At 71.0% G+C, this 57156-nt stretch carries 53 protein-coding genes, 1 tRNA gene and 4 pseudogenes (2 of these 58 only partly in view); 46 read left to right on the top strand and 12 right to left on the bottom strand.

What is annotated here, in order from left to right:
* The 20 genes and pseudogenes from ACNKF0_RS13990 to ACNKF0_RS13895 form a co-directional block, all read left to right on the top strand.
* Positions 1 to 87 carry the end of a UDP-N-acetylmuramoyl-L-alanyl-D-glutamate--2,6-diaminopimelate ligase gene (locus tag ACNKF0_RS13990; protein ID WP_416958529.1) on the top strand. Its footprint begins 1377 nt before the window's first position, so the window shows 87 of its 1464 coding nt (coding positions 1378-1464); the start codon falls outside the window, past its left edge; it ends in the stop codon at positions 85 to 87.
* Positions 84 to 1484: a UDP-N-acetylmuramoyl-tripeptide--D-alanyl-D-alanine ligase gene (locus ACNKF0_RS13985; protein ID WP_416953024.1), complete on the top strand. Its 1401-nt coding sequence runs from the start codon at positions 84 to 86 to the stop codon at positions 1482 to 1484. The genes ACNKF0_RS13990 and ACNKF0_RS13985 overlap by 4 nt, the downstream gene beginning before the upstream one ends.
* Positions 1481 to 2593, top strand: a complete 1113-nt coding sequence (gene mraY, locus ACNKF0_RS13980; RefSeq protein ID WP_416953022.1) for a phospho-N-acetylmuramoyl-pentapeptide-transferase — start codon at positions 1481 to 1483, stop codon at positions 2591 to 2593. Before ACNKF0_RS13985 ends, mraY begins: the two co-directional genes overlap by 4 nt.
* Complete coding sequence (murD, locus tag ACNKF0_RS13975) at positions 2586 to 4130, top strand: UDP-N-acetylmuramoyl-L-alanine--D-glutamate ligase (RefSeq protein ID WP_416953020.1); 1545 nt, start codon at positions 2586 to 2588, stop codon at positions 4128 to 4130. Before mraY ends, murD begins: the two co-directional genes overlap by 8 nt.
* A 29-nt stretch (positions 4131 to 4159) precedes the next feature.
* Positions 4160 to 5482, top strand: a complete 1323-nt coding sequence (gene ftsW / locus ACNKF0_RS13970) for a putative lipid II flippase FtsW (RefSeq protein ID WP_416953018.1) — start codon at positions 4160 to 4162, stop codon at positions 5480 to 5482.
* Positions 5483 to 5493: 11 nt separating this feature from the next.
* Positions 5494 to 6573 (top strand): undecaprenyldiphospho-muramoylpentapeptide beta-N-acetylglucosaminyltransferase, encoded by a 1080-nt coding sequence (gene murG / locus ACNKF0_RS13965; RefSeq protein ID WP_416953016.1) that lies wholly within the window; start codon positions 5494 to 5496, stop codon positions 6571 to 6573.
* On the top strand, positions 6570 to 7982 hold the full coding sequence (gene murC, locus ACNKF0_RS13960) for a UDP-N-acetylmuramate--L-alanine ligase (protein ID WP_416953014.1): 1413 nt from the start codon (positions 6570 to 6572) through the stop codon (positions 7980 to 7982). Before murG ends, murC begins: the two co-directional genes overlap by 4 nt.
* On the top strand, positions 7983 to 8852 hold the full coding sequence (locus tag ACNKF0_RS13955) for a cell division protein FtsQ/DivIB (RefSeq protein ID WP_416953012.1): 870 nt from the start codon (positions 7983 to 7985) through the stop codon (positions 8850 to 8852).
* A 312-nt stretch (positions 8853 to 9164) separates the two neighbouring features.
* Positions 9165 to 10280: pseudogene (locus ACNKF0_RS13950) on the top strand (ISL3 family transposase); the annotation flags it as partial.
* 233 nt (positions 10281 to 10513) lie between these two features.
* Positions 10514 to 11788: pseudogene (gene ftsZ / locus ACNKF0_RS13945) on the top strand (cell division protein FtsZ).
* Positions 11785 to 12477, top strand: a complete 693-nt coding sequence (locus tag ACNKF0_RS13940) for a laccase domain-containing protein (protein ID WP_416953010.1) — start codon at positions 11785 to 11787, stop codon at positions 12475 to 12477. The pseudogene ftsZ and the gene ACNKF0_RS13940 overlap by 4 nt, the downstream one beginning before the upstream one ends.
* Complete coding sequence (locus ACNKF0_RS13935; RefSeq protein WP_416953008.1) at positions 12474 to 13082, top strand: alanine racemase; 609 nt, start codon at positions 12474 to 12476, stop codon at positions 13080 to 13082. The genes ACNKF0_RS13940 and ACNKF0_RS13935 overlap by 4 nt, the downstream gene beginning before the upstream one ends.
* 151 nt (positions 13083 to 13233) lie before the next feature.
* Positions 13234 to 13716, top strand: a pseudogene (locus ACNKF0_RS13930) (cell division protein SepF); the annotation flags it as partial.
* Between the two features lie 18 nt (positions 13717 to 13734).
* Complete coding sequence (locus ACNKF0_RS13925; RefSeq protein ID WP_416958527.1) at positions 13735 to 14085, top strand: YggT family protein; 351 nt, start codon at positions 13735 to 13737, stop codon at positions 14083 to 14085.
* 45 nt (positions 14086 to 14130) lie between these two features.
* A pseudogene (locus ACNKF0_RS13920) lies at positions 14131 to 14223 on the top strand (DivIVA domain-containing protein); the annotation flags it as partial.
* A gap of 214 nt (positions 14224 to 14437) precedes the next feature.
* Positions 14438 to 14884, top strand: coding sequence for a hypothetical protein (locus ACNKF0_RS13915; protein ID WP_416953006.1), 447 nt, complete (start codon positions 14438 to 14440; stop codon positions 14882 to 14884).
* 635 nt (positions 14885 to 15519) lie between these two features.
* On the top strand, positions 15520 to 15981 hold the full coding sequence (locus ACNKF0_RS13910; RefSeq protein ID WP_416958525.1) for a TraR/DksA family transcriptional regulator: 462 nt from the start codon (positions 15520 to 15522) through the stop codon (positions 15979 to 15981).
* The gene (gene lspA, locus ACNKF0_RS13905; protein ID WP_416953004.1) at positions 15954 to 16514 is read left to right on the top strand and encodes a signal peptidase II; all 561 of its coding nucleotides are present in this window, start codon (positions 15954 to 15956) and stop codon (positions 16512 to 16514) included. The genes ACNKF0_RS13910 and lspA overlap by 28 nt, the downstream gene beginning before the upstream one ends.
* 68 nt (positions 16515 to 16582) lie before the next feature.
* Positions 16583 to 17449: an RluA family pseudouridine synthase gene (locus ACNKF0_RS13900; RefSeq protein WP_416958522.1), complete on the top strand. Its 867-nt coding sequence runs from the start codon at positions 16583 to 16585 to the stop codon at positions 17447 to 17449.
* Positions 17439 to 18137 (top strand): GNAT family N-acetyltransferase, encoded by a 699-nt coding sequence (locus ACNKF0_RS13895; RefSeq protein WP_416953002.1) that lies wholly within the window; start codon positions 17439 to 17441, stop codon positions 18135 to 18137. Before ACNKF0_RS13900 ends, ACNKF0_RS13895 begins: the two co-directional genes overlap by 11 nt.
* Positions 18138 to 18228: 91 nt before the next feature.
* On the opposite strand, the gene ACNKF0_RS13890 is transcribed toward ACNKF0_RS13895, so the two are convergent.
* Positions 18229 to 19365: a ThuA domain-containing protein gene (locus tag ACNKF0_RS13890; RefSeq protein WP_416953000.1), complete on the bottom strand. Its 1137-nt coding sequence runs from the start codon at positions 19363 to 19365 to the stop codon at positions 18229 to 18231.
* Between the two features lie 175 nt (positions 19366 to 19540).
* Between ACNKF0_RS13890 and ACNKF0_RS13885 the strand changes: the two genes are divergently transcribed.
* From ACNKF0_RS13885 to ACNKF0_RS13870, 4 genes are all read left to right on the top strand, one after another.
* Positions 19541 to 20503: a DUF2332 domain-containing protein gene (locus ACNKF0_RS13885; RefSeq protein WP_416952998.1), complete on the top strand. Its 963-nt coding sequence runs from the start codon at positions 19541 to 19543 to the stop codon at positions 20501 to 20503.
* Positions 20504 to 20673: 170 nt separating this feature from the next.
* Positions 20674 to 24237, top strand: a complete 3564-nt coding sequence (gene dnaE, locus ACNKF0_RS13880; protein WP_416952996.1) for a DNA polymerase III subunit alpha — start codon at positions 20674 to 20676, stop codon at positions 24235 to 24237.
* Positions 24234 to 24821: a hypothetical protein gene (locus ACNKF0_RS13875; protein WP_416952994.1), complete on the top strand. Its 588-nt coding sequence runs from the start codon at positions 24234 to 24236 to the stop codon at positions 24819 to 24821. Before dnaE ends, ACNKF0_RS13875 begins: the two co-directional genes overlap by 4 nt.
* Positions 24822 to 24889: 68 nt before the next feature.
* On the top strand, positions 24890 to 26632 hold the full coding sequence (locus tag ACNKF0_RS13870) for a DUF3352 domain-containing protein (protein ID WP_416952992.1): 1743 nt from the start codon (positions 24890 to 24892) through the stop codon (positions 26630 to 26632).
* 17 nt (positions 26633 to 26649) lie between these two features.
* Here the strand turns inward: ACNKF0_RS13870 and ybaK are convergent, their stop codons facing one another.
* Together ybaK and ACNKF0_RS13860 are read right to left on the bottom strand one after the other, a co-directional pair.
* Positions 26650 to 27141, bottom strand: coding sequence for a Cys-tRNA(Pro) deacylase (gene ybaK, locus ACNKF0_RS13865; RefSeq protein ID WP_416952990.1), 492 nt, complete (start codon positions 27139 to 27141; stop codon positions 26650 to 26652).
* Positions 27142 to 27157: 16 nt separating this feature from the next.
* Positions 27158 to 27823, bottom strand: a complete 666-nt coding sequence (locus ACNKF0_RS13860; protein WP_299923700.1) for an LON peptidase substrate-binding domain-containing protein — start codon at positions 27821 to 27823, stop codon at positions 27158 to 27160.
* A gap of 84 nt (positions 27824 to 27907) precedes the next feature.
* On the opposite strand from ACNKF0_RS13860, the gene hisD reads away from it, so the two are divergent.
* From hisD to ACNKF0_RS13830, 6 genes are all read left to right on the top strand, one after another.
* Complete coding sequence (gene hisD, locus ACNKF0_RS13855; protein ID WP_416958520.1) at positions 27908 to 29221, top strand: histidinol dehydrogenase; 1314 nt, start codon at positions 27908 to 27910, stop codon at positions 29219 to 29221.
* Positions 29222 to 29226: 5 nt separating this feature from the next.
* The gene (locus ACNKF0_RS13850; RefSeq protein WP_416958517.1) at positions 29227 to 30357 is read left to right on the top strand and encodes a histidinol-phosphate transaminase; all 1131 of its coding nucleotides are present in this window, start codon (positions 29227 to 29229) and stop codon (positions 30355 to 30357) included.
* Positions 30354 to 30962, top strand: a complete 609-nt coding sequence (hisB, locus tag ACNKF0_RS13845; RefSeq protein WP_300045284.1) for an imidazoleglycerol-phosphate dehydratase HisB — start codon at positions 30354 to 30356, stop codon at positions 30960 to 30962. The genes ACNKF0_RS13850 and hisB overlap by 4 nt, the downstream gene beginning before the upstream one ends.
* Positions 30959 to 31606 carry an imidazole glycerol phosphate synthase subunit HisH gene (gene hisH / locus ACNKF0_RS13840; RefSeq protein WP_416952987.1) on the top strand — a complete coding sequence of 216 codons (648 nt, stop codon included), beginning with the start codon at positions 30959 to 30961 and terminating at the stop codon, positions 31604 to 31606. Before hisB ends, hisH begins: the two co-directional genes overlap by 4 nt.
* Before the next feature lie 118 nt (positions 31607 to 31724).
* Positions 31725 to 32201 (top strand): hypothetical protein, encoded by a 477-nt coding sequence (locus ACNKF0_RS13835; protein WP_416952985.1) that lies wholly within the window; start codon positions 31725 to 31727, stop codon positions 32199 to 32201.
* A gap of 60 nt (positions 32202 to 32261) precedes the next feature.
* Positions 32262 to 32894 (top strand): hemerythrin domain-containing protein, encoded by a 633-nt coding sequence (locus ACNKF0_RS13830; protein WP_416952983.1) that lies wholly within the window; start codon positions 32262 to 32264, stop codon positions 32892 to 32894.
* Here ACNKF0_RS13830 and ACNKF0_RS13825 read toward each other — a convergent pair.
* Positions 32861 to 33382, bottom strand: coding sequence for a hypothetical protein (locus tag ACNKF0_RS13825; RefSeq protein ID WP_416952981.1), 522 nt, complete (start codon positions 33380 to 33382; stop codon positions 32861 to 32863). The genes ACNKF0_RS13830 and ACNKF0_RS13825 overlap by 34 nt on opposite strands.
* A gap of 154 nt (positions 33383 to 33536) precedes the next feature.
* Between ACNKF0_RS13825 and priA the strand changes: the two genes are divergently transcribed.
* The 8 genes from priA (at position 33537) to ACNKF0_RS13785 (ending at position 41815) form a co-directional block, all read left to right on the top strand.
* The gene (gene priA, locus ACNKF0_RS13820; RefSeq protein ID WP_416952979.1) at positions 33537 to 34283 is read left to right on the top strand and encodes a bifunctional 1-(5-phosphoribosyl)-5-((5-phosphoribosylamino)methylideneamino)imidazole-4-carboxamide isomerase/phosphoribosylanthranilate isomerase PriA; all 747 of its coding nucleotides are present in this window, start codon (positions 33537 to 33539) and stop codon (positions 34281 to 34283) included.
* A gap of 2 nt (positions 34284 to 34285) precedes the next feature.
* Entirely contained in the window at positions 34286 to 34747 is a 462-nt protein-coding gene (locus ACNKF0_RS13815; RefSeq protein ID WP_416952977.1) for an NUDIX hydrolase, read from the top strand.
* Entirely contained in the window at positions 34744 to 35517 is a 774-nt protein-coding gene (gene hisF / locus ACNKF0_RS13810) for an imidazole glycerol phosphate synthase subunit HisF (protein WP_416952974.1), read from the top strand. Before ACNKF0_RS13815 ends, hisF begins: the two co-directional genes overlap by 4 nt.
* Before the next feature lie 27 nt (positions 35518 to 35544).
* The gene (locus ACNKF0_RS13805; protein WP_416952972.1) at positions 35545 to 36462 is read left to right on the top strand and encodes an ABC transporter substrate-binding protein; all 918 of its coding nucleotides are present in this window, start codon (positions 35545 to 35547) and stop codon (positions 36460 to 36462) included.
* Positions 36462 to 37325, top strand: coding sequence for an amino acid ABC transporter permease (locus ACNKF0_RS13800; protein ID WP_416952970.1), 864 nt, complete (start codon positions 36462 to 36464; stop codon positions 37323 to 37325). Before ACNKF0_RS13805 ends, ACNKF0_RS13800 begins: the two co-directional genes overlap by 1 nt.
* A complete protein-coding gene (locus tag ACNKF0_RS13795; protein ID WP_416952968.1) occupies positions 37322 to 38056 on the top strand; it encodes an amino acid ABC transporter ATP-binding protein in 735 nt (244 codons plus the stop codon). The genes ACNKF0_RS13800 and ACNKF0_RS13795 overlap by 4 nt, the downstream gene beginning before the upstream one ends.
* 133 nt (positions 38057 to 38189) lie before the next feature.
* Positions 38190 to 40010, top strand: a complete 1821-nt coding sequence (locus ACNKF0_RS13790; protein WP_416952966.1) for an ABC transporter ATP-binding protein — start codon at positions 38190 to 38192, stop codon at positions 40008 to 40010.
* Entirely contained in the window at positions 40007 to 41815 is a 1809-nt protein-coding gene (locus ACNKF0_RS13785) for an ABC transporter ATP-binding protein (protein ID WP_416952964.1), read from the top strand. Before ACNKF0_RS13790 ends, ACNKF0_RS13785 begins: the two co-directional genes overlap by 4 nt.
* A gap of 13 nt (positions 41816 to 41828) precedes the next feature.
* Here ACNKF0_RS13785 and ACNKF0_RS13780 read toward each other — a convergent pair whose 3' ends face one another.
* Positions 41829 to 42263, bottom strand: coding sequence for an SsgA family sporulation/cell division regulator (locus ACNKF0_RS13780; RefSeq protein WP_299923658.1), 435 nt, complete (start codon positions 42261 to 42263; stop codon positions 41829 to 41831).
* A gap of 208 nt (positions 42264 to 42471) precedes the next feature.
* On the opposite strand from ACNKF0_RS13780, the gene ACNKF0_RS13775 reads away from it, so the two are divergent.
* The 7 genes from ACNKF0_RS13775 (at position 42472) to ACNKF0_RS13745 (ending at position 49639) form a co-directional block, all read left to right on the top strand.
* The gene (locus tag ACNKF0_RS13775) at positions 42472 to 42975 is read left to right on the top strand and encodes a PGPGW domain-containing protein (protein WP_416952962.1); all 504 of its coding nucleotides are present in this window, start codon (positions 42472 to 42474) and stop codon (positions 42973 to 42975) included.
* A 48-nt stretch (positions 42976 to 43023) separates the two neighbouring features.
* Positions 43024 to 43095: transfer RNA gene (locus ACNKF0_RS13770), tRNA-Val, on the top strand.
* Positions 43096 to 43410: 315 nt separating this feature from the next.
* On the top strand, positions 43411 to 44991 hold the full coding sequence (locus tag ACNKF0_RS13765) for an MFS transporter (protein ID WP_416952960.1): 1581 nt from the start codon (positions 43411 to 43413) through the stop codon (positions 44989 to 44991).
* A gap of 178 nt (positions 44992 to 45169) precedes the next feature.
* A complete protein-coding gene (locus ACNKF0_RS13760; protein ID WP_416952958.1) occupies positions 45170 to 47938 on the top strand; it encodes a cation-translocating P-type ATPase in 2769 nt (922 codons plus the stop codon).
* Positions 47939 to 47982: 44 nt separating this feature from the next.
* The gene (locus ACNKF0_RS13755; protein WP_416952956.1) at positions 47983 to 48498 is read left to right on the top strand and encodes a DUF1269 domain-containing protein; all 516 of its coding nucleotides are present in this window, start codon (positions 47983 to 47985) and stop codon (positions 48496 to 48498) included.
* Positions 48499 to 48664: 166 nt separating this feature from the next.
* Positions 48665 to 49156 (top strand): DUF1269 domain-containing protein, encoded by a 492-nt coding sequence (locus ACNKF0_RS13750; protein WP_416952954.1) that lies wholly within the window; start codon positions 48665 to 48667, stop codon positions 49154 to 49156.
* A gap of 66 nt (positions 49157 to 49222) precedes the next feature.
* A complete protein-coding gene (locus ACNKF0_RS13745; protein ID WP_416952952.1) occupies positions 49223 to 49639 on the top strand; it encodes an aromatic ring-opening dioxygenase LigA in 417 nt (138 codons plus the stop codon).
* 81 nt (positions 49640 to 49720) lie between these two features.
* Here the strand turns inward: ACNKF0_RS13745 and ACNKF0_RS13740 are convergent, their stop codons facing one another.
* The 4 genes from ACNKF0_RS13740 to ACNKF0_RS13725 form a co-directional block, all read right to left on the bottom strand.
* Positions 49721 to 51088 carry a dipeptidase gene (locus tag ACNKF0_RS13740; protein WP_416952950.1) on the bottom strand — a complete coding sequence of 456 codons (1368 nt, stop codon included), beginning with the start codon at positions 51086 to 51088 and terminating at the stop codon, positions 49721 to 49723.
* A 2-nt stretch (positions 51089 to 51090) separates the two neighbouring features.
* Positions 51091 to 51537 carry a hypothetical protein gene (locus ACNKF0_RS13735; RefSeq protein WP_416952948.1) on the bottom strand — a complete coding sequence of 149 codons (447 nt, stop codon included), beginning with the start codon at positions 51535 to 51537 and terminating at the stop codon, positions 51091 to 51093.
* Positions 51534 to 52982 carry an APC family permease gene (locus tag ACNKF0_RS13730; RefSeq protein ID WP_416952946.1) on the bottom strand — a complete coding sequence of 483 codons (1449 nt, stop codon included), beginning with the start codon at positions 52980 to 52982 and terminating at the stop codon, positions 51534 to 51536. The genes ACNKF0_RS13735 and ACNKF0_RS13730 overlap by 4 nt, the downstream gene beginning before the upstream one ends.
* A gap of 138 nt (positions 52983 to 53120) precedes the next feature.
* Entirely contained in the window at positions 53121 to 53621 is a 501-nt protein-coding gene (locus ACNKF0_RS13725) for an LURP-one-related/scramblase family protein (protein ID WP_416952943.1), read from the bottom strand.
* A 137-nt stretch (positions 53622 to 53758) separates the two neighbouring features.
* Between ACNKF0_RS13725 and ACNKF0_RS13720 the strand changes: the two genes are divergently transcribed.
* Positions 53759 to 53932, top strand: a complete 174-nt coding sequence (locus tag ACNKF0_RS13720; protein WP_416952941.1) for a hypothetical protein — start codon at positions 53759 to 53761, stop codon at positions 53930 to 53932.
* Here ACNKF0_RS13720 and ACNKF0_RS13715 read toward each other — a convergent pair.
* The 3 genes in view from ACNKF0_RS13715 to ACNKF0_RS13705 are tightly spaced (at most 38 nt apart) and all read right to left on the bottom strand, a layout consistent with a single transcriptional unit that may run on beyond the window.
* Complete coding sequence (locus ACNKF0_RS13715) at positions 53916 to 54992, bottom strand: AI-2E family transporter (RefSeq protein ID WP_416952939.1); 1077 nt, start codon at positions 54990 to 54992, stop codon at positions 53916 to 53918. The genes ACNKF0_RS13720 and ACNKF0_RS13715 overlap by 17 nt on opposite strands.
* On the bottom strand, positions 54989 to 57052 hold the full coding sequence (locus tag ACNKF0_RS13710) for a phage holin family protein (RefSeq protein WP_416952937.1): 2064 nt from the start codon (positions 57050 to 57052) through the stop codon (positions 54989 to 54991). Before ACNKF0_RS13710 ends, ACNKF0_RS13715 begins: the two co-directional genes overlap by 4 nt.
* A gap of 38 nt (positions 57053 to 57090) precedes the next feature.
* Positions 57091 to 57156: the end of an SHOCT domain-containing protein gene (locus ACNKF0_RS13705; RefSeq protein WP_416952935.1), read on the bottom strand. The gene runs 315 nt beyond the window's last position; the window shows 66 of its 381 coding nt (coding positions 316-381); its start codon lies beyond the right edge, outside the window — the gene reads right to left on this strand; it ends in the stop codon at positions 57091 to 57093.

The raw sequence follows: 57156 nt of genomic DNA, 5'->3' as shown, positions 1-57156 counted from the left end.
TTCGACGACCGGGTCGTCGCCGCGGAGGAGGTCGCCGCGCTGGGTGCAGGTCACGACGGCACCGACCGGACCGGGAGCGACGCATGATCGAGATGACCCTGGACGAGATCGCCGAGGTCGTCGGCGGCACCGCTCACGGCGAGGCCGTCGTCACTGGAGGCGCGTTCGTCGACACCCGTACGCCGGAGGCGCGTGGGTTGTTCGTGGCGATCGCCGGCGAGCGCGTCGACGGCCACGACCTGGTGGCCGCAGCCGGTACGGCCGGTGCGGCCGCGGCGCTGGGCAGCCGACCCACCGACCTGCCCACCGTCGTCGTCGACGACGTGACCGCGGCGCTGGGGCTGCTCGCCCGCCACGTCGTGGACCGGCTGCCCGACACCATGGTGCTTGCGATGACCGGGTCCCAGGGCAAGACCGGCACCAAGGACTACCTCGCCCACCTGCTGTCGGAGGCCGGGCCCACGATCGCCACGCGCGGCAACTTCAACAACGAGCTCGGCGTGCCGTTGACCGTGCTGCGGGCGACGCCCGACACGCGCTACCTGGTCGTCGAGATGGGTGCGCGGGGCGTCGGCCACGTCGCCGAGCTCTGCGCCATCGCCCCGCCCCGGGTCGCCGCGGTGCTCAACGTCGGCACGGCCCACATCGGCGAGTTCGGCAGCCGCGAGGCGATCGCAGCGGCGAAGGGGGAGATCGTCGAGGCGCTCCCCGCCGACGGCACCGCCGTGCTCAACGCCGACGACGACCTCGTGGCCGCCATGGCCCCGCGCACCGCGGCGCAGGTCGTCACCTTCGGGGCGGTCGCGGACGGCCGCACCCCTGACGTCGCCGTCAGCGAGGTCACCACCGACGAGCTGGGCCGCCAGTCCTTCGAGCTGGCCCACCGCGGCTCCGGCGCCACCGTCCACCTCGTCCAGGTCGGCGCCTTCCAGTGGCGCAACGCAGCCGCTGCAGCGGCCATGGCCCTCGCTGCCGGGCTCGACCTCGACACCGTGGCCGACTCGCTCGCCGACGCCGTCCCGGCCAGCCGCTGGCGCATGGAGCTGTCCGAGCGCCCCGACGGGCTCGTCGTGCTCAACGACGCCTACAACGCCAACCCCGAGTCGATGTGCGCCGCGCTGGAGACGCTCGCGGGCATCGGCGACCGCACCGGCCGGCGTACGGTCGCCGTGCTGGGGCAGATGCTGGAGCTCGGCGACGGTGCGGCCGAGGCCCACCGGGAGGTCGGGGCCTACGCCGCCCGCGCCGGGGTCGACGTGCTGCTGGCCGTGGGTGACGACGCGGCCGGGATCGCGGACGGCTTCGCCGCCGTCGGAGGTGGGGGAGTGAGCAGGACCACGGCGGGGCGTGACGAAGCCGGCGACTGGCTGCGGCACAATGTCTCGGCTGCTGATGTCGTCCTGGTGAAGGCATCGCGGGGGGCGGCGCTGGAACTGATCGCCGACGACCTCACCGGGAGCGGCAAGGAAGGAAGCACCGCATGAGAGCCATCCTGTTCGGAGGAGGCCTCTCCCTGCTGATCTCCCTGCTCGGCACGCGCTACGCCATCAGGTTCTTCACCCGGCAGGGATTCGGCCAACCGATCCGCGACGACGGACCGACCACCCACCACGTCAAGCGTGGCACGCCCACCATGGGCGGGGCGGTGATCATCCTCGCCACGGTCATCGGCTACTTCGCAGCCAAGGTGATCACCCAGACCGCACCGACCGCCTCGGCGCTGCTGCTGCTGTTCCTGCTGGTGGGCATCGGCGCGGTCGGCTTCCTCGACGACTTCCTCAAGGTCAGCCGACAGCACAACCTCGGCCTGCGCAGTCGCGCCAAGATGATCGGCCAGACCGTCGTCGGGCTGGTCTTCGGGTTCCTCGCGCTGTCCCCGGCGCTCGAGGACGACCGCGGCTGGCGACCGGCGTCCAACCACCTGTCCTTCATCCGCGACTACGAGGGCTTCGCGCTCCCGACCGGCCTGGCGATCCTGCTGATCTGGCTCATCGTCACCGGCGCCAGCAACGCGGTGAACCTCGCCGACGGGCTCGACGGACTCGCAGCCGGCGCATCGATCCTGGTCTTCGCCGCCTACACGCTGGTCAACATCTGGCAGAACAGCCAGTCGTGCGCGCTCGAGGCCGGTCCCAAGTGCTACGAGGTCCGCGACCCGCTCGACCTCGCCGTCGTCGCCGCGGCGATCACGGGCGCCTGCTTCGGCTTCCTGTGGTGGAACGCCTCGCCCGCCCAGATCATGATGGGTGACACCGGGTCACTCGCGCTGGGCGCGGCCATGGCCGGCTTCGCGATCATGACACGCACCGAGCTGCTGCTGGTGATCATCGGCGGCCTCTTCGTCGCGATCACCCTCTCGGTGATGATCCAGGTCTCCGTCTTCAAGCTCAGCCGCGCGAGCGGACTGGTGCGGTCGGTCTTCAAGATCCAGCCCGGGCACCGCGTCTTCCGGATGACGCCCCTGCACCACCACTTCGAGATGCTCGGCTGGGAGCAGGTGACGATCGTGATCCGCTTCTGGATCGTGACCGGCCTCGCCGTCGCCACGGGCCTCGGCATCTTCTACGCCGAGTGGGTCGCCGGCATTGGATAGCACCCCGCGCACCCCGCCCGACGTCGAGCAGCTCGGCCGCACCAGCGACTGGTCCGGCGTACGCGTCGTCGTCGCCGGGTTCGGCGTCTCCGGCTTCGCGGCCGCCGACAACCTGCTCTTCCTCGGCGCGCAGGTGACGGCGCTCGACGAGTCGACCAGCGAGGAGAAGGCCGAGAAGGCGCAGCTCCTCGAGACGCTGGGCGCCACCGTCCGGCTCGAGCCGGGCGCGACCGCCGTGCTGCCCGACGACGTCGACCTCGTGGTCACCTCACCCGGGTGGAAGCCCACCGCGCCGCTCCTCGCCCAGGCCGTCGAGCGCGGCATCCCCGTGTGGGGCGAGGTCGAGCTGGCGTGGCGGCTGCGCGACCCCGACGCCCCCGCGCCGTGGCTCGCCGTCACCGGCACCAACGGCAAGACCACGACGGTGCAGATGCTCCAGTCCATCCTCACCGCCGCCGGGCTCCGCGCCGTCGCGGTCGGCAACGTCGGACTGCCGATCGTCGAGGCGGTGATGGACCCCGAGCCCTACGACGTGATGGCCGTCGAGCTCTCCAGCTTCCAGCTCCACTACACGCGGTCGATGGCCGCGGAGTCGGCCGTGGTGCTCAACATCGCCGAGGACCACCTCGACTGGTACGACGACGAGCCGGGCGCAGGCGTGGACCCGGGCGCCCGGACCGGCATGGAGGTCTACGCCGCCGACAAGGCCCGCGTCTACGACGGCGTCCAGCGCGCCTGCGTCTACAACCTCGCCGACCCCGCCACCGAGGACATGGTCCGCGAGGCCGACGTCGTCGAGGGCGCGCGGGCCGTCGGCTTCACCCTCCGCACGCCGGCCCCGGGCGATCTCGGCATCGTCGAGGACCTCCTCGTGGACCGCGCGTTCATCGAGGACCGGGCGACGAGCGCCGCCGAGCTGTGCACGCTGGGCGACCTCGCGTCGCCCGCACCCCACTTCGTGGCCAACGCCTTGGCCGCGGCCGCGCTGGCCCGTGCCCACGGCGTCAGCCAGCAGGCCGTGCGTGACGGCCTGCGCGCCTTCCGTCCCGACGGCCACCGCATCGCCCACGTCGCCGAGGCCGCCGGCGTCACGTGGATCGACGACTCGAAGGCCACCAACCCCCACGCCGCCCAGTCCTCGCTGTCCGCGTACGACGACGTCGTGTGGATCGCGGGCGGTCTCGCCAAGGGCGCCCGGTTCGACGACCTCGTCGCCGCCGTGCGCGGCCGGCTGCGCGGTGTCGTGCTGCTCGGACGCGACCGGCAGGTCGTCGCCGACGCACTTTCGCGACACGCGCCCGATGTGCCGGTCATCGATGTGGGCGCCGACGAGACTGGGGATCCGATGGAGCGCGTGGTCGACGCGGCCGCCGGGCTCGCCAGGTCCGGTGACACGGTGTTGCTCGCGCCGGGGTGCGCCTCCATGGACATGTTCGCCAACTACGGCGCCCGCGGCGACGCGTTCGCGGCCGCCGTCCAGGCGCACATCGCCCGCACCGACCAGCCCCGCCAGCCAGACCAGCCCGACAGCGACTAGCAGCCACCGACCCGAGGGGAGCCGCGACGATGACCACCGCGAACCCCGGAGGAGTGGGGCTGGACGTCGGCCCGTCGCCGGCCCCGCAGCCCGACCAGCCCGACCAGCCCGACCAGGGCGGCGGGACGGCCGGGGTCCGGCGTCCACCGCTCGGGTCGGGGCTCGTCGCGGGGCTGCGCTCGGTCCGCGAGGCGCTCGACAAGCCGCTCGCGTCCTACTACCTGCTGCTCGGCTCGTCGGCCCTGCTGCTCACCATCGGCCTGATCATGGTGCTCAGCGCGTCCAGCGTGCGCTCCTACCTCACCTACGACGACTCCTACGCCGTGGTGAAGCGGCAGCTGCTGTGGGTCGCGCTCGGGCTGCCTGCGGCGTGGGTCGCGTCCCGGATCCCGGTGCGGCACGTCCGCAGGCTCGCCTACCCGGGCTTCCTGGTGGCCCTCGTGCTGCTCGGCCTGGTCGCCCAGTTCGGCGTGCTGGTCAACGGCAACAAGAACTGGCTCGCCCTCGGTCCGGTCAACATCCAGCCCGCCGAGATCGCGAAGCTCGCGATCGTGCTGTGGGCCGCCAACATCTACGCCCACAAGGAGCGGCGGCTGCGCGAGCTGCACCACCTGCTGGTGCCGGTCGTGCCCGGGCTCTTCGCCGTCATCGCCCTCGTCCTGGTCGGCCGCGACCTCGGCACCGCGATGGTGCTGGCGGCCATCCTGCTCGGCATGCTGTGGGTGGTCGGGGCGCCCCTGAGGCTCTTCGGGCTCAGCCTCTCGGTGCTCGGCGTCGCGGCCGTCGCCCTCGCCGCCACCGACCCGGAGCGGCTCGAGCGCATCACCCACTTCACCGACCCGTTCAAGGACTACACCGACGCGGGCTGGCAGCCGGCCCACGGTCTCTACGCCCTGTCGAGCGGTGGCTGGTTCGGCCAGGGCATCGGCGCCTCCACCCAGAAGTGGGGCGACCTGCCCGAGGCGCACACCGACTTCATCTTCGCGGTGCTGGGCGAGGAGCTCGGCCTCGTCGGCACGCTGCTCGTCATCGGGCTGTTCTTCACCATCGCCTACGCCGCGGTCCGCGTCGCGCTCAGCACCGAGGACCCGTTCGTCCGCTACGCCACCTTCGGCATCGTGGTCTGGCTGCTCGGCCAGATGATGATCAACGTCGGCATGGTGCTCGCCGTCCTGCCGGTCATCGGCATCCCGCTCCCGATCGTGTCCTACGGCGGGTCGGCGCTGCTGCCCTCCCTTGTGGCCCTCGGCCTGGTGATCGGCTTCGCGCGCCGCGAGCCCGAGGCAGCCGCCGCGCTGGCGGCGCGCCGACGCAACCGCTCCGCCGGTCTGTCCGCGGGTCCCGCTCGCTAGATTTGCCCCTGATGCGCGTTCTCCTCGCCGGCGGCGGCTCTGCCGGCCACACCTCGCCCCTGCTCGCCACTGCCGACGCCCTGCGCCGGCTCGACCCGACGACCGAGGTCACCTGCCTCGGCACCCGTGAGGGGCTCGAGGCCCGCCTCGTCCCCGAGGCCGGCCTCCCGCTCGAGGTGGTGCCTCGCGTCCCGCTCCCGCGCCGGCCCGGCCCCGACCTGCTGCGTACGCCGACCCGCCTGCGCGCCGCGCGCGCCGCTGCCCTGGAGGTGGTCGACCGGGTGCGTCCCGACGTCGTCGTCGGCTTCGGCGGCTACGTCTCGGTGCCCGCCTACCTCGCCGCCCGCAAGCGCGGCCTGCCCATCGTGGTGCACGAGGGCAACGCGATCCCCGGCATCGCCAACAAGCTCGGCGCCCGCATGACCAGGCACGTCGCCACCAGCTTCCCCGGCACCGACCTGCCGCGTGCCGTGTGCACCGGCCTGCCGATCCGCCGGCTCATCTCGACGATGGACCGGGGCGCGCTGCGGGCCGAGGCCCTGGCTGCCTTCGGGCTGCGCGCCGACCTCCCGACCCTCATGGTCACGGGCGGCTCGCAGGGCGCTGCGCGCATCAACGCGGCTGTCTCCGGGGCGGCGCCCGCCCTCGCCGCCGCAGGCGTGCAGGTGCTGCACGTCGTCGGACCCAAGCACGAGCTCAGCGTCGCGTGGGGGGAGGTGCCCTACGTCGTGCTCAACTACGTCGACCGGATGGACCTCGCCTACGCCGCCGCCGACGCCGTGCTCTGCCGCGCGGGCAGCAACACCGTCACCGAGGTCTCCGGCGTCGGCCTGCCGGCCGTCTACGTCCCGCTGCCGATCGGCAACGGCGAGCAGGCGCTCAACGCGCGTCCGGTCGTCGACGCCGGTGGCGGGCTGCTCGTGTCCGACGCCGCCCTGACCCCGGAGTGGGTCGCGGCCAGCATCCCCGGACTGGTCAACGACACGGCGCGCCTCACCGCCATGGGGGCCGCCGCCACCGGTGTGATCCCGCTCGACGCCGACGAGAAGCTCGCCCGCATGATCCTCGACGCCGGAGGTGCACGCGCGTGAGGATCCCGGTCCCCGACGAGGTGCTCCCCGCCAAGGAGCTCGGCCGGGTGCACTGCGTCGGCATCGGCGGTGCCGGCATCTCCGCCATCGCCCGCATCCTGGCGCAGCGCGGCATCACCGTCACCGGCAGCGACGACCACGACACCCCGTTCCTGCCCGCGCTGCGCGAGCTCGGCGTGGTGTGCCACCTCGGCTACGACGCCGCCCACGTCGGCGACGCCGACACGCTGGTCGTGACGACCGCCGCGCGCGAGGACAACCCCGAGGTGCTCGAAGCCCGACGCCGCGGCCTGCGGATCCTGCCGCGCTCGGCCGGGCTCGCCGCGGTGATGGCCGGGACGCGCGTCCTCGCCGTCGCCGGCACCCACGGCAAGACGACGACCACGGGGTTGCTCACCTCCGCGTTGCTCGCGGCCGGGGTCGATCCGTCGTACGCCGTCGGTGGCGTGCTGACCGCGACCGGTCGCAACGCCGACGCAGGGGCCGACGACCTGTTCGTCGCCGAGGCCGACGAGAGCGACGGGGCCTTCCTCCACTACCGGCCCCACGCCGCGATCGTCACCAACGTCGAGGCCGACCACCTCGACAACTGGGGCACCGAGGAGGCCTACCACCGCGCCTTCGAGGACTTCGCCGACACCCTCGACCGCGACGGCTTCCTCGTCTGCGTGGTCGACGACCCGGGTGCCGCGCGGCTCGCCGGGCTGGCCCGCGAGCGCGGCCTCGACGTCGTCACGGTGGGGGAGTCGCCCGAGGCCGACCTGCGCGTCCGGGACCTCACGCTCGACGGCTCCACCTCCTCGTGCCGGGTCACCCGCGGCGGCGACGTCCTCGGCGAGCTGCGCCTGCGCATCCCGGGTCGCCACTACGTCCTCGACGCCGTGGCCGCGCTGGCCATGGGCCTGCGCCTCGACCTGCCGTTCGACGCCCTGGCCGAGGGCCTGGGCGACTTCACCGGCACGGGTCGCCGGATGGAGCTCAAGGGCGAGGTGGGCGGCGTGCGCGTCTACGACTCCTACGCCCACCACCCCGTCGAGATCCGCGGTGACCTCGAGGCCGCCCGCGCACTCGCCGGCGAGGGCCGCGTCGTCGCCGCCTTCCAGCCCCACCTGGTCTCGCGCACGCGGATCTTCGGCGAGGCGATGGGACGCGAGCTCGGCGCGGCCGACGAGGTCGTCGTGCTCGACGTCTACGTCGCCCGCGAGGACCCCGATCCCGACGTCACCGGGCTGCTCGTCGCCGACGCCGTTCCGCTGCCCGTCCAGCACGTCACCTACGTCGACGGCCTGGGTGCAGCCGCGCAGGCGCTCGCCGAGCGCGCGCGACCGGGCGACCTGGTCATCACCCTCGGCGCGGGCGACATCACGGGCGTCGGGCCGCGGGTGCTCGACCTGCTCGGAGGTGGCTGAGTGGACCGCGAGGCGCCGGAGCGGGGCGCGCGCGACGCAGGTGGGACCACCAGCGCCGGCACCGACGAGCCCGGCGCGGGCACCCCGCGGGATGACACCGGATCGGGCGTGGGGAGCAGCAAGCAGGACGCCCGCCGGAACCGGTCGGAGCGCCGGACGCGCCGCCGCTTCGCGCGGCGGCAGTGGGCCCGCCGCTGGCTGTCCCTGCGCTACGTCGTGGCCGCGCTGCTTCTCCTGGCGCTGCTGGCCACGTCGGTCCACCTGGTCTTCTTCTCGACCAGGTTGCAGGTCAAGCGCGTCGAGGTGGTCGGCAACAGCCTGCTGAGCGACGGCCGGATCCGCGAGGTCGCCGACGTCCCGGTGGGCGACCAGCTCGCACTCGTCGACCTCGGCCGGGCCGATGCCCGCGTCGGCTCGCTCGCCGAGGTGGAGTCCGTCGACGTCACCCGCACCTGGCCCGACGCCGTACGGATCTCCGTGGTCGAGCGGACTGCGGTGGCCGTGGTGGAGCTCGCCGGCAGGCTCCGCGGCCTCGACGCCGACGGCGTCGTGTTCCGCGACTACAAGACCGTCCCTCGGCAGATGCCGCGCGTACGCCCCGGGGCCAACGCCGGCACCGACGCGCTGCGCGAGGCGGCCACCGTGGTCAGCGCGTTGCCGGAGGACCTCGTGACGCGGGTCGACCACGTCGAGGTGGCCACCGTCGACCAGATCACCCTCGTCCTGCGCGACCAGCGCCAGGTGCTGTGGGGGAGTGCGGAGGAGTCGGAGCTCAAGGCCCAGGTGGTCGACAAGCTGCTGGCCGCGCAACGGGCCCCCTACTACGACGTCAGCGTCCCGGGGAACCCGACCTATCGCACCACCCCCTGACGCCGCGGGGCGAGAATTCTGGCTCATCTGATGCTTCCGTGGGTGGTTGATCGCGTCTGAATGGCCGCACGCCGTTCCCGCTCTAGGTTTCTGGCTTGTCGAGAGTCAGGAACCACGGAACGGAGAACGGCGTGCGAAACGCCAGCCTATGGCGCGCCCTCTTGGGCGTCGAGAACACCGTCATCGAGGCAATCGAGTTCAGCGAGGTCGAGGACATCGTGATCGCGCACGTGCGACCACGGCGAGCCTGCTCGGGGCCGCTGCGGACGATGCGGCACCAGAGCCGCCTGGTACGACCACGGAGAAGGACGCCGACGGTGGCGAAGCCTGGATCTCGGAACAGTCGAGGTCTTCCTCGAGGCCGACGCGCCAAGGGTCAACTGCCCGGTCCACGGGCCGACGGTGCGGCATGTGCCCTGGGCGCGTCACGCGGCCGGTCACACGTTCAGCCTTGACCAGCAGGTCGCCTGGCTGGCCACCCAGTGCTCGAAGTCCGCGATCACCCAGTTGATGCGGATCGCGTGGCGGACCGTGGGATCGATCATCGCCCGGGTCTGGGCCGACACCGCCGAAGGGATCGACGCCTTCGCCGGACTGCGCCGCATCGGCATCGATGAGATCTCCTACAAACGCAACCACAAGTACCTGACCGTCGTGGTCGACCACGACACCGGCCGGCTGGTGTGGGCCAAGGCCGGACGCGACCGCGCCACCCTCGAGGAGTTCTTCGACGCACTGGAAGCCTCCGGCGAAGGCAGGTGCGCCCAGATCACCCATGTCACAGCCGACGGCGCGGACTGGATCGCGGACGTTGTGCGGCGACGCTGCCCAGCCGCGGTCCGGTGCGCCGACCCCTTCCACGTCGTCGGCTGGGCCACCGATGCCCTCGACGCCGTGCGACGAGACGCCTGGAACCAGGCCAGACGCGCGGGCCACACCCGCCCCGCCGGTTGGCAGAACGGCCGGGCGGTTACGGTCGCAACCGGACACGCTCGCGCTCTCAAGCACGCCCGCTACGCACTGTGGAAGAACCCCGAGAACCTCACCGACAAGCAGCAGACGAAGGCTTGCGTGGATCGCCAAGACTGATCCTCGGCTCTACCGCGCCTATCTGCTCAAAGAAGGCCTGCGTACCGTCTTCAAGGCTCCCAGCAGACGAGGCCGCCGAGGCGCTGGACCGATGGGTCGCGTGGGCACGGCGCTGCCGGATCGCATCGTTCGTCAAGGCTCCAGCAGCGCATCACCAAGCACCGCGCCGAGATCCTCGCCGCCATCGACCACGGCCTATCCAACGGCCTCATCGAATCGGTCAACACCAAGATCCGGCTCATCACCAGGGTGGCCTTCGGATTCCGCTCACCCGACGCCCTCATCGGCCTCGCGATGCTCAACCTAGGCGGACACCGACCGCTGCTGCCCGGCCGATGACCCACGGATCAGTCAGAAGAGCCGAATTTCTTTGCCGACCTGGGACGCGCGGGCGTGTCCGCCGGGGAATCGCGGTGCTCGGTGCCTAATGTCTTGCGAAAGGCGAGGTTGACATAACTATAACCCTCAGGCTCACGGTTAGAGTTCCGCGGGCCGCGGAGGGTGCAGGAACCTCGTCCATCCAGACTTCACCCCCAGACTTCACAGACCCACTCGAGGAAGGCCCCGGAGCCGTGGCAGCAGCACAGAACTACCTGGCGATCATCAAGGTCGTCGGCATCGGCGGCGGCGGCGTCAACGCCGTCAACCGCATGATCGAGGTCGGCCTCAAGGGCGTCGAGTTCATCGCCATCAACACCGATGCCCAGGCACTCCTGATGAGCGACGCCGACGTCAAGGCTCGACATCGGACGTGAGCCTCACCCGCGGCCTCGGAGCCGGCGCCAACCCCGACGTGGGCGCCAAGGCCGCCGAGGACCACGCCGACGAGATCGAGGAGGTCATCAAGGGCGCCGACATGGTCTTCGTGACCGCCGGCGAGGGTGGCGGCACCGGCACCGGCGGCGCGCCGGTCGTGGCCCGCATCGCCCGTTCGCTGGGTGCCCTGACGATCGGCGTGGTGACGCGCCCGTTCGCCTTCGAGGGTCGTCGTCGCGCCAACTCCGCGGAGGAGGGCATCAGCCAGGCTCCGCGAGGAGGTCGACACCCTCATCGTGATCCCCAACGACCGGCTGCTGTCGATCACCGACCGCAACGTGTCGATCCTCGACGCCTTCAAGCAGGCCGACCAGGTGCTGCTGCAGGGTGTCTCGGGCATCACCGACCTGATCACCACCCCCGGCCTGATCAACCTCGACTTCGCCGACGTGAAGTCCGTGATGGCCAACGCCGGCTCCGCCCTGATGGGCATCGGCTCGGCCCGCGGCGAGGACCGTGCCGTCGCGGCTGCGGAGATGGCTGTCTCGAGCCCCCTCCTCGAGGCCAGCATCGAGGGTGCGCACGGCGTGCTGCTCTCCATCGCCGGCGGCTCCGACCTCGGCCTGTTCGAGATCAACGAGGCCGCGGCGCTCGTCTCGCAGGCCGCGCACGCCGAGGCCAACATCATCTTCGGCGCGACGATCGACGACGCCCTCGGCGACGAGGTGCGCGTCACCGTCATCGCAGCCGGCTTCGACGGCGGCATGCCCAAGCGTCGCTCCGACGGCAACGTGCTGCGCCAGGGCCAGCCGGCGCAGACCCAGGAGCAGACCCGCGCGGCGGCGCAGCAGATCTCCTCGACCCCGCAGGCCCCGGCGCGCAGCGAGCCGGCGTCCGCCAGCCCGTCGCAGGCGACGTTCGCCCCGTCGGCGCGCGACGACCGCTCGCAGTCGGCGCCCTCGCAGCAGGGCCAGCACGGAGGCCAGCAGGGCCAGCAGTCGCAGCAGCCCCAGCAGCCTGCCCCGTCGAGGCCGGCCCGTCAGGTGCAGTTCGACGACGACGACCTCGACGTCCCTGACTTCCTGAAGTGAGGTTCCTGCACCGCGACACCCTGGCCACGGCGCACGGCGCCGTGGCCGTGGGCTTCACCGAGCCCCTGCCGATCGTCGCCGACGTGAGCCGGGCGCGGTCCACCGTGCTGGCCGACGTCGCCGCGGCGACCGGCAGGACGCCTTGGGTGATGCACCAGGTGCACGGTGCCGACCTGCACGTCGTCGGCGACGACGACGTCGCCGACCACCCTGTCCTCGACGTGGACGCGCTGGCCACCACGCGCGGCGACGTGGCCCTGATGGCGCGGGCGGCCGACTGCGTGCCGCTGCTCCTCGCATCCCCCGAGGGTGCAGTGGCGGCCGTGTGCGCTGGCCGGCGCGGCCTCGCGCTCGGGGTCGTTCCGCAGGCCGTCAAGCGTCTGCGCGAGCTCGACGCCACCCGGCTCACCGCCTGGATCGGGCCGCACATCTGCGGCCGGTGCTACGAGGTGCCGCAGCAGATGCAGGAGGAGGTCGCCTCGCTCGTGCCTGCGTCGAGGTCCACGACGTCGTGGGGCACGCCCGCCCTCGACCTCGGGGCAGGGGTGCGCGCCCAGGCTCGAGGCGGAGGGCGTCGACGACGTACGCGCGGTCGACGCCTGCACGCGAGGACGACCGCTGGCCGTCCTACCGCCGCGACGGCGACGCCGCCCTGCGCTTCGCCGGCGTGGTCTGGAGGAGAGTCGTGAGCCGCGGTGACGAGGTCGCTGCGAACCTCGACGTCGTACGCCGCCGCATCGCCGCCGCGTGCGCCGAGGCCGGGCGCCCCGACGACGACGTGTCGCTCGTGGTGGTCACCAAGTTCTTCCCGGCCTCCGACGTCCGGCTGCTCGCCGAGCCTGGGGGTCACCGACGTGGGGAGAACCGCCACCAGGAGGCCGAGGCGAAGGCCGCCGAGTGCGCCGACCTCGGCCTGCGCTGGCACTTCATCGGCGGCCTCCAGTCCAACAAGGCCGCGGCCGTCGCTTCCTACGCCGACGTCGTGGAGTCGGTCGACCGGGCCAGGGCTGGTCGCCCCGCTCGCACGCGGCGCACACTCACGGGTCGCGACGTCGACGTGCTGCTCCAGGTCAGCCTCGACCCGCCGAGCGCCGACAACCGGTCCGGCGCGGCGCCCGCCGACCTCGCCGACCTGGCTCGACGCGTCGAGGGGGCCGGCACCCTCCGGTTGCGCGGCCTCATGGCCGTCGCGCCGCTGGGGAGGACGCCGACGCGGCCTTCGCCAGGCTCGCCGAGGTCCGTGAGACCTTCGTGCGCGACCACCCGCGGGCGACCGCGTTGTCGGCGGGGATGAGCGGCGACCTCGAGGCGGCGATCCACCACGGCGCGACACACGTGCGTGTCGGCTCCGCGGTCCTCGGTGAGAGGCCCACGGTCCAGTAATGTCCACAACAGTCAAACAGGTGCCCGGTCCCGGGTGCCAGGTCTAGCGGAGGAAAAGTCTCATGAGCGGCGCGATGCGCAAGATCGGCGAGTACCTCGGCCTGCTCGAGGACACCGGCCACTACGACGACTACGACGGCGACACCGAGACCACGACCCACGACGCTGTCGACCAGCGCCCGGTCGTGCGCGAGCGTCGCCCTGCCCCTGTGTCCGACCTCGCCGAGCGCCGTCGTCCGGCCTCGGTCCAGACAGGAGTCGTGGCCGAGTTGAGCCGCATCACCACCCTCCACCCCCGCAACTACAACGAGGCCCGTCTCGTCGGTGAGAACTACCGAGACGGCACGCCCGTGATCATGAACCTCAGCGAGATGGACGACAACGACGCGAAGCGTCTCGTCGACTTCGCCGCCGGGCTGATCTTCGCCACGCGCGGGACCATCGAGCGGGTGACCAACAAGGTCTTCCTGCTCTCGCCGCCCAACGTCGCGGTCTCGGCCGAGGACAAGGAGCGGATCGCCGAGGACGGCTTCTTCAACCAGAGCCTGATCCATAATTCAGTCGTGGTGATCTTCGGTTCGATCCTCTGGTACATCCTGTTCATCTTCATCGGCTTGCTCTGGATCCGGTTCATCGTGGACTGGGTGCAGGTGTTCGCGCCGGTGGGGAGCCCAAGGGCCCGCTGCTCGTGGCCCTCGAAGGCGTACTCCGCCACCGACCCGCCGATCGTGGCCCTGCGTCGTGTCGTCCCGCCGCTCCGCATCGGACAGGTCGCCCTGGACCTGAGCCTTCCTGCTGGTGATGGTGGGAGCATGGCTGCTGCTCAACGTGGTCGCGACCATCTTCGGCCTCTAGAACCATCCGTCACACGGGTCACTGTGCCCGGTGGCGTCCCGGGCGCTATTGTCTTCTGACAGCAGAGCCACCGTGCATCGAAGAGTGAAAGTTTGGGTGAGGTCATGCCGCTGACGCCTGAGGACGTGAGCAACAAGCGCTTTACGCCTGTCCGTCTCCGTGAGGGCTACGACATGGGCGAGGTGGACCAGTTCCTCGACGAGGTCGAGGCCGAGCTCGCCCGGCTGACCAAGGAGAACGACGACCTCCGGTCCAAGGCTGTCGGCCGCGCAGTCCGGCGGCCCGTCGACGTCCGCCCCGGCGACCACGTCGTTCGCCCCGGCCGCTGCCGAGCCGGAGCCCGAGCCGGAGCCCGAGCCCCAGCGGGCCGCCCCGGCGCCCGTGGCGGCCGCTCCTGTCGAGACGGTCCGCGTGCAGACCGTGCCGGAGGCGTCCAACGCCGCCGCGCGCCTGCTCGAGATCGCGACGCGCAACGCCGACGAGCTCGTCGAGGACGCGAAGAACGAGGCCGACCGCATCGTCGGCGCCGCGCGCACCAAGGCCGAGCGGGTCGAGTCCGAGGCCAAGACGAAGGCCGACCGCATGGAGGCCGACGCCCGCCAGCGCTCGCAGATGCTCGACTCCGAGACCGCCGAGCGCCGCCAGCAGATGTTCGGCGACCTGGAGAAGGAGCGCGACAAGCTCAACAGCGACGTCGAGACCCTCCGCCAGTTCGAGCGCGAGTACCGCTCCCGCCTGAAGACCTACTTCACGCAGCAGCTCGAGGCCCTGGCCAACGGCAGCGAGACGCAGGCTCCGGTCGACAGCGGCAACGCGCCGAAGCGTCTGCGCTCGGTCCTCGGCGACGACGAGAACTGACCGCGGCGACCGACGCCCAGCAACGAGAACGACCGCCCCTCGGGGTGGTCGTTCTCGCATTTCGGCGAGCCGCGGTTGGTTCGTCAGGGTGCACCGGCTAGCCTCCCTGCCACCGTGTGGTTCCCGCCACACCTGGAGGATGCTGGAGGCCCTCGGAGATGGCTGGCACCACGCGCAAGTCCCTGGCCGGCACCGCGGCCGCAGCTGCCAAGCGGGTGATCGGTCGCAAGAGCGCCGCGAGCCCGGACGACGCCGCTGCCGGCAAGACGGCGACGAAGAAGGCCCCCGCCAAGAAGGCCCCGGCCAAGAAGGCCCCGGCCAAGAAGGCCCCGGCCAAGAAGGCCCCGGCCAAGAAGGCCCCGGCCAAGAAGGCCCCGGCGAAGAAGGCCCCGCCCTCCAGGACTGCGGCGAAGAAGAGACCTGCGAAGAAGGCCGCCGCGACGTCGGCTCCCGCGAAGAAGGCTCCCGCGAAGAAGGCGCCGGCCAACAAGGCGCCGGCCGAGAAGGCTCCCGCGAAGAAGGCGCCGGCCAAGAAGTCGCCCGCCGCGAAGGCAACCACGAAGAAGACGACCACGACGAAGACGGCCACGAAGGCCGCGCCCACCACCTCCACCTCGACGAAGAAGGCTGCACCCGTGACGAAGGCCGCTCCGACGCCTGCCAAGAAGGCAGCGCCGGCGAAGAAAGTACGCAAGGCCACCCCCTCCACGCTGGTGGTGCTCGACGGCGAGGACCCGTGGACCAGGAGCGAGCTCAACGAGGTCGTCAAGGAGCTCAAGGAGCACCGGGACCGACTCACGGCCATCGTGGGGGAGTCGGAGCAGGAGCTCGCCGGCCTCATGCGCGACGCGGGCGACGGCGCCGGTCACGACCAGGCCGACGTGGGTGCGACGAGCTTCGAGCGCGACCACGAGCTGACCGTCCTCGCCCGTGAGCGGGACACGCTGGTGCAGATCGAGCGGGCGCTGGCCCACATCGACGACGGCTCCTACGGCGTCTGCGACTCCTGTGGCAACCCGGTGGGGAAGAATCGGTTGATGGCGGTGCCGCATGCCACACTGTGCATGTCATGCAAGCAGCGCGAGGAGCGTCGCTGAATCCCAGCGACCAGGCCGATCCCGTCCCGGCTCGACCCCGCGTCGACGCACGGATCGTCTTCGCGGCGGTGGCCCTCGTGGCCTACGGCCTCGACCTCGCCAGCAAGCAGTGGGCGCTGTCGGAGCTGGTCGACGGCGACATCGCCGTCCTCGGTGACTGGTTCACGCTCCACCTGACGTTCAACCCCGGAGCCGCCTTCAGCACCGGCACCGACTTCACCATCGTCTTCACCTGCCTGGCCATGGTCGCGGTCGCGGTCGTGCTGTGGTTGAGCCGACGGATCGCCAGCATCGGCTGGGCGCTGGCCCTCGGGCTGCTGCTCGGCGGCGTGGCCGGCAACCTCACCGACCGGATCGTGCGCGAGCCGGAGCCCTTCCACGGGCACGTCGTCGACTTCCTCATGCTGCCCAACTGGCCGGTCTTCAACATCGCCGACATCTGCATCAACCTCGCGGCGGGCCTGATCATCCTGCAGACCTTCCGGGGCATCGCCCTCGACGGCACCCGCGACTCCGAGCGCGAGGCGGCGTGACCACCCACTCAGACCAACGCACGGTCCTCGTCCCCGACGGCCTCGCCGGCGAGCGGGTCGACGCCGCGATGGCACGGATGTTCGGGTTCTCCCGCACCCGTGCGGCCGACCTCATCGCCCAGGGGCTGGTGCACGTCGACGGCGCCGCCGTCGGCAAGAGCGACCGGGTCGACGCGGGCGCGATGCTCGACGTGACGATCCCGGCCGAGCGCGACCCGCTCGAGGTGAAGCCGGAGATCGTCGAGGGCATCCGGATCATCCACGACGACGACGCCATCGTGGTCATCGACAAGCCGGTGGGCGTCGCCGTGCACCCCTCGCCCGGGTGGACGGGTCCCACGGTGGCCGGTCACCTCGCCGGGGCGGGCTACCGCATCTCCACCAGCGGCGCGAGCGAGCGGCAGGGCATCGTGCAGCGCCTCGACGTGGGCACCAGCGGTGTGATGGTCATCTGCAAGTCCGAGCACGCCTACTCCGTGCTGAAGAACGCGTTCCGGCACCGCACGGTCGACAAGACCTACCATGCGCTGGTCCAGGGACATCCCGACCCGCTCTCGGGCACGGTCGACGCCCCGATCGGTCGCCACCCGCACCACGACTACAAGTTCGCGGTGATGGCCGACGGCCGCCACAGCATCACCCACTACGAGACGCTCGAGGCGCACCGGTTCGCCAGCCTGCTCGAGGTGCACCTGGAGACCGGGCGCACCCACCAGATCCGGGTGCACATGAGCGCGCTCAAGCACCCCTGCGTGGGCGACCTCACCTACGGCGCCGACCCCACGCTGGCCAAGCGGCTGGGGCTCGAGCGGCAGTGGCTGCACGCCATGCGCCTGGGCTTCGAGCACCCGGAGACAGGCGACTACGTGACCTACGAGTCGACCTACCCCGACGACCTCGCGCACGCGCTCGACGTGATTCGCGATGAGCACTGACCTGGTCCTCCGCCCGGCCTCCGTCGACGACCTCCCGGTCGTCGCCGAGCTGCACCTCGCGGCTCGCCGCGGGGCAGGCGTGGCGTTCCCGTCGCCGGTGCACCCCGACGACGAGGCACGGGCATGGGTCGCCGGCTGGGACCTGACGGCGTACGACGTCTGGGTGGCCGAGCGCGGCGGCGAGCCGGCCGGCTACGCGCGCTGGACCGCGACGTGGCTCGACGACCTCTACGTCCACCCCGACCACCAGGGCCATGGTGTCGGGACCGCGCTGTTCGACCTCGTCGCCTCCACCCGCCCCGGCGGCTTCTGCCTGTGGGTCTTCGAGTCCAACACGCCGGCCCGGGCGTTCTACCGCCGCCGCGGGTGCCTCGAGCTCGAACGCACCGACGGCTCGGCCAACGAGGAGCACGCGCCCGACATCAGGGTGGCGTGGCCCGGAGCCGACCCGCTCGCCTTCCTGCGCGGCCTGATCGACGAGACCGACCTGGAGCTCGGCGACGTGCTGGCGCGACGTACGGCACTGACCCGGACCGTGCAGTCGGTCAAGCCGTCCACCGAGCGCGACGCCGTGCGCGAGGCGGAGATCGTCGAGCGCGTCGCCGCCGTGGTGCCCGAGCTCGGCACGCAGCGGGTGGCGCGCATCGTCGACGCCATCATCGCCGAGTCCCTCGACGCCTCCCGCTGATCCGGCGGCGCCCGCCCCGACGTGCGACGACCGGCCGCGCCCCGGAGGGCACGGCCGGTCGTCACCGTGGGGTGTGTGCCGGCGGGGTCGGTCAGTAGCCGACCAGGCCTCCCTGCCAATCGACGAGGTCGGCGAGCTTGTCGACGAGGGTCTCGTCCTGGAGCCCGTGCGCCTTGCCCTTGGCCTTCTTGAGGATGTGCGCGGCAGCGGCGTGGTCACCCTCGTCGGCAGCGGCCTCGGCCGCGGCCAGGGCCTCGGCCACGTCGGCGCCGAGCTTGGCGTTGCGGTTGCCGCCCTCGCTGAGGTCGGCGGTGATCTGCTCGACCTCGGGGAAGGTCACGCAGTTGCCGCCACCCTCCACGACGCCGGCGGTCCACTCGATGCCACCGAGCAGGTGCGCCAGGAAGGTCGGGTCGTCGTAGGACTCGTCGACGTGGCCGGCGCCCTCGTACCAGGAGCGGCCGCCCTCGAAGTTGTGGCACCACGCGATCGGGTGGTCCTCGCCCATCGCGCCGCGGCCCGGGTTGTAGGTGCTCTCGTCGAGGGTCAGCAGGACGTGCACGTCCTCACGCGGGTTGGCGGTGAAGTTGTACCACTCGTCGAAGCGAATCCACTCCTTCGGCAGCATCGTCGTGGAGGGGTGGTTGGGGCTCTCGACGACCATGGTGGCCGTCTGCTGCGCGGGGTGGCCGGCGAAGCGCGCGCTGCCGCCGGTGAGCTCGCTGTACCACGGCACGGCGTGCATGGCGTCCGTCGCGGCGTGCAGGCCCACGAACCCGCCGCCGCCTCGGATGTAGCCCTGGAAAGCGGCCAGCTCGGCGTCGTCGAGGGTCCGGGGGCGAGCGGGGTCCTGGTTGTTGGTGCCGTCGACGTTCGACGCGAAGATGATCGTGGCGTACTGGCTGAGGTCCTCGGCCGAGGTGAAGGGCGTCGTCGCCATGGTCAGGTCGGGCTGGCCGGGGGAGCGGGGCGGCAGCGGGGGGTCCCAGACGTCGACGGTGAAGCCGTGCTCCTCGCCCATGTCGATGACGGCGTTGGTCGTCTCGTCGATGTGGGAGTGGCGGAAGCCGAGCGTCTTGCCAACGATGAGCACCTTGTAGGGCTCCGCGGCCGCGGCCGCGCTGGTGGCCGCGTCGGACTCGGCTCCGGCGGACGCGTAGGTGGCTCCGGTCAGGAGCAGGGCGCCGGCGGCCAGGCCGGTGGTGATCAGGCTGAGCGGTTTCCTCATGGATCGTCCTCTTCTCGGGAGGGTGGGGGGAGTTTGTTTGTATGGAACCCAAACAAATGCAACAAGGGGAACGCTATGTGACCCACGTCACCCAGTCAACGGGCCCCCCGTCACGACCGGTCGTGGTCGCGCGGGCCGGGACGAGTCCGAGGAGAGGGCGGAGGATGATGGCCGGGTGCTGCTCTACGACGACGTGGTGACCGAGTACCGCGACTTCGCGACCTATGCCGGGGGCGACTCTCCGTGCTTCGAGGAGTGGGCGCTCGGCGTCGCCGGTGACGCCGAGGTCCTGGCGAGGCTGTCGACCCTCCCGCCGATCAAGCGCCAGCCCAACCTGGTCTTCGCCGCCGCCCGCTGGCACGGCGCACCCGCCCCGGCGCCGTACGACGCCCTGCGCGCGGTGCTGCTCGACCAGGAGCCGGCCGTGCGGGCGACCGTCATGGAGCGGGCGACCCAGACCAACGAGGTGGGCCGCCTCGCCACGCTCGTCCCGGTGCTCGGCCTCGTCGAGGGCCCCCTGGCACTGGTCGAGGTCGGCGCGAGCGCCGGGCTCTGCCTGTTCCCCGACCGCTACGACTACGCGTGGGCGCCCCTCGGCGGGCTGCGGGGGAGCGGCGGACCCGTGCTGGGTGCGCGCGCCAGCGGGAGCCTGCCCGTGCCCGGCGCCCACCCGACGGTCGCGTGGCGCGGCGGCGTGGACCTCAACCCCCTCGAGGTCGAGGACGCCGACGCGATGGCGTGGCTGACGAACCTGGTGTGGCCCGAGCAGGACGAGCGTCGTGAGCGCCTGCGCGCCGCCGTCGACGTCGCCCGCCGGGAGCCGCCCGTGATCCGGGAGGGCGACCTCCTCGACCACGTCGAGGGCCTCGTCGACGAGGCGGCCCGCCACGGCACGCCGGTCGTCCTCCACTCGGCGGTGATCGCCTACCTCGAGGAGCCGGACCGCGAGCGCTTCCACGACCTCATGACAGGCCTGGTGGCCGCGGGCCGCTGCCGGTGGATCAGCAACGAGGGAAGCCGGGTCCTGCCCCGCGTCACCGGCGGGCTCGAGGTGCCCTCCGGGCGGTTCGTGACCGCGCTCGACGGCACGCCGGTGGCCTTCAGCCACGGCCACGGCCACGCGATCGACTGGCTGTGAGCGCGGCACCCGCCGCGGTGCGGATCGGGCCGGGTGTCCTGTCGGTGGGGCCGGGCACACTGACGTAGGCTGACGGCTCTTCCCCCTCCTTCTGGATGCCCGCTGCGCAGCCAGCACCTCTTCACGATCGACCCCGTCAGCGACCCCCGAAAGGCGCGGAAGTCTCCTCCATGTCGTCCGGCTCCTCCACCAGCTCCGCGGACAACTTCGTGCACCTCCACGTGCACACCGAGTACTCCATGCTCGACGGGGCGTCGTTGCTCGACGGCCTGTTCGCGCGCACCAGCGAGCTGGGCATGCCGGCCATCGCGATGACCGACCACGGCAACCTGCACGGCGCCTACGACTTCTACCGCAAGGCCAAGCAGCACGGCGTGAAGCCGATCATCGGCATCGAGGCCTACCTCACCCCCGGCACCATGCGCGGCGAGCGGCGCCGGGTCCGCTGGGGCCAGGGCGACCAGGCGGAGGAGGGCGGCAAGGACGTCGCCGGCGGCGGCGCCTACACCCACATGACCATGTGGGCGGAGACGACCGAGGGCATGCACAACCTCTTCAAGCTCGCCAGCCTGGCCAGCCTCGAGGGCTACTACTACAAGCCCCGGATGGACCGCGAGCTGCTCCAGCGCTACTCCAAGGGCATCATCGCCAGCACGGGGTGCCTGTCCGGTGAGATCCAGACCCGGTTGACGCTCGGCCAGTACGACGAGGCGCTCCGCGCTGCCGGGGAGTTCCAGGACATCTTCGGCAAGGACAACTTCTACCTCGAGCTGATGGACCACGGCATCGCCGCCGAGCGGGCCACCCGGGGAGACCTGCAGAAGATCGCCGCGACGCTCGGCCTGCCGACCATCGTCACCAACGACACCCACTACACCAACCCCGAGGACGCCGACGGCCAGGACGCCCTGATCTGCGTTGCCTCGGGCAAGCGGCTGGCCGACACCAACCGGCTCAAGTTCGACGGTGGCGGCTACTACATCAAGTCCGCCGCCGAGATGCGTGAGCTCTGGGCCGACGTCCCCGACGGGTGCGACAACACGCTCGAGATCGCCGAGCGGTGCAACGTCGAGTTCGTCGAGTCCACCGGCGGCTACATGGCCCGTGCCGACGTGCCCGCGAGCGAGACCGAGGAGAGCTGGTTCCGCAAGGAGGTGTGGCGCGGCATCGAGGCCCGCTACCCCGGCGAGCGGTTGACCCAGGAGGTGCGCGACCGGGTCGAGATGGAGCTGGGCGTCATCTCGCAGAAGGGCTACTGCGGCTACTACCTGGTCGTCGCCGACTTCATCCAGTGGTCCAAGCGCAACGGCATCCGCGTCGGGCCCGGCCGTGGATCCGGAGCCGGCTCCATCGCCGCCTACGCGTTGAGCATCACCGACCTGTGCCCGCTCGAGCACGGCCTGTTCTTCGAGCGGTTCCTCAACCCCGAGCGCCCCTCGATGCCCGACTTCGACATCGACTTCGACGACGCGCGTCGCGGCGAGGTCATCAAGTACGTCACCGAGAAGTACGGCACCGAGCGGGTGGCGCAGATCGCGACGTTCGGCCGTCTCAAGGCCAAGGCCGCCATCAAGGACGCCGCGCGCGTGCTCGACCACGGGTTCGCCATCTCCGACCGCATCACCAAGGCGCTGCCCGCCGACGTGATGGGCAAGGGCGTCGCCCTCAAGGACATCTTCGACCCCCAGCACAAGCGCTACAACGAGGGCGGCGAGTTCCGCGCCCTGCACGACTCCGACCCCGACGTGCGCACGATCTTCCACACGGCCCTCGGCCTCGAGGGGCAGATCCGCAACTGGGGCGTGCACGCCGCCGGTGTGATCATGTCGAGCGAGCCCATCATCGACGTGGTGCCGATCATGGCGCGCCCGCAGGACGGCGCCGTCATCACCCAGTTCGACTACCCGATGTGCGAGTCGCTCGGGCTGGTCAAGATGGACTTCCTGGGCCTGTCCAACCTCCGCATCCTCGAGGACGCGCTGGCCAACATCCAGGTCAACCGCGACGAGACGGTCGTGCTGGAGGAGCTGCCCTTCGACGACCGGGCGACCTACGAGCTGATGGGTCGCGGCGACACGCTCGGTGTCTTCCAGCTCGACGGCTCGGGCATGCGGGCGCTGCTGCGGTCCCTGCAGCCCGACGCCTTCGCCGACATCACCGCGGTCAGCGCGCTCTACCGGCCCGGGCCGATGGGTGCCGACTCGCACAACAAGTACGCCCGCCGCAAGAACGGCCGCGAGGCGATCGAGCCGATCCACCCCGCACTCGCCGAGGCGCTCGAGCCGGTGCTGGGGGAGACCTACGGCCTGATCGTCTACCAGGAGCAGGTGATGGCGATCGCCCAGGTGCTCGCCGGCTTCACCCTGGGCGCCGCCGACAACCTCCGCCGCGCGATGGGCAAGAAGAAGAAGGAGGAGCTCGACAAGCAGTACGCCGGCTTCCAGGCCGGCATGCTCGAGCGCAACTTCCCCCAGGTCGCGATCGACAAGCTCTGGGAGATCCTGCTCCCGTTCTCCGACTACGCCTTCAACAAGTCGCACTCCGCCGCCTACGGCGTCATCACCTACTGGACGGCCTACCTCAAGGCCAACTACCCAGCCGAATACATGGCCGCGCTCCTGACGTCCGTCAAGGACGACAAGGACAAGATGGCCATCTACCTCAACGAGTGCCGGCGCATGAAGATCCAGGTCCTCCCGCCCGACGTCAACGAGTCGCACGCCAACTTCACCCCGGTGGGCAACGACATCCGCTTCGGCCTCACCGCCGTGCGCAACGTCGGCAGCAACGTCGTCGACCGGATCGTCACCGCCCGCGAGGAGAAGGGCCGCTACACCGACTTCAACGACTTCATGGACAAGGTCCCGGCGCTGGTGTGCAACAAGCGGGTCGTCGACTCGCTGATCAAGGCCGGCGCCTACGACGACATGAAGCACCGGCGTCGGGCGCTCTCGATCATCCACGAGGACGCGGTCGAGAAGTACGTCCAGGCCAAGAAGGACGACGAGAGCGGGCAGGACTCGCTCATCGACATGCTGATGCCCGACGACGTGGGCGCTGCCGGTGCGACGGTCGTGATCCCGGAGGTCGACGACTGGGACAAGATGACCCTGCTCGGCCACGAGCGGGAGATGCTGGGCCTCTACGTCTCCGACCACCCGCTCCTCGGTCTCGAGCACGTGCTGTCCCAGGGCACCGACTGCACCATCGGCCAGCTGATGCTCGACGAGGACCGCGCGCACAACTCGACGATCACGGTCAGCGGCCTGATCACCTCGGTGGCGCGGCGGATCACCAAGCGCGGCGACCCCTGGGCGACGATCACGCTCGAGGACCTCGACGGCGCCATCGACGTCCTCCTCTTCCCGAGCGCCTACACCCTCGCCTCGACGCTGCTCGTCGAGGACAACATCGTCCGGATCAAGGGCCAGCTCTCGCGCGACAAGGACCAGCCCGAGCTCCGCGCGCAGGAGGTCACGGCCCCCGACCTGACCCAGGGACCCGCCGGACCGGTCGTGATCAGCCTGCCGTCGACGCGGTGCACCCCACCGGTCGTGGCCCAGCTGCGTGACGTCCTCGGCACCCACCCCGGGATGACCGAGGTGCAGCTGCGGCTGCTCACCCGGAGCTCGACCAAGGTGCTGCGCCTCGACGACAACCTCCGCGTCAGCCCGAGCCCGGCGCTGTTCGCCGACCTCAAGCAGCTGCTCGGCCCCGGTTGCCTGGCGGGGTGAGCGACGTGACACACGCCGCCGACCCGCAGGGCGAGGCCGGCGAGGGGCCTGTGACCGCCTCTCCGCGGCGGTTGCTGCTCCGCGTCCTGGCGATCCTTGCCGGGTTCGTCGCCGCCGGCGCAGCCGGTGGGGTGCTCTGGGAACGGTTGTGGGACGCGCCGACCGGCCTCGCGTTCGAGGGCCGCTGGTACCTCGAGCCCGCCGGGCCCGACTTCGCCTTCGAGGCCATCGCCCTGTTCGTCGTCATCGCTTTCCCGATCGGGCTCCTCCTGGCCGTGCTGGCCGGTCGGTGGCGCGGGCACGAGACGGTCACCGTGGTGACGGTGCTCGTGGCGGCCGGCGTCGCCGCGGCCGTGATGTACGCCGTCGGCAGCGCGCTCGGGCCGCCCGACCCGCAGGCGTTGGCAGCCGGCCGGCCCGACTACACGCCGCTGCCGGGTGACCTGGGGCTGACCGCTCCCGACCAGGGGCGCGTGCCGTGGCACTCGACGGCACTCGTCGCCCTGCCCGCCGGTGCCATGGCTGGTCTGGTCGGGTCCTACCTCTTGGGGAACAGAGGGTTCGCACGGCGCTCGCGTGGGTAGGCTTGCGCCGCCCGCAAGTGGGCAGTCCCGGCACCGCCGGGACCCGTGCGACGGGGGAGCAGAACGACATGAGCATGACACCGGGGCCGGCCGACAGGCCTGACTACCTCGACGGGTCGGGGCCCGCGCAGCGGGCGCCCGACAACGACAACAAGAAGCGTCTGATCGCGGTGGGCGCGATCGTCGCCGGTGGGGCGGTCATCGCCGGCGGCGCCTGGGCGGCCACCAGCTTCTTCGCCACCGGCGCGCAGCCCGCCGAGGCGTTGCCTGCCGCGACGGTCGCCTACGTCAGCGTCGACCTCGACCCGAGCGGCGGCCAGAAGATCGAGGCGATCAAGACGCTGCGCAAGTTCCCCGGGTTCACCGACGAGGTCGACCTCCAGGCCGACGAGGACCTGCGCGAGCGGCTGTTCGAGGAGGTCACCTCCTCCGGCGAGTGCAAGGGCCTCGACTACGCCTCCGACGTCGAGCCGTGGCTGGGCTCGCGGGCGGCGATGGCCGTCGTCGACCTCGGGGAGGACGAGCCGACCCCGGTCGGCGTCATCCAGACCACCGACGGCGGTCAGGCCGAGGAGGGCCTCGCCACGCTGATCGAGACCTGCGGCGGCCCTGCCGGCGAGGGCGAGGCGGACGAGAGCGGCAGCGACGTCGGCGGCTGGGTCGTCGAGGGCGACTGGATCGTCCTGGCCGAGACCAAGGACATCGCCCAGCAGGTCGTCGACGCCGCCGACGGCTCGACCCTGGCTGCCGACTCCGCCTTCCAGGAGTGGACCGGCGAGGCGGGCGACGACGGCTTCGTGTCGATGTACGTCGGCAAGGGCGTCACGAAGTACGTCGAGGACCTCGCCGGCGCGGGCATGTTGGGCATGCCCGGCTCGATGCTGGCCCCGGCGCCCGACGCCATGGGCTCCTTCGACGAGGAGTGCCTCGAGAACGCCGCCCCGGCGGACGTCGAGGTGTGCTTCGAGTCCTCTTCGGACGACACCACGTCCGAGCCGACGCAGGAGGTCCCCGAGGAGCTCCAGCAGATGATCAACGACTTCGACGGCGCGGCAGCGACCGTCCGCTTCGACGACGGAGCGGTCGAGGTCGAGTACGCCATGTCCGACTACAACCAGGACATGACCCGCTACATGACGAGCGAGGAGGGTGTCGACATGATCTCGGCCCTTCCCGAGGACACGGTTGCGGCGTTCGGGTTCGCCCTCGAGGAGGGCTGGGCGCAGGCGATGCTCGACTACGTCAAGACCCTGGCCCCGGACGAGAGCGCCTCGATCGACGACCAGCTCGCCCAGTTCGAGCAGGAGACCGGCCTGGCCTTCCCCGAGGACGTCGAGACCCTGCTCGGCGACGGCGTGACCGTCTCCATGGGCAGCGGGCTCGACCCGGACGCCGTGGCCAACGGTGGTCCCGGCGAGGTGCCGGCCGGCATCCGGATCAAGGGCGACGCCCAGGAGATCCAGGCGGTGCTCGACAAGATCAGCGCCCAGGCCGGCCCCGAGGCCGCCGAGCTCCTCCAGGTCACCGAGGGCGACGGCTATGCGGTCCTCGCCCTGCAGGACGACTACCGCAGCGCCCTCGAGGGCGCTGGAAGCCTCGGCGACAGTGCGACCTACTCCGGGGTCGTCGAGGCCGACGAGGCCCAGTCGGTCCTCTTCGTCAACTTCAACGCCGACGACGACTGGCTCGTGCGCCTGGCCGGTGACATGCCCGAGGTCAGCGAGAACCTCGAGCCGCTGGCTGCGCTCGGCATCAGCGGATGGGTCGACGACGAGGTCGTCCACGGCCTGGTCAAGCTGACGACCGACTGAGTCGACGACCGACTGAGTCAACGACCGATGGTGGCGGTCACCGCTGCGGTGATCGCCACCAGGTCGTCCGGTGCGAGCTCGATGTCGAACCCGCGCCGACCACCGGACACCAGGATCGTGTCGTGGTCCAGGGCGGAGGCGTCGAGCACCGTGCGGTGGCGGCGCTTCTGCCCGACCGGCGAGATGCCGCCGGCGACGTAGCCCGTCGCGCGCTCGGCGGCCGCCACGTCCGCCATCACGGCCTTGCTGCCGCCCAGCGCCCGGGCGAGCGCCTTGAGGTCGAGCTGTCCGCTCACGGGCACGATCCCGACCACCAGCTCGGCGTCCAGCGACGCCATCAGCGTCTTGAACACCCGGGCGGGATCGGCGTCGAGCGCCTCGGCCGCCTCGAGCCCGTACGACGTCGCGCGCGGGTCGTGCTCGTAGGCGCGGACCTCGAAGGGGATGCCCGCCGAGGTGAGCGCCACGGTGGCCGGCGTGCCTCCTGCCCCACGCGTCTTCTTCGCCATCAGCCGGCTCGCGCGGTCAGTTGGGGGACCACGCGGTGCGCGCCACCTGGGTGGCCGGCAACGACGGGATGACGTTGATCGCGCGCAGCTCCTCGGTCAGCAGGCGGGTCACGAGCGTGAGCCGCTCGGTGGCGTCCTCCGCCTCCAGGAGGGACTGCCGCTCCGCCATGGGGAGCGGCGCCAGCGCGGACAGGGTCCACGCGAGGTAGTCGGGATCGCGGGGGAGCGTCCCGCTGAACGGGTCTCCCTGCAGCTCGGTCATCGCCGCCCGGAACGCCGTGAAGGTGGCGCGGGCGCGTTGGAGCACCTCGGCCGGGACCTCCACCTCGGGCTCGGGGAGGACGACGGCCAGGCCCTGGGGGAAGTCGGCACCGCGCTGCATCTCCTCGAGCACCAGCCGCTCGCGGGCGACGGCGACGATGTCGAACGTGCCGTCCTCGAGCCGGTCGACCTCGGTGAGCTGCAGGATGCAGCCGACCCGGTAGACCGACTGGGCGCCGTGGTCCCCGACCTCGTAGCCCTCGCGGATCGCCACCGTGCCGAAGACACGCGCTGCGGGGTCCTCCACCTCGAGCAGGTGGCGCACCAGCATCCGGTAGCGGTCCTCGAAGACGTGGAGCGGCACGCTCATGCCCGGGAACACCACGGTGCTCAGCGGGAACATCGGCAGCGGATCGCTCACACCGACGACACTAGTGGCCGCTGTCCACCCTGCACCCGCGACTTCGGCTCGACCCGCGGGAGAACCTAGAATCAGGGCATGTCCCTGATCCGTCGTATCGACCTGAGGGGCGCCGACGCGGCGTCCGTCGACTACCGCGCGAGCGTGCCCCGCGCCGAGTTCGACGTCGAGGCGGCCACGCATCAGGTGCAGCCGATCCTCGACGCCGTCCGCTCGCGGGGCGTGGAGGCCATCACCGACTTCTCCGCCCGCTTCGACGGCGTACGCAGTGACGACATCGCCGTGCCGCGCGAGGCGCTGACGACCGCGCTCGAGGGCCTCGACCCGGCCGTGCGGGCCGGCCTCGAGGAGTCGATCCGGCGCCTGCGGGTGACCTGCGAGGCCGAGCTCGAGCGCGACGTCACCAGCCAGGTCGCCCCCGGAGCGACCGTCACCCACCGCAAGGTGCCGATCGACCGCGTCGGCCTCTACGTCCCCGGCGGGCTCGCCCCGCTGGTGAGCAGCGTCGTGATGAACGTCGTCCCGGCCCAGGTCGCGGGCGTGCGCTCGATCGCGTTGGCGAGCCCGCCGCAGAAGAACCGCGACGGCCTCCCGGAGCCGACCATCCTCGCTGCCTGCGCCCTGCTCGGCGTCGACGAGGTCTACGCCGTCGGCGGCGCCCAGGCGATCGCCATGTTCGCCTACGGCGCCGGTCCCTGCGAGCGCGTCGACCTGGTGACCGGCCCGGGCAACATCTACGTCGCGGCCGCCAAGCGGCTGCTGCGCGGTGTCGTCGGCATCGACTCCGAGGCCGGACCCACCGAGATCGCGATCCTGGCCGACGACAGCGCGGACGCCGCGTTCGTCGCCGCCGACATGATCAGCCAGGCCGAGCACGACCCGATGGCCGCGTCCGTGCTGGTCACCGACTCGCTCGAGCTCGCCGACGCGGTCGAGGCCGCTCTCGACAAGCAGGTCTTCGCCACCCGCCACACCGAGCGCATCCGCACCGCGCTCTCCGGGCGGCAGTCCGCCGTCGTGCTGGTCGACGACATGGACCAGGGCGTCGCCGTCGTCGACGCCTACGCCGCGGAGCACCTCGAGGTCATCACCCGCGACGCCGCCTCCCACGCCGCGCGCGTACGCAACGCGGGCGCCATCTTCGTCGGCCCGTGGTCGCCGGTGTCCCTCGGCGACTACTGCGCCGGCTCCAACCACGTGCTCCCGACGGCGGGCTGCGCCTGCCACTCGAGCGGGCTGTCCGTGCGCGCGTTCACCAAGTCGGTGCACGTCATCGACTACTCGCGTGACGCGCTCGCCGAGGTCGCCGGCCACGTCGTGACGCTCGCCGAGGCCGAGGACCTCCCGGGTCACGGCCAGGCGGTCAGCGTGCGCTTCGACAGCGACCCGCACCGGTGAGCGGGCTGTTCCCTCCGCTGCGCGACGAGCTGCGGGGGATCGAGCCCTACGGTGCGCCCCAGCTCTCGCTCGAGCAGGCGCCCGTCCAGCTCAACGTCAACGAGAACCCCTACGGCCCCTCGCCCGAGGCGGCGGCCGACATCGCCCGAGCCGTCGGCGAGGCTGCCGTCTCGCTCAACCGCTACCCCGACCGCGAGTTCGTCGAGCTGCGCGCCGCGTTGGCGGCGTACCTCGACACCTCCGGCGGGTCGGGCATCACGCCGGAGATGGTGTGGGCGGCCAACGGCTCCAACGAGGTCATGCTGCAGCTGCTGCAGGCGTTCGGTGGTCCGGGGCGCGTCGCGCTGTCGTTCGCCCCGACGTACTCGATGTATCCCGAGTACGCGCGCGACACGATGACGGAGTGGGTGGCCGGCCACCGGGCCGAGGACTTCTCCCTCGACCTCGACGCCGCGCGTCGGTTGGTCGAGGAGCGCCGTCCGTCGGTCGTGCTCCTGCCCAGCCCCAACAACCCGACCGGGACCGCGCTGCCGCCGGAGGCCGTGACCATGCTGTGCGAGGCAGCCGCCTCCTACGAGCCTGCGGGTCTGGTGGTCGTCGACGAGGCCTACGGCGAGTTCCGCCGCACCGGCACCCCGAGCGCCCTCGAGCTCCTGCCGCGGCACCGCAACCTCGTGGTCACGCGCACCATGAGCAAGGCGTTCGCCCTGGCGGGGGCACGACTGGGCTACCTCGCCGCCGACCCCGCGATCTGCGACGCGATCCGCGTCGTACGGCTGCCCTACCACCTCTCGGCCGTCACCCAGGCGACCGCGCTGGCGGCGCTGCGGCACGCCCCCGAGCTGCTGGGCAGGGTCGACGACCTGCGCGTCGAGCGCGACGCGACCGTGGCGTGGCTGCGCGAGCAGGGGCTCGAGGTCGCCGACTCCGACGCCAACTTCGCCCTGTTCGGCCGCTTCGCCGACCGGCACGCGGTCTGGCAGGGTCTGGTCGACCGCGGCGTCCTGATCCGCGAGACCGGCCCCGACGGATGGCTGCGCGTGTCGATCGGCACGACCGAGGAGATGGCAGCCTTCAGGAAGGCCCTGCTGGAGACGCTGCACGAGACGACCACGACGACGAAGGAGCTCGCATGAGCCGCACCGCGAAGATCGAGCGCACCACCAAGGAGTCCGGCGTCCTCGTCGAGGTCGACCTCGACGGCACCGGCCGCTCCGACGTGTCGACCGGCGTGGGGTTCTACGACCACATGCTCGACGCCTTCGCCCGCCACTCCCTGGTGGACCTCGTCGTCCAGACCAGCGGCGACACCCACATCGACGCCCACCACTCGGTCGAGGACACCGCGATCGTGCTCGGCCAGGCGCTCCGCGAGGCCCTCGGCGACAAGGCCGGCATCCGGCGCTTCGGCGACGCCACCGTGCCGCTCGACGAGGCGCTGGTCCAGGCCGTCGTGGACGTCTCGGGCCGCCCCTACTGCGTGCACACCGGTGAGCCCGAGGGCCAGGAGTACGTCGCCATCGGCGGCACCGGCGCCACCTACATGGGCTCGTTGACCCGCCACGTCTTCGAGACGATCTCCTTCCACGCCCACCTCGCGCTCCACGTGCGGGTGCTCGGTGGACGCGACCCGCACCACGTGGTCGAGGCGCAGTTCAAGGCCTTCGCCCGCGCCTTTCGCGATGCCGTCGCGATCGACCCCCGCGAGACCGGCGTACCGTCCACGAAGGGCAGCCTGTGACGGCTCCCGACGTCGTCGTCCTCGACTACGGGTCGGGCAACCTCCGCTCGGTCGTGCGCGCCGTGGAGCGCGCCGGAGCCACGGTCACGCTGACCGGTGACTTCGAGACCGCGCTCGCCGCCGACGGCCTCGTGGTGCCCGGCGTGGGCGCCTACGCCGCCTGCATGGCGGGCCTGCGAGCGATCAAGGGCGAGCGGATCATTGGTCGGCGTCTCGCCGGCGGGCGGCCGGTCCTCGGCATCTGCGTCGGGATGCAGGTCCTCTTCGCGGGCGGGGTCGAGCACGGCGTCGAGACCGAGGGCTGCGACGAGTGGCCCGGGCTGGTGACGCGGCTGCAGGCCGACGTGGTGCCGCACATGGGCTGGAACACCGTCGAGGCTCCCGCTGGGACCCGGCTGTTCGCCGGGATCGAGGACGAGCGCTTCTACTTCGTGCACTCCTACGCCGCCCGCTCGTGGGACCTCGTCACCAACGACCGCACGGCCGCGCCGCTGGTGACGTGGGCCGAGCACGGGGGAGACCGGTTCGTCGCCGCTGTCGAGAACGGGCCGCTCTCCGCGACCCAGTTCCACCCGGAGAAGTCCGGCGACGCCGGTGCTGTGCTGCTGCGCAACTGGGTCACGGCGCTGAACGAGTCGGCCTAGGCCGGCCGCCCGGGTCCTTCGGTCATCAGTCCGGTGTCTTCCGGCCCTGCGGGCCGGCCCGGAGGCGAGCGACGATGGCAGGGCCCGTGGTCCGCTGCCACCGAGGAGGCTTGCGACGATGCTCGCCACGATGACCATGCACGCCCTCGCGCCCGTGGTGCTGGCCCTCGCCGGCCTCGGTGGCGTGCCTCTCGACGACCGGGGGCCGACCTGCGCCGGTCAGCCGGCCACGATGGTCGTGACCCGCGACTCACCTCACGTGGTCCACGGGACCGACCGTCGCGACGTGATCGCCGTCGTCGCGCGCGGCCACGTCGTCCGCGCCCGGGCCGGAGATGACCTGGTGTGCGGCTCGGGGCACGCCGACACCGTCCGGGGCGGCGCGGGGGACGACCACGTGCTCGGGCGCGACGGCGCTGACCACCTCTACGGCGGCGCGGGCGACGACGTCGTACGAGGCGGGGTGGGCGAGGACTGGTGCTACGGCCAGGGCGGCACCGATGACGTCCACGGTGAGCACCACGGGGACGACGACGGTCACCACGACGACACCCACGACGACACCCACGACGACTCGCACGATCGTCTCCCGTGACGCAGGAGACCCCCAAGAACGGGGTCGCGGCGCGCGCGTCGACAGGGCTAGCGTCCCGCCATGACTGAGCCGCTGAGCATGAACCAGATCATCCACGCCGCGGTGCGCCGAGACGTGACCCGCGCCGAGCAGGCGCTGCGCACGCTGCCCGACGGCGACACCGCGCGCGCCCGCCAGATCCGGACCGCGTGGCGCAACCTGGTCCGCGAGCTGACCCACCACCACGAGGCCGAGGACGAGCACGTGTGGCCGTTCCTGCAGGCGCGCGGCGTGGACCTCGCGCTCCTCGAGGAGATGGAGTCCGAGCACGTCGCGATGAAGCATGCGCTGGCGTCGGTGTCGACCAGCCTCGACTCCGTGGTCGCCGCACCGTCCACCCTCAACGCCGCGGCTGCCGCCGACGAGGTCGCACGGGCCCGCGAGGTGATCAACGGCCACCTCGACCACGAGGAGCGCGACGTCGAGGGTCCGCTGGCGGCCCTGCACGACGACGAGGAGTTCAAGGCGATGACCAAGAAGCTGCGCCCGGCCAGCCCGGTCGACGCGGCCAACTCGCTGGCGTGGATGGAGGACGGTGCGGGGGAGCGCGAGCGGTCGTCGCTCCGGGCCGCCATCCCGGGGCCGGTCATCACCGTCCTCACGCTGCTGCTCGCCCGGCGCTACCGCCGCGAGGTCGCTCCGGTCTGGCGCTGATCGGCCTCCGCCAGCGCCTTCAGCGTCAGCAGCTGCTTGCGCGCCATCGCCAGGTCGCCGACCGAGAGCGCGGGCGCCAGCCACCTGCGGGTGTGCGCCACGACCTTGAGCACGAGACGTACGTCGCCGCCGTGGGGCAGGACGGCGTACGAGAGGTGGGCGCCCATGATCGTCGCGGTGAGCTCCCGGCCCGGGTCGACGGCCACCACCCGCCCCTGGTCGCGCCCGAGCGCGTGCGTGAACGGATCGCCGACCTGCGGCTCCGGCACGTCGCGCCGGTCGCGTGGTGAGCGCCGCCCGAGGTTGTCGACGAGGTCGTAGGAGTAGGGCGCCAGCCGCACCTGCCTCACCCGTGCCCACACGGTCGCGGGTGCCGCGTGGACCGTGACGCCGCGCCACGCCTCGAGCGTGGGGCGAGGGACGAAGGCGTCGCACCCGTAGGCGCGACGCACCTCCGCTTCGCACACGCCCCACCGGTCGGCGATCACGTCCCTGACGCTAGCGCGCACCACGACGACGGAGCCGAGAACTGCGGCCGCGCGACAGCCCGCCGGCCTGCACGCCGCGTGGCGGGGAGTGGCCCCCGTCTCGCCGCGCCACCACCCCGTGCGGCGTCCTGACGCGCGCTCCTAGGATCGACCCATGCCCAGCACCCCCGAGCAGCCCTACCTCGAGCTCCTGCCCGCCGTGGACATCAAGGGCGGCCAGGCCGTCCAGCTCGTGCAGGGGGTGGACGGGTCGGAGAAGCGCTTCGGCGACCCGATCGAGGCGGCGCTCCGCTGGCAGGAGGCCGGTGCGGAGTGGATCCACCTCGTCGACCTCGACGCGGCCTTCGGCCACGGCCACAACCGCGAGCTCCAGGCCCGCATCGTCGGCACGCTCGACATCCAGGTCGAGATGAGCGGCGGCATCCGCGACGACGAGTCGCTGGAGGCGGCCATGGCGACCGGGTGCCGCCGGGTCAACATCGGCACCGCCGCGCTCGAGCAGCCCGAGTGGTGCGCCCGGGCGATCGCGACGTACGGCGACCGGGTGGCGGTCGGCCTCGACGTCCGCGGCACGACCCTGGCCGCGCGCGGCTGGACCCGCGACGGGGGCGACCTCTACGAGACCCTCGCCCGCCTCGACGGGGAGGGCTGTGCCCGCTACGTCGTGACGGACGTGAACAAGGACGGCATGCTGCAGGGACCCAACCTCCAGCTGCTCCGCGACGTCTGCGCGGCCACCGACAGGCCGGTCGTCGCGAGCGGCGGCGTCACCACGCTCGACGACATCGAGGCCCTGATGGGACTGGTGGGCGAGGGCGTCGAGGGCGCCATCGCGGGCACCGCGCTCTACGAGGGCCGCTTCACCCTCGAGGACGCCCTCGCGCTCACGAAGGGCACCTGAGCATGGAGTTCACCGACTACCACACCCGGCTGGCCGCCTACGTCCTGCTCGTCGACGACGGGGGAGCCGACGGGCAGGAGCGGGTGCTGCTCGCGTGGTGGAACGGCGAGGGGCACAGCGACCCGGCGTGGTCGCTGCCCGGCGGCGGTATCGAGTTCGACGAGTCGGTCCGTGACGGCCTGGTGCGCGAGGTGTTCGAGGAGACGGGCTTCCACGTCGAGCCGGGTGGACTGCTGGCCGAGCACTTCTTCACCGGGCGCGGCCGGACCTTCGACGGCTGGTTCCGCTCCCAGCGGTTCGTCTTCGACGCGACGATCACCGGTGGCGAGCTGGGCACCACCGAGGTCGACGGGTCGACCGACCACGCCGCGTGGGTCCCGCTCGCCGAGCTCGAGGGACAACCGCGGGCAGACATCGTGGACGTCGCGCTGGCGGCCCGTGCCTCCCGGGCGGTGCGGCGATGAGCCTCGCGATCCGGGTCATCCCGTGCCTCGACGTCGACGGTGGCCGCGTGGTCAAGGGGGTCAACTTCACCGAGCTCCGCGACGCCGGCGACCCGGTCGAGCTGGCCCGCCTCTACGACGCCGAGGGCGCCGACGAGCTGACCTTCCTCGACATCTCCGCCTCCCACGAGGGCCGCGCGACGACGATGGAGGTCGTGAGCCGCTGCGCCGAGGAGGTCTTCATCCCGCTCACCGTCGGCGGCGGCGTGAGCAGCGTCGACGACGTCGACCGACTCCTGCGCGCCGGGGCCGACAAGGTCGCGGTCAACACCGCCGCCATCCGCCGCCCCGAGCTGGTGGCCGAGATCGCCGACCGGTTCGGCAACCAGGTGCTGGTGCTGAGCGTCGACGCCCGCCGTGTCGGTCCCGACCACGAAGGCACCGCGAGCGGCTTCGAGGTCACCACCCACGGCGGACGGAAGAGCGCCGGCCTCGACGCCATCGAGTGGGCCGTGCGCGCCGCCGAGCTGGGCGCGGGCGAGATCCTGCTCAACGCGATGGACGCCGACGGCACGACCGACGGCTTCGACCTCGAGCTCATCAGGGCCGTACGCCGCGAGGTGGGCATCCCGATCATCGCGAGCGGGGGAGCGGGCGCGGTCGAGCACTTCCCGCCCGCCGTCGACGCCGGGGCCGACGCCGTGCTGGCGGCCACCGTCTTCCACTTCGGGACCCTCACCATCGGCGACGTCAAGGCCGGTCTGTCCACGGCCGGTCACCCGGTCCGCTGACGGCAGGCGGAGTCGTAGGATTCCGCCATGCTGAAGACCTCCCGGCGCTCGACCAAGCGCCACCTCGCCGTCGCCACCCTCGCGTCCGCCGCGATCGCGCTGTCCGCGTGCGCCCCGACCGACGAGGCCGACAGTGGCAGCGACTCCGGCTCGGAGACCTCGGGGGGCTCGGAGTCCGAGGCGCCGGCCGCCGACGAGTGCACGCCCGACACGTTGGAGACCGTCGCCGACGGCACGCTGACGATCGCCACCGACGACCCGGCCTACGAGCCGTGGTTCGTCGACAACGACCCGACCAACGGCGAGGGCTACGAGTCCGCGGTGGCCTACGCCGTCGCCGAGCAGCTCGGCTACACCCAGGACCAGGTCACCTGGGTGACGGTCCCCTTCAACAAGGTGGTCCAGCCCGGCCCGAAGGAGTTCGACTTCGACGTCAACCAGGTCTCCATCACCGAGGCCCGCCGCAAGGCCGTCGACTTCTCCTCCGGCTACTACGACGTGGTGCAGGCCGTCATCACCAACAAGGGCAGCGCGATCGACGGCGCCACCAGCCTCGCCGACCTCGCCGACGCCAAGCTCGGCGCCCAGGTCGGCACGACCAGCTACACCGCCATCACCGACCAGATCCAGCCCTCGGCCGACCCGGCCGTCTTCGACACCAACGACCAGGCGGTGCAGTCGCTCAAGAACGGTCAGATCGACGGCATCGTCGTCGACCTGCCGACGGCCTACTTCATGACCGCCGTCCAGCTCGACGACGGGGTCATCGTCGGCCAGCTCCCGCTACCCGAGGGGGAGCCCGAGCAGTTCGGCGCCGTGCTGGCCAAGGACAGCCCGCTGACCGACTGCGTCTCGTCGGCCGTCGACACGCTGCGCGAGGACGGCGTCCTCGACCAGATCGGCCAGGAGTGGCTGGCCCAGCAGGGCGCTCCCGAGCTGTCCTGATGCCTGACCAGGTGGACACCGCCTGGGAGCCCTCCGAGGTCCAGCGCGAGCGCGACGACTGGCGGCGCCGGCGCACGGTCCGCAGTGCTGTCATCGCGTCGGGCAGCACGCTGCTGCTGCTCGGCGTCGTCGGCGGGCTGGTCGTCAGCTCGCCGGGCTGGGAGCGCGTCCAGGAGACCTACTTCGACTGGGACAAGGCGGTCTCGTCCTTCCCGGCGGTGCTCGAGGGCCTCTGGCTCAACATCCGGGTGATGGTGCTCTGCGCGGTGCTGATCGTCGCGTTGAGCCTCACGATCGCAGTGATGCGCACCATCCGCGGTCCCGTCGCGTTCCCGCTGCGCCTGGTCGGGACGGCGTACGTCGACATCTTCCGCGGCCTGCCCCTGCTGCTGGTGATCTTCCTGCTCGGCTTCGGCGGTCCCGCACTCAGCCTGTCCGGGCTGCCCACGTCAGCGCTCTTCTGGGGGTGCGCGGCGCTGGTGCTGTCCTACTCGGCCTACGTCGCCGAGGTGTTCCGGGCCGGCATCGAGTCCGTGCACCCGAGCCAGCGCCTGGCCGGCCGGTCGTTGGGACTCAGCTACGGGCAGACGCTGCGCCGCGTCGTGCTGCCCCAGGCCTGGCGCCGGGTCATCCCGCCGCTGATGAACGACCTGGTCTCGCTCCAGAAGGACTCCGGCCTGATCGCCGTGCTGGGCGTCGTGGACGCGATCCGGGCGGCCCAGATCGAGACGGCCATCGACTTCAACTACACGCCCTACGTCGTCGCCGGCGTGCTGTTCTGCTGCCTGACGATCCCGATGGCCAGGCTCACCGACCGCTATGCCCGCAAGAAGGGCTACCACGGGGCAGGAGGACATTTGTGACCGAGCTGCTGCGCCTGGACGGCGTCCGCAAGTGCTTCGGCGACAACGTGGTGCTCCGTGACGTGGACCTGACGATCGAGCCGGGTCAGTGCGTCGTGCTGATCGGCGCCTCCGGCTCGGGGAAGTCGACGCTGCTGCGGTGCGTCAACCTGCTCGAGGTCGTCGACGACGGCGTGATCACCTTCGAGGGTCGCGACATCACCGACCCGCGGGTGGACGGCGACGAGGTGAGGTCCCGCATGGGGATGGTCTTCCAGGCCTACAACCTCTTCCCGCACCTCGACGTGATGGGCAACGTCACCCTGGCGCTCCGGCTCGTGCACGGCGTGGGTGCCGAGGAGGCGCGCTCGCGCGGCCTGGCGATGCTCGAGCGCGTCGGGCTGGCCGCCAAGGCGCACGCCAGGCCCGACGACCTGTCCGGCGGGCAGCAGCAGCGGGTGGCGATCGCCCGGGCGCTGGTGACCAACCCGCGCCTGATGCTGCTCGACGAGGTGACGAGCGCGCTCGACCCCGAGCTCGTCGGCGAGGTGCTCGACCTGTTGACCGACCTCAAGAGCGAGGGCGTCACGATGCTGCTCAACACCCACGAGATGGGCTTCGCCCGCGACGTCGCCGACGAGGTCTGCTTCCTGCACGACGGGCGCATCCACGAGCGGGGCAGGCCCGAGCAGGTGCTGGGCGACCCGCAGGAGGAGCGCACCCGCGCGTTCCTGTCACGCCTCCGCACCTGACCCCTGAGGGGGGTGGATCCTGGGTCGTGATTCGTCCGGTGTCGGTGGCGAGGAATAGCCTGATGGACGGCTTGGTTGCGCTCGGCAACTGACCGGGGCAGACATCGGGACGACGAGGAGGCGGGCGACACCTGTGGGCGAGGATGCGGAGCTGCGGGGCACCACCACTCTCGACGGTTTCCGGGTCCTGTGGGTCGGCATCAAGCGCGAGCCGATCGTCTTCACGGTCGCCACGCTGGGAGCGGTGCTCTTCGGCGTGCTGACCGTGGCCGACGCCTGGGTGCTCGGCTGGGCGACGCAGCACGTCGTGATCCCGGCCTTCGAGACCGGCGAGATCGGCACCGACATGCTGGTGTGGGTGGTTGCCCTCTTCATGGGCGTGGCCATCCTGCGCGCCGTCGGCATCGTCGCGCGGCGGCTCGGCGGCGGCATCATGTACTACCGGATGCAGTCCCACACCCGTCGGGGCGTGACCCGGCAGTACCTGTCCCTGCCGATGGAGTGGCACCAGCGCCACCCGACCGGACAGCTGCTCTCCAACGCCTACTCCGACGTCGAGGCCGCCTGGTCGCCGATCATGCCGCTGCCGATGGCGCTCGGCACGGTCGTGATGATGGTCATCGCGGTGGTGCAGATGTTCCTCGCCGACGTGGTGCTGGCGCTGGTGGGCCTGCTCGTCTTCCCGGCCGTGGTGGTGGCCAACCTGCTCTACCAGCACTTCTCCTCCCCGCTGATGACCCGGGCCCAGGGGCTGCGCGCCGAGGTCAGCGAGATCGCCCACGAGTCCTTCGACGGCGCGATGGTCGTCAAGACGCTGGGTCGCGAGGTCGAGGAGACCGACCGATTCCGTGCCAAGGCCCACGAGCTGCGCGACGTCAACATCCGCGCCGGACGCTTCCGCGCGATCTTCGACCCGACCCTGGCCAGCCTGCCCAACCTCGGCGTGCTCATCGTGCTCGCGGTCGGCGTCTCCCGGGTCGCCAGCGGTGCGACCGAGGCCGGCGACGTCGTCACCGTCGCCTACCTGCTGACCATCGTGTCGTTCCCGATCCGCGCGATCGGCTGGCTCCTCGGGGAGTTCCCGCGATCGGTCGTGGGCTACCGGCGCGCCAAGGCGGTGCTCGATGCCACCGGCAACATGGCCTACGGCCTCGACGAGCTGCCCACCCGCGCGACGGGCGGCGCGCTCCTGGAGGTCGAGGATCTCCACTACTCCTACGACGCCGACGCGCCGCTGCTGCGCGGTGTCGACTTCGACGTACGCCCGGGGCGCACCGTCGCCCTGGTGGGGGCCACCGCGTCGGGCAAGAGCACGCTGACGAGCCTGATGACCCGGCTGGTCGACCCCGACGCCGGCCACATCCGCATCGACGGCCACGACCTCACCGGCCTGCGCAAGGGCGAGCTGCCCCGCGACGTGGCGCTCGTCCCGCAGACCGCCTTCATGTTCGACGACACCGTCCGGGGCAACGTCACGCTCGGCGCCGACGTCGCAGACGCCGACGTGTGGGCCGCCCTGCGCACGGCCCAGGCCGACGGCTTCGTCGCAGCCCTGCCCGAGGGCCTCGACACCCGGCTGGGGGAGCGCGGCACCTCGCTGTCCGGCGGGCAGCGCCAGCGGCTCTCCCTCGCCCGGGCGCTCGTGCGCCGTCCGCGGCTGATGATCCTCGACGACGCCACGTCGGCCGTGGACCCTGAGGTCGAGGCGCGGATCCTCGCGTCGCTCCGTGGCGACCGCGGTGACGACGACGGTTCGGCCGCCTCGCTCGTCGTGGTGGCCTACCGCAAGGCGACGATCTCGCTGGCCGACGAGGTGCTGCACCTCGACGAGGGGCGCATCGTCGGACGCGGCACCCACGCCGAGCTCCTGTCCACCAGCCCCGCCTACGCGCAGCTGGTCAACGCCTACGAGACCGAGGCCCCCGCCGACGCCGCCGAAGGGACCTCACGATGAGTGCCACCGCCCCCACCTCCGGCACCCGCATGGACACCGGCGAGGACATCGGCGCCATCGCGACCCTCCGCCTCGGCGTGAAGTACTCACCCGAGCTGCGTGACGGCCTCGGCCTCACGCTCTTCTACGCCGTGATCGCGTCCTGCGGCCAGATCGTCGTCCCGATCGCGGTCCAGCAGACCCTCGACCGGGGCCTCAACGGTCCCGGTGGGCCGCGCCTGGACTACGTCGCGTGGATGGGCGTGCTGGCCGCGATCGCGATCCTCGTGACCAGCTGGGCGTCCTACCTGATGACCAGCCGGCTGTTCACCGTCTCCGAGCGCGGGCTCGCGACGCTGCGCACCAAGGCGTTCCGCCACGTCCACGACCTCCCGCTGCTCACCCAGAACACCGAGCGCCGCGGCGCACTGGTCTCGCGGGTGACCAGCGACGTCGACCAGGTCAGCCAGTTCCTGGTCTTCGGCGGCCTCATCTTCGTCGTCAGCATCGGGCAGATGCTGGTCGCGACCGTGCTGATGGTCGTCTACAGCTGGCAGCTGGCGCTGGTCGTGTGGCTCGCCTTCGCGCCGCTGTTCCTCTCGATCCGCTGGTTCCAGAAGAAGCTGTCGGCCGCCTACACCGTCGTACGACACCAGGTCGGCGTGCTGCTCGGCGCGATCTCCGAGCCGGTCGTCGGCGCCGCGGTCGTCCGCTCCTACGGCATCGAGGACCGCACGCAGGCGCGCATCGACACCGCCATCCAGGACTGGCAGGACGCCTACACCCACGCGCAGACCTACACCGTCACCTCGTTCTCCCTGGGCGGGCTCTCGGCCGGCCTGGCCAACGCCGGCGTCATCGTGATCGGCGTGCTGCTGGGCTTCACCGGTGACATGACGTCCGGCAAGGTGCTCGCCTTCGCCTTCCTCGTCACGCTCTTCGTGGGCCCGGTCCAGATGGGCACCCAGATCCTCACCGATGCGCAGAACGCGATCGCCAGCTGGCGCCGGGTCCTCGGCATCCTGGAGACCCCGGCCGACCTCCTCGACCCCGGCGCCGACGGCGAGGTCCTGCCCCGCGGTCCGATCGACGTCCGGTTCGCCGACGTCAGCTTCGCCTACCCCGACGGGCCTCCGGTGCTCCGCGAGGTGGACCTCGCGATCGATGCCGGCACGCGCGTGGCGATCGTGGGGGAGACCGGCTCGGGCAAGTCCACCTTCGCCAAGCTGCTCACCCGCCTGATGGACCCGAGCGACGGCTCCGTGCTGCTCGACGGCGTCGACGTACGCCGCATCGACGCGCGGTCGCTGCGGCGCAGCGTCGTGCTGGTGCCGCAGGAGGGATTCCTGTTCGACGACTCGATCGCGGCCAACGTGCGTTACGGCAAGCTCGACGCCACCGAGGAGCAGATCCGCGCGTCGGCGGTCGAGCTCGGGGTCGACGACTGGCTGCGCGGCCTCCCGCGCGGGCTGCACACCCAGGTCGGGCAGCGGGGCGAGTCGCTGTCGGCCGGCGAGCGCCAGCTCGTCGCGCTGCTGCGGGCCCACCTCGCAGACCCTGACCTCCTGGTCCTCGACGAGGCGACCAGCGCGGTCGACCCAGCGCTGGAGATGCAGATCGGCCGCGCCCTCGAGCGACTCATGCAGTCACGGACCTCGGTCACCATCGCGCACCGGCTGTCGACGGCTGAGAGCGCCGACGAGGTGATCGTGGTCGACAAGGGGCGCGTGGTGCAGCGCGGACCCCACCGCGAGCTCGTCACGCAGGCCGGGAGCGTCTACGCCGGCCTGCACGCCAGCTGGATCGCCCAGCACTCCCGGGTGTAGCCCGGGACGCCGCTCAGGACGCCAGGAGCTGGCTGATGAGCAGGTCCGCGTCGAAGGCGTCGGACTCGGTGCCGGGTGCGACCACGGCGACGGTGCGGGCGATGAAGTCGAGGACGTCCGCCGCGCGGGCGAGCAGCACGAGGTGGCCGTCGGGCGAGCTGAGCTCGATCGAGACCATGGCGCGGCCGCTGAGCCCGATGGCGGGGGAGACGTGGACGTCGCCGTCGCCGGCCGGGGCCTCGGTGCCGCGGATCAGCAGGTCTCGGCCGAAGGTCCACACCAGGTTGCCGTCGGAGGTGACGAAGGTCATGGCCACGGCGAACGGGTCCGAGCTCGCATAGCTGAGAACCGTGTCGATCTCGTGGCGGATGCCGCGGTCGTCCATGCACTCGACGGTGATGTCCAACGCGACGTCGGACAGGGTGTGCCCGTTACCGGACAGGTTCATCGAGGGCTCCTAGTGGTCGCCCGGGGCGAGGCTTCCCCGGGTTGCGTGCTCATGAGACGGCATGCCGGGATGCTCATGATGCAAAACGGCAAAATATGACCCGAACCGGTCCAGACCGGATCTTGATGCTGGCTCGGGGCGAACTTGACGGTAACCCGGGCTTTCACCGCCGGAGAAACCGCTGGCCCGGCCGGGTAGGTTCTTACGCATGACGGGGGTAGCCAAGCGCATCGGTCTCGAGGTCCTGGGATGGACGTTGCTGCTCCTCGGCGTGGCGGCGATCTTCCTGCCCGGCCCGGGACTGCTCGGCATCTTCGCCGGCCTGGCGGTGCTCTCCCAGCAGTACGACTGGGCGGAGAGGCGGGTCGAGCCGGTCCGGCTGCGCGCGATGCTGGGCGCCGCGGAGAGTGTGGAGACCTGGCCTCGCATCGTCGCCTCCTGCCTCGGTGCGATCGTCTTGGCCGCGTGCGGCGTGCTCTGGATCATCACGCCGCCGGCGCCGGACTGGTGGCCGGTGTCGGAGACGTGGTGGCTGCCGGGCGGGATCTGGACCGGCATCACCCAGGTGGCCTCGGCGTTCATCGCGGTCGGTTTGATCATCTACAGCTACCGGCGCTTCCACGGGCACCCCGAGAAGGCCGACGAGCTGCGCCGTGACATCAAGGCGCGCGGGCGCAGGACGGCCGACCGCACCGTCGGCGCGGATTCCTGACCCGATTCCGGCTCAGGCCGCACGATGGGATACCGTTCTGCCGAGCTCGGGCGATTGGCGCAGTGGTAGCGCGCTTCGTTCACACCGAAGAGGTCACTGGTTCGAACCCAGTATCGCCCACCGAGTCCGCGACAGCCCCTGACCTGCGCCACGAGCAGATCCAGGGGCTGTCGGCATGTGGGACCCATGGTCGGTCCAACGATCCATCGCGCCCGAGGTGACGGCCCGTCACCAGGACGCTGGTGCTCGACGCGCCGGTCAGCTCGATGCGACGGCGTAGCGCCGGGAACAGCGCCACGGCAACGGCGCTCGATGAGCGTTCCCTCGGTGCGGGTGAGGCCAGGCGCGGCCGTTGGGCTCACGATCGGATCGACCGGCCTTCTCCTTCTCGGCGACGTCCGCGCGTCGCCCCGCACCGACGGGTGTAGTGATCTCATGGCTCCAGCCGAGAGCTCGAACGGCATCCCCCGCCAAGGCATTCTCCTCGCCGCGGCGATGTTCGTCTTCGTGATCGACACGTCGTTCATGAACGTCTCGATCTCGGCTGTCGTCAAGGACCTCGACACAACGGTGAGCGGCGTCCAGTCAGCCGTGGCGATCGAAGCCCTCGTGTCCGCTGCGTTCATCCTGATCAGCAGCAAGGTCGGTGATCTCTTCGGTCGCAAGCGCGCGTTCGTCGTCGGCATGGTGTTCTACGCCGTCGGAGCACTGGCCATGGTCTTCGCCCAGGACTTGACGGCGATCATCGTCTTCTGGGCGATCCTCGGTGGGCTCGGGGCCTCGCTCTACCTGCCCGCGATGCAGTCGCTGATCCACGGGAACTTCACCGGCAAGGTCCGCGCCAAGGTGTTCGCGCTGGTCGGAGCGTCAGCCGCAATCGCCGCCGCTATCGGTCCGCTGGTCGGAGGCTTCGTCACCACCCTCATGTCGTGGCGCGTCGGGTTCCTGTTGGAGGCGCTCATCATCGGCATCGTGCTGCTCGGAAGCCGGGGCATCCGTGACGTGCCGTACACCGGAGACCGCTCGGTCGACCTGGTCGGGGCGTTCTTGTCGGTCATCGGCATGGGCGGGCTCGTCATCGGGGTCCTCGTGTGGCAGGAGGGCGGCGAGTCCGTCGCGCTGCTCCTCGCGATCGGAGCCGCCGCGATGGGTGGCCTCGTGTACTGGCTGGTCCGACGCAAGCGCGAGGGACAGCCCGCGCTTCTCGATCCGGGCCTCTTCTCCTCGAAGTTGTTCAGCACGGGCGTCGCCCAGATCTTCCTCCAGCAGGTCGCGCTCGGCGGGCTGCTCATCGCATTGCCCATCTTCCTGCAGCTCGTCTGGGGCTACAACGCGCTTGAGGCAGGCATCACGCTGGCGCCGCTGTCGCTCACTATGTTCGGTGTCGCACTGCTCGCCGGACGGAGGGCGGGGCGGCGGAGGGCGAGCAGCATCATCCGAGCGGGCTTCGTCCTGCTCGCCGCATCGATCGTCGGCCTCATCCCACTGGTGCCTCGGGCGGACTCCGGTTGGCACCTGGTCCTGCCGCTCATGCTTGCCGGAGCCGGCCTCGGCCTCCTCGCATCCCAGCTCAACAACTACGCGCTCGCTCCCCTCTCGGAGGAACGGGTCGGCGAGGCTGCTGGGGTGACCTCGGCAACCGGGTCGTTCGGCCTGTCGTTCGGTCTCGCCTTCGCCGGCGCGATCATGCTCGCCACTTTGTCGACCGCCTTCACGACCATGGCGGGGTCGAGCAGTGTCCTGCCGCCGGCTGACCAGGAACGGGTCGCGTCGGTTCTCGAGGAGGACGCGCAAGTGATGAGTGACGCGCAGCTCGAAGAGCTCCTCGCCGCGCAGCCCGAGAGCGTGCAGGACGAGATCCTGGGCATCAACGCCGATGCTCGGGACCTGGCGCTCCAGGTAGCGCTCGTTGTCGCGCTCCTCGCGGCGCTCGGCGGTATCGCCATCTCCTTCCGCATGATGCGCCTGCCTGATCCAGCGCCGTCGACCGCGGACCACGATGCAGGGCTGTACTGACGACCCCCGCGGGTGGCCGGCCGCGTGACCGATCCGGCCCGGCACGGGTTGTTCGCGATCACGTCGTGGTCATCCACCTTGGACGGGCGGCCCATCCCTCACCCGCCGGGGGTGAGGCCAGAGGACCCGGCCGGTCACGACCATTGAGCCTCGACCAACCAACACGTGGAGGCCTGCTATGGCAAGCCCCGATACCGCTGCTGTCGCGGATCGTCGTGGCTTCGATCCGGTCGCTGCCGACGTCGACGAGGTGGCGCGTGAGCTGGGGGTAGATCCTGCTCGGGGGCTCTCCGGGGACGAGGCGCGAGTCCGGCTGGAGTCATACGGAGCAAACCGGTTGGCCGGGGGAAAGAAGGAACCGGGGTGGCGGGCATTCCTGCGTCAGTACCAGGATTTCATGCAAGTCATCCTCCTGGGTGCGGCCCTGGTGAACCAGCTGGTCACCGGAGACACCGGCACCACCGTCGTGCTGGCTGGGCTCACCGTGTTCAACGCCGTGATCGGCCTGCGCCAGGAGTCCAAGGCCGAGGAGAGCGTCAAGGCGCTCGCGCAGATGATGAAGACGATCGCCCGGGTTCGCCGAGATGGCCAGGCGGTGGAGATCGACGCCGAGGAGCTGGTGCCCGGCGACGTCGTCCTCGTCGAAGCGGGCAACCTGGTTCCTGCTGACGCCCGGGTCTGCCTCGCCGCGACCTTGGAGATCGAGGAAGCGGCACTGACCGGTGAGAGCCTCCCGGTCGGGAAGTCCACCGAGCCAGTCATGGGGGATGACGTCCCGCTCGGCGACCGGACCTGCATGGCCTACATGAACACGTCGGTCACTCGCGGACGCGGAGAGCTCATCGTCACCGCTACCGGCATGGGTACGGAGATCGGCCACATCGCCCACATGCTCGCCAACACCGAGACCAGCAAGACGCCGCTTCAGAAGCAGCTCGACGCCCTGTCCAAGATCATTGCCGCGATCGCCGCCGTCGCGCTCGTGCTGGTCGTGCTGCTGGGACTCGCCCGCGGTGAGTCCTTTGACACGCTGTTCGTCACGGGTGTCGCGCTTGCCGTGGCCGCCATCCCGACCGGCCTTCCGGCCGTGGTGACCGCGCTGCTCTCGATGGGGACCAGGGAGATCGCCAGCCGCCACGCCATCGTCAAGCGCCTGCCCGCGGTGGAGACGCTGGGATCGACGTCCGCGATCTGCTCCGACAAGACCGGCACCCTGACCCTGAACAAGATGACCGCCCGCGAGCTGATCATCCCCGGTCACAACCGGTACACCGTGTCCGGCGAGGGCTACAGCACGAGGGGCGACATCAGCCATGTGGGTGGGCAGCGCCACGACCTCGACCCCTACCTGCTGCCGATGGTGCTGTGCGCCGACGCCGTCCTCGACGGGGAGAGCCTGATCGGCGACCCGACGGAGGGTGCGCTCATCGTGCTCGGGGCCAAGGGCGGGCTCGACATCGAGCAGACCCGCAGGGCGTTGCCGCGAGTCGCGGAGGTGCCGTTCGACTCCGACTACAAGTTCATGGCCACCTTCCACGAGATGACGTCGGACGACGGTCTGCCTGTCCTGCGCTGCTACGTCAAGGGCGCCCCGGACGTCCTGATCGCTCGCGCCACGACCATCCGGAGGCCGGACGGCACCCTGGCTCCGATCACCGACGAGAACCGTGACCTCGCCACCGTCGCCAATGACCAGATCGCGAACGCGGGCGAGCGGGTCATGGTGGTGGCCCAGCGCGACCTCGACCCGAGCGTGCTCTCGTCGGGTGGCGAGCTCATCGATCACGTGCAGGAGCTCACGCTCCTGGCCATGGTCGGCATCGTCGATCCGCCCCGCCCCGAGGCCAAGGTCGCGATCGCCGAGTGCCACGACGCGGGGATCCAGGTCCGGATGATCACCGGCGACCACGCGACCACGGCTGCCGCGATCGCTGGGGAGCTGGGGATCGAAGGGCGGGCGATCACCGGTACGCAGTTCGCCGCGATGACCGACGAAGAGCTTCTGGGCGAGCTCGACGACATCGGCGTGATCGCGCGGGTGGCACCCGAGGACAAGGTGCGGCTGGTCCGACTGCTCAAGGAGAAGGGCAACGTGGTCGCGATGACCGGCGACGGCGTCAACGACGCGCCGGCCCTGAAGACCGCCGACATCGGTGTGGCGATGGGGATCACCGGTACCGAGGTCTCCAAGGAGGCCGCGGTGATGATCCTGACCGACGACAACTTCGCCACCATCGTGGGTGCTGTCTCCTACGGCCGCACCCTCTACGACAACCTGCTCAAGTACCTCCGCTTCCAGATGTCGACGCTCGTCGCCTACATCGCGATCTTCATCGGGGCGGGGATCATCGGCATCGCCGACGGCGCGCCTCTCAACCCGCTGCAGATCCTCTGGCTCAACATGGTCGTCGACATCCCGCTCGCGATCGCGCTCGGCTTCGACCAGCCTGCCCGAGGCCTGATGGCCCGTCCACCTCGCCCGGTGGGAGCGCCGGTCCTCTCCCGCAACAACTGGTTCCGGCTGCTGGCCCAGGGGGCCGTGATGACCGTCGGGGCCCTGGTCGCCTACCAGATCGGAGAGGACCAGGGCGGAGCCGTCGTGGGGGCGACGATGCTCCTCACGACGTTGTCGCTGTTCCACGTGGCAGGTGCGCTCCTCTCCCGCGACCAGCAGAACACGATCTTCGACCGGGATGCCGTGCCCGGCATCATGCAGCTCCGGCGATACGGCGTGGCGCTCATCGCGATCGTCCTCGTGACGTCGCTCGACTTCCTGCAGCGCATCTTCGACACCACCGCCCTGACCTTCACCCAGTGGTGCATCGGCGGGGGCATTGCCTTGTCCCTCGTGGTCGTCGAGGAGCTGATCAAGCTCGTCGTCAGACGCCAAGGGACGTCGGAAGAGGCGAGCCCGACGCCTCGGGTCATGGCTGCCGTACCCGCCTGAGGCACCGTCGACGGGATCGAGACCGCGGCTGACCGCGACAAACGTTGACCGACAACACTAGGGAGCAAGCGATGACGACTTTCACGGTGTGGCGCTTCGAGGACCCCGAGGGCGCGACCCAGGCAGTCAAGGCCCTCCGGGGCGCCGAGAAGGACGGCCTGGTCACGGTGGTGGACCACGCCGTGCTGACCTGGCCTGAAGGCGCAGACAAGCCGACGGCCGAGCATCACAGCGACGACGTCAAGCGTGGCGCAGCCTGGGGGGCCTTCTGGGGCGTCCTCACAGGCGCCCTCTTCATGGTCCCGGTCGCCGGCGGCGTCGTGGGGGTGGCTGTCGGCGCCTTGGCGAAGTCGACCGAGGGAGCCGGCATCACCGAGGAGGACCTGACCCGGATCCGAACTGAGATCGTCCCGGGAACCTCGGCGCTCTTCGTCGTCACGGAGGGGGGCAACCTGGATCGCTTGGGTGATCACGTCCGGATGCGCAACCACACACTGGTACACACCAACCTCACCGCGTCGGAAAGGGCGATGCTGCTCGAGACGTTCGGCGGGTCTTGAGCCGTGTCGCCCTGACGCCGACCCACCCGGACCGCTCCCAGGATCCAGGCCATTCGGCCTGAGGCCGCCAGCGGGCCGGCGGTCGTCTCACCCGCAACGGATGAGTCGTGAGCACGCGAGCGAGCGGCAGGGTCGACACGACATCTCGTCTCACGAAGGGGAAATCATGGGAACACTCACGGTGTGGAAGTTCGACTCCGCCAGTGGCGCGGACGAGGCAGCCTCGGTCTTGCGCGACCTGGCGAGCCAGCAGCTCATCAAGATCCAGGACGCAGCCACCGTGCGGTGGGACGAAGGGAGGAAGAAGCCCAAGACCCACCAGCTCAACAACCTCGCCGGTGCCGGTGCACTGGGAGGGGCCTTCTGGGGCATGCTCTTCGGCTTGATCTTCTTCGTACCCCTCCTCGGCGCCGCCATCGGCGCAGCGGCCGGTGCTCTCGGTGGTGCCCTCACCGATGTCGGCATCGATGACAGCTTCATCAAACGCGTGCGGGACCAGGTGACACCCGGAACGTCCGCACTGTTCGTCATGAGCTCCGACGCCGTCGTGGACAAGGTGAAGGAGGCCTTCGCCGGCTCGAGCCCTGAGCTCATCTTCACCAACCTCACCGACGAGCAGGAGGCGGCCATCCGCGAGGCCTTCGCTGAGCAGGACTGAGGAGCTGGCGCCACGGTGGCGCGCAGGCCGGTCGGCCCGAGGTCGACCCCAACCAAGGAGTGAGCAATGCGGACCGTCGCAGCAATCACGGCCATCATCGTCGGCACCGTCATGGCGATCGCCGGCGTCATCACGTGGGTGGTCGTCTCGACCACCTTGGAGGATCAGAAGATCACTGTCTCCGACGACGCCAGCTGCGCGGCCGGTGACGGGGTGAACGGCCCGATCTCCGCCTACTGCCAGGCCGACATCATCAACCAGCACACGCTGGACATCACCGGCGGCAAGACCTACGCCGAGCTCGACCGCGAGGACCCGAACCGCGCGGTCGCGATGGACTCCGCGTTCCTCCAGGCGTCTCTGTTCACCTCAGTCGTCGCCTTCGGCGTCGCCGGCATGGCCTTCGTCCTGGGAATCGTCCTGACCCTGATCGGACTGGCCCTCCGGGAACCCGTCCGCGCAGCCAGGCACTCCGGCACCTGACAGCTGCTGTCCGCAACAGCGGCAGGTCCCTGGGACCGTCAGAGCCGCGCCGCCCACGTCCGGGCGGCGCGGCTCTGTCGTTCAGCTCGGCGCGGCTGCGTAGCGCCGGAGGAACAGCGCCTCGGCCAGGGCCATCGCGGAGATCTCCCGCGGGTCGACGCTCTCGTTGGGGGCGTGGATCAGCGCCTGGGGCTCCTCGACCCCCATGAGGATGATCTCGGCGTCGGGGTAGGTGTCGGTGAACACGTTGCAGAGCGGGATCGAGCCGCCCTGTCCCAGGCTCACCATCGGCGTGCCGAAGGCCTCCTCCATCGCCGCGCCCATCGCCCGGTAGGCCGGGCCGTCGGTCGTGGCCTGGAAGGGGGAGCCGGTGGCCTCGACGTCGACGGTCATGTGGACACCCCAGGGTGCGGCCGCCCGGAGGTGTGCCGTCAGTGCCTCCAGGGCCACCTCCGGTGTCAGGCCGGGTGGGATGCGGAGGTTGAGCCGCGCGGCGGTCCTCGGCACGATGGCGGCCGCCGACCCGACGACGGGCGGACAGTCGATGCCGAGCACGGTGACCGCGGGACGGGCCCACAGCATGTCCGACACCTCGCCGTCACCGAGGAGCCGTACGCCGTCCAGCAGACCGGCGTCGCTGCGGAACTGCTCCGGCGGGTAGGGCTCGCCCTCCCAGCGACGGGTGTTGTCCAACCCCTCGACCGTCGTGTTGCCGTCGGCGTCCCGCAGGGCGGCCAGCACGGCGATCAACGCGGCCAGGGCGTCCGGGGCCGCGCCACCGAACATGCCTGAGTGCAGCTCGGAGGCGAGCGCCTCGACCGTGACGACCACGTTGACCATGCCCCGCAGGCTGACGGTCGCGGCCGGTCGGCCCACGGCCGCGTTCCCGGTGTCGCAGACGAGGATCGTGTCCGCGCGGAGCAGGTCGGGGTTCTCGACCACGAATCCCTCCAGCCCGCCGGTGCCCTGCTCCTCGGAGCCCTCCACCACCAGCTTGAGGTTGACCTCCAGGTCGTCACCCAGGGCACGCAGTGCCAGGAGGTGCATGAGGATGTTGCCCTTGCAGTCCGCCGTTCCGCGCCCGTACCAGCGCCCGTCCTTCTCGGTGAGCTCGAAGGGCGGCGTCTCCCAGGCGTCGTCGTCGAGGGGCGGCTGCACGTCGTAGTGGGCGTACAGGAGCACGGTGGGTGCGTCAGCGCGCGCGCACGGTCGGGAGCCGACCACCGCGTTGCTGCCGTCGGACGTCCTGGCGAGACGGGCGTCGAAGCCGAGGGAGGCGAAGCGATCGAGCACCCACTGCGCCGCGCGGTCGCACTCCTCCGGCGGGAACTGTCGGGGATCGGCGACCGACCTGATGGCCACCAGCTCGGCCAGCTCCTCCTTCGCCCGGGGCATCAGCTCGGCGACACGGGCGCCCAGGTCCGTGCCCACCTCCGTGCCCCCGTCCATGCTCACGATCCCGCCACGTCATCGGTCTTGAGGTCGTCGACGAACTCCTGGAAGTCCTCCAGCTCGTCCGGGCAGTAGATCTCGATGATGAGCAGCTGGCCCTGGAAGACCCGGCTGTCCACGATCACGGGCCGCGCGCCGGGACCGCTCGCTCCGTTCGTGAGCTGCGCCAGCAGGACGGACCGGCTCAGTGCCTCGTTCGGGTCCTCGCAGGTGGCGCCGCCGTCGTCGCCCAGGACACGGGCGATCTGGTCCCGGTCGGGAGTCCGGGCCCCGGCGTCCTCGAGCGCTGCGATGAGCTCGTCGGCCTTCGCCAGTGCCTTGGCGTTCTCACGTCCCTCGCTGAAGGCGAGGACGCCGGCCAGGGTGACCACGCCCAGGAGGACCAGCGCGGTGATGAAGATCCACCCGCGTTCGCGCGTGCTCTGGGTCTCGGTGGGAGTGCTCATGACGCGCTCACCTCCTCCGACTCGGGCTGCTTCCACGACGGCTTGCGCATCTTGTAGAAGATGAACGGCACCAGGAGCCCGAGCCCGAGGGCGCCGCCGCCCACGATCGCGAAGTAGAGCCCGGCGTTGCCGCTGGCGAACTGCGACGGCGGGATGAACCCGACGAGCAGGGCCGCCAGCGAGGCCGCGAAGCCGATGCCGCACATCCCGACCAGCATGGGCGCGCGGTAGCCGCGCGGGTGGTCGGGATGCTTGCGCCGCAGCTGGATCGCGGCGACGAACATCAGCAGGTACATGATGAGGTAGACCTGCGTGGTGATCACCGAGAAGATCCAGTAGGCGCTGGAGACGTCGGGGATCAGGGCGTAGGCGAGGCCGATCACCGTGGTGACGAGGCCCTGGACGACCAGGATGTTCTGCTGGACGCCGTTCTTGTTGAGCTTCTGCAGGAACGGGGGCAGGTAACCCTCCTGGCGCGAGATCAGCAGCAGGCCCTTCGAGGGGCCGGCGAGCCAGGTCAGCATGCCGCCCAGCGAGGCGGCGACGAGCATGATGCCCACGATCGGGGTCAGCCACTGCCAGCCGAAGTTGGCGAAGACCGCGTCGAATGCCTGCATGACGCCGGCCGTCAGGGAGAGCTCCTCGGCGGGCACGATCCAGCTGATCGCCAGTGCGGGCAGGATGAAGATCATCAGGACCAGGCCCATCGCCAGGAACATCGACCGGGGGAACTCCTTGGCCGGGTCCTTCAGCGACGACACGTGGACCGCGTTCATCTCCATGCCGGAGTAGGAGAGGAAGTTGTTGACGATCAGGACGAGGCTCGAGAGACCAGCCCACACCGGGAAGATGTTGTCGGAGGTCATCGGGGCAGCGGACTCGTTGCCCTGCCCGAGGAAGACCACGCCGAGCAGGACCAGGACGACGCCGGGGATGAGGGTGCCGATGATCAGGCCGCCGCTGGCCAGGCCGGCCACGCCCTTCGTGCCACGCGAGGACACCCACACGCCGGACCAATAGACGACGATGATGACTGCTGCCGTCCACACGCCGCTGCTGGCCAGCTCGGGGTTGAAGACGTACGCGAGGGTGCTGGCCACGAACCCGAGCAGGCTCGGGTAGTAGAAGATCGTCATCGCGAACTGGCACCACACGGCCAGGAAGCCCATCGGCTTGGAGATCCCCTCCGAGACCCACTTGTAGATGCCGCCCTCCCAGCCGGACGCCAGCTCGGCCGACACCAACGACGTCGGCAGCAGGAAGACGAGGGCAGGGAGGAGGTAGAGGAAGACGCACGCGAGGCCATACACAGCCATGGTCGGCGCCGCGCGCAGGCTGGCCACCGAGCTCGTGGTCATCATGGCCAGGGCCACCCACGAGATCCAGTTGACGGCCGGCGCCGGTGTGCGCGCCGCCGCGCCTGCCACCGCGTCCGCGGCGCTCACGTCGTCACCTGGATCATGCCGCTTCTCGCCACACGGATCATGCTCATCACACCCTCCAGCCGACGGATCAGTGCCAGTGCATCGACGCTAGTCAGGGCTCTGCGGGGCGCGGATCATCCGCGGCGGGTGACCCGGTCGTCAGCCGCGGGCCATCGCGTCGACGCACACCGTGATGGCGAGGATGAGGGCGACGTCCTGGCCCTGGGCGAGCTGGACGCCGTAGGTGTCGCGCACCCGGAACCACTTCTTCGAGACCTTCGCGACCGTCTCGCCGTCCCGCTCGATCTCGTACTCGTGGTCGACGATGTTGCCGTGGGCCTCGAGGTCCTCGCCGCCCTCCACCTCGATGACGTAGTGGTCACGGATGCCGAGGAGTCGCTTGTGCACCTTGGCCGTCATGTCGCCGCGCTCGATGGTCATCGTGTCGCGGACGGCGAGCTTCTTCTCCTGGATCTTGACCAGCGCCTCGCCGCTCGCGTCCTCCAGGACGAAGGTGTCGCGCCACCTCACGGCCTTGCCGTTGACCTTGAAGAGCCGGTGGCCCTGGTCGTCCTCGATCCAGAAGTCGTCACCGACCGACATCAGCTTCTCGCGCATCTGGAACCTGGGGCCGTCGAGGTCCCGGTCGCGAAGTCCCATCGTTCCTCCCTCGTCGTGCTCCGTGCCTGCCATGGTCGTGAGCGGGCGCCCGAGGTGGCGTCACCCCCGCTGGGTGATCCGACGGCGCGGCACGGCGACGACCATGGCTCGGACATCGATGGGCGAGGAGCTGGGTGATGAACACGACCGTCGCAGTCCACTGGGCTCCGCTGGCGACGTCCGTCGCCGCCGGGCTCGTGGCGTACGTCGTCGCGACCCGTGCGGTTCCCCCCGTCGTGCGTGCCGTCCTGCACGAGGTCGACTACCGGGTGAGCCACCCCGTGGGCGCGTTGCTCACGGGGTGTCCCTGAGCTCCGCCTCCCGTTCCCCGTCGTCGTCCAGGCGCACCGTGTCCGGCTGGCCGCTTATCAGGGGCAGCCGCCAGCGTCCGTCGGGGTCGGCCTCCACCAGCAGCGACCGGACCAGCAGGCTCATGGGCACGGCCAGGAGTGCGCCGAGCGGTCCCAGCACCCAGGTCCAGAACACGAGCGACAGGAAGGTCAGGCTGGTCGAGAGCCCGACGGCGTCACCGACGAAGCGGGGCTGGATGAAGGACTGGATCACCACGTTGATGACCGAGTAGAGGACGATCACGGCGAGCATGAGCGAGGGGCCCCCCTCCAGCAGGCCGATGAACGCGGGCGGGATGACGCCGATGACGAAACCGATGTTGGGGATGAAGTTCGTCACGAACGCCAGCACCCCCCAGATGAAGGCTCCCGGGATCCCCATGGCGTAGAGGACCGCGGCGTCGATGACGGCGACGATGAGGCCGAAGACCGCGGAGACGCCGAAGTAGCTGCGGGTGCCGCGGGCGAAGTTGTCGAGGCTGTCCACGAGCAGGGGGCGGTGCACGCGGGCTCCGTCGGCCAGCGCGCCGGTCCTGGCGGCATCGAAGGAGAAGAACACCAGCAGCGTCACGATCAGCACGAGGCCGGAGGTCAGCGACAGCACGCTCCCGAGCACCGACGTGACGAGGTCCACCACCCGCTGCGGGTCGAGCGCCTTCGCCATCGCATCGGTCTGCTCCGCACCGACTCCCATCGACTCGAGCGCGGACCCGAGGTCGTCGCCCAGCTCGTCGACGTCGGACGCGTAGCTCGGGACCAGCGTGGCCAGCCGGCCGATCGCGACGACGACGGCGAGGGCCAGCGACACCAGCAGCAGCACGGCGGCGACGAGCAGGCACGTCGACGCTGCCCAGCGGGGCAGGCGCCTCTCGAGCCCGCGGCGCAGCGGGTGGAACAGGATCGTGAGCAGCAGGGCCAGCATCACGGGAGCCACGATGTCCTGGGTGGCCCTGACGCCGGCCAGGACCACCACGGCGGCGGCTGCGCCCACCAGCAGGACGGTGGTGCGGGGGATGGTCACGACGGGATCCTCTGCAGCTCGGTCCGGTGCCCCAGGGTGACCAGCATGTCGACCAGGTGCCGGTGCAGGTCGTCGCCGCCGACGATCGGGCGGTCGGGGGCGAACAGGTGCGCGGGCGCCATGACGAACGCCCTGTCCTGCCACCCGCCGAGGCCACCGTGACACCCGACCAGGGGCTCGAAGGCCGCCACGTCCATCGTGACCGGGTCGAAGGAGCTGTTGACGTACAGGTCCGGCGCGCGGGGCATGAGGGTCGCGGCCTCGAGCATCGCCGGAGCGTGGGGACCGAAGGCGGCGAGCGGGTCGGTGCCCTCGACGGCGCCGGTCGAGAGGTCGCGACGCCCGTCCCGTCCCAAGGCGACAGGGCCGGTCGCGCTGAGCGCGCTGACGAAGCCCACCCCCGGGTGGGCGAGCAGCCCGGGCACGAGGCCGGGCCAGCGGTCCTCCAGCTCCTCGAGCAGCAGCCGTCGCGGGCCCGGGACGTGGACGAGTCCGAGGTTCCCGCTGGCCAGGACGACGAGCTCGGCGTCCTCGGCGTCGGATTCCTCGGGCTTGAGCTTGACGTCCACGCGCTTGGCGGCCGCACCCGTGACGGCGCCGGTGTGCGTCCCACCCAGGTCCTCAAGCACGGAGTCCACCCGTCCCCAGCCCTCGATGCTGCCCTCCACGCCCGCCGTGCGCGACTGGGTGAGGGACCGGCACAGGTCGCTCAGGTCGGTGCCATAGCGGGAGGCGAACGGTTCGCCCTGCGACTGCCCGTGGTCGCTGAGGATCACCAGGTGGTAGGTGCGGGGAGCCTGCTCGGCCACCTTCTCCAGCACCGCGAGGACCCGGTCGAGAGCGGTGAGCGAGGCGACCGTCTCGAGGCGCGTGGCTCCGGCGTGGTGGGCGATCTCGTCGTAGTCGACGTAGTCGACGTAGATGCTGCGGGTGCCGGCCATCATCTCCTCGGCCACCACCGTGGTGTTCAGGTCGCGCAGCAGCCCGTTGCTGAAGGCACGCAGGCCGGCGAAGGTCCACGAGCGGTGGACGCGGGGGTGCACGCCGAGACGCCGCTGGCGCAGAGCCTGGACCCGCTCGCGTGCGATCTCGGCGATGGTCCGCGAGACGCTGCGCACCAGCCCGTCCGGGCGGATCACGAAGCGTGCGAAGACCTGTCGGGTGCGTCGCGACCCGCGCGTCACCTCGAGCCGGCTCATGGTCATGCAGGCCCTCTCGGCGTCCCCGGTGAACAGGTTGGACACCGACACGCCCCCGTCGGCCAGGAGGCCGTGGCCCGTGGTGGCCCGCGACTCGATGATGGAGGCATCGGCGGGGCGGTTGGCCACCAGGACCCGACCGAGGTCACGGTCGTACCAGCGGAAGGCCGGTACGCCGTCCGCGCTGCCCTGCAGGATCGCCTGCTGGCTCGCGGGCGTCGTGCACGGCATCTGGACGGTCCACTCGTGCACCGCGTGGCTGCCGGCGTCGAGCCACCGGCGGGGGGTCGTCATCGTCCCGGACTGGACCACCCACTGCATGACGGGGAAGGAGACCCCGTCCAGCTGAACGAAGACGACGCCGTCCACCTCGGGGTCGGTGACGGTACCTGGCTTGAGGCGGACCAGGCTGGCGGTCATCGACTCGTCCGTGCCCGCGCTGGTGAGCCAGGCGAGCAGCGTCGAGATCGCAGCGGTGAGCCAGGCGGTCGCCACGGCCGTCCAGAAGGAGTCGAACGACGCGCCGGGGACGATCGTGATGGCCACCTGCATCACGAGGGCCTGCCCGAAGACGGCGACCGTCGCGACGGCGATCCACCCGATGGCGCCGGCCACCAGCGCGAGGACCGGCCGTACGAGCATCCCCACCAGCCCGCCGACCGCAGCGGTCACCGCCAGCGGCCACCACGACGTGTAGGTGAAGCCGGGCAGCAGCTCGGCGGTGAGCAGGAGTGAGAGGAACGTGAGGACACCCGTGCCGAGCAGGCGCCCGACGTCGGAGAACGTGAGACGGACACGCTGTCGTCGGTCACCCGCCCCACCCGGAGTGTCGGACAGGGGAGTCGCGGTGGAGGACGTCACTCGACTGCTCCTGTCGACGTCGCGGTCGAGGCGTCCGGTCAGGCCAGGACCTTGGCCTTGGCCTGGTCGTACTCGGCGGGCGTCAGGACGCCGGTGTCACGCAG

Origin of the sequence: Nocardioides sp. T5, assembly GCF_048161455.1 — a bacterium.
In the GTDB taxonomy this organism is placed as follows: Bacteria; Actinomycetota; Actinomycetes; order Propionibacteriales; family Nocardioidaceae; genus Nocardioides.
This window is presented reverse-complemented; position numbering and strand designations above follow the sequence as displayed.

Coding starts and splice junctions, on each gene's coding strand:
- murG (WP_416953016.1), top strand. CDS start 5,494: ATGCGCGTTCTCCTCGCCGGCGGCGGCTCTGCCGGCCACACCTCGCCC.
- ACNKF0_RS13985 (WP_416953024.1), top strand. CDS start 84: ATGATCGAGATGACCCTGGACGAGATCGCCGAGGTCGTCGGCGGCACC.
- ACNKF0_RS13870 (WP_416952992.1), top strand. CDS start 24,890: ATGAGCATGACACCGGGGCCGGCCGACAGGCCTGACTACCTCGACGGG.
- ybaK (WP_416952990.1), bottom strand. CDS start 27,141: ATGGCGAAGAAGACGCGTGGGGCAGGAGGCACGCCGGCCACCGTGGCG.
- ACNKF0_RS13725 (WP_416952943.1), bottom strand. CDS start 53,621: ATGGGACTTCGCGACCGGGACCTCGACGGCCCCAGGTTCCAGATGCGC.
- ACNKF0_RS13750 (WP_416952954.1), top strand. CDS start 48,665: ATGGGAACACTCACGGTGTGGAAGTTCGACTCCGCCAGTGGCGCGGAC.
- ACNKF0_RS13805 (WP_416952972.1), top strand. CDS start 35,545: ATGCTGAAGACCTCCCGGCGCTCGACCAAGCGCCACCTCGCCGTCGCC.
- dnaE (WP_416952996.1), top strand. CDS start 20,674: ATGTCGTCCGGCTCCTCCACCAGCTCCGCGGACAACTTCGTGCACCTC.
- hisB (WP_300045284.1), top strand. CDS start 30,354: ATGAGCCGCACCGCGAAGATCGAGCGCACCACCAAGGAGTCCGGCGTC.
- ACNKF0_RS13895 (WP_416953002.1), top strand. CDS start 17,439: ATGAGCACTGACCTGGTCCTCCGCCCGGCCTCCGTCGACGACCTCCCG.
- lspA (WP_416953004.1), top strand. CDS start 15,954: ATGCAAGCAGCGCGAGGAGCGTCGCTGAATCCCAGCGACCAGGCCGAT.
- ACNKF0_RS13815 (WP_416952977.1), top strand. CDS start 34,286: ATGGAGTTCACCGACTACCACACCCGGCTGGCCGCCTACGTCCTGCTC.
- ACNKF0_RS13765 (WP_416952960.1), top strand. CDS start 43,411: ATGGCTCCAGCCGAGAGCTCGAACGGCATCCCCCGCCAAGGCATTCTC.
- ACNKF0_RS13780 (WP_299923658.1), bottom strand. CDS start 42,263: ATGAACCTGTCCGGTAACGGGCACACCCTGTCCGACGTCGCGTTGGAC.
- ACNKF0_RS13775 (WP_416952962.1), top strand. CDS start 42,472: ATGACGGGGGTAGCCAAGCGCATCGGTCTCGAGGTCCTGGGATGGACG.
- ACNKF0_RS13900 (WP_416958522.1), top strand. CDS start 16,583: ATGGCACGGATGTTCGGGTTCTCCCGCACCCGTGCGGCCGACCTCATC.
- ftsW (WP_416953018.1), top strand. CDS start 4,160: ATGACCACCGCGAACCCCGGAGGAGTGGGGCTGGACGTCGGCCCGTCG.
- mraY (WP_416953022.1), top strand. CDS start 1,481: ATGAGAGCCATCCTGTTCGGAGGAGGCCTCTCCCTGCTGATCTCCCTG.
- ACNKF0_RS13785 (WP_416952964.1), top strand. CDS start 40,007: ATGAGTGCCACCGCCCCCACCTCCGGCACCCGCATGGACACCGGCGAG.
- ACNKF0_RS13800 (WP_416952970.1), top strand. CDS start 36,462: ATGCCTGACCAGGTGGACACCGCCTGGGAGCCCTCCGAGGTCCAGCGC.
- ACNKF0_RS13890 (WP_416953000.1), bottom strand. CDS start 19,365: ATGAGGAAACCGCTCAGCCTGATCACCACCGGCCTGGCCGCCGGCGCC.
- ACNKF0_RS13760 (WP_416952958.1), top strand. CDS start 45,170: ATGGCAAGCCCCGATACCGCTGCTGTCGCGGATCGTCGTGGCTTCGAT.
- ACNKF0_RS13735 (WP_416952948.1), bottom strand. CDS start 51,537: ATGAGCACTCCCACCGAGACCCAGAGCACGCGCGAACGCGGGTGGATC.
- ACNKF0_RS13835 (WP_416952985.1), top strand. CDS start 31,725: ATGCTCGCCACGATGACCATGCACGCCCTCGCGCCCGTGGTGCTGGCC.
- hisF (WP_416952974.1), top strand. CDS start 34,744: ATGAGCCTCGCGATCCGGGTCATCCCGTGCCTCGACGTCGACGGTGGC.
- priA (WP_416952979.1), top strand. CDS start 33,537: ATGCCCAGCACCCCCGAGCAGCCCTACCTCGAGCTCCTGCCCGCCGTG.
- ACNKF0_RS13745 (WP_416952952.1), top strand. CDS start 49,223: ATGCGGACCGTCGCAGCAATCACGGCCATCATCGTCGGCACCGTCATG.
- ACNKF0_RS13740 (WP_416952950.1), bottom strand. CDS start 51,088: ATGGACGGGGGCACGGAGGTGGGCACGGACCTGGGCGCCCGTGTCGCC.
- ACNKF0_RS13720 (WP_416952941.1), top strand. CDS start 53,759: ATGAACACGACCGTCGCAGTCCACTGGGCTCCGCTGGCGACGTCCGTC.
- ACNKF0_RS13830 (WP_416952983.1), top strand. CDS start 32,262: ATGACTGAGCCGCTGAGCATGAACCAGATCATCCACGCCGCGGTGCGC.